At 73.9% G+C, this 45031-nt stretch carries 42 protein-coding genes and 1 pseudogene; 17 read left to right on the forward strand and 26 right to left on the reverse strand.

Going from position 1 to position 45031, the window contains the following annotated elements; genetic code table 11:
* Positions 1-198, forward strand: a pseudogene (locus PV343_RS36425) (M56 family peptidase); the annotation flags it as partial.
* Between the two features lie 79 nt (positions 199-277).
* Here the strand turns inward: PV343_RS36425 and PV343_RS36430 are convergent.
* Positions 278-2623: a glycoside hydrolase family 65 protein gene (locus PV343_RS36430; RefSeq protein ID WP_319151320.1), complete on the reverse strand. Its 2346-nt coding sequence runs from the start codon at positions 2621-2623 to the stop codon at positions 278-280.
* Complete coding sequence (locus PV343_RS36435) at positions 2620-3360, reverse strand: HAD family hydrolase (protein WP_319151321.1); 741 nt, start codon at positions 3358-3360, stop codon at positions 2620-2622. The genes PV343_RS36430 and PV343_RS36435 overlap by 4 nt, the downstream gene beginning before the upstream one ends.
* Before the next feature lie 119 nt (positions 3361-3479).
* Here PV343_RS36435 and PV343_RS36440 point away from each other — a divergent pair, with 119 nt between their 5' ends.
* The 5 genes from PV343_RS36440 (at position 3480) to PV343_RS36460 (ending at position 10545) form a co-directional block, all read left to right on the forward strand.
* Positions 3480-4151, forward strand: coding sequence for a nucleoside/nucleotide kinase family protein (locus tag PV343_RS36440; protein ID WP_319151322.1), 672 nt, complete (start codon positions 3480-3482; stop codon positions 4149-4151).
* A 254-nt stretch (positions 4152-4405) separates the two neighbouring features.
* The gene (locus tag PV343_RS36445; protein ID WP_319151323.1) at positions 4406-6112 is read left to right on the forward strand and encodes an ArnT family glycosyltransferase; all 1707 of its coding nucleotides are present in this window, start codon (positions 4406-4408) and stop codon (positions 6110-6112) included.
* An 81-nt stretch (positions 6113-6193) separates the two neighbouring features.
* Positions 6194-7111, forward strand: a complete 918-nt coding sequence (locus tag PV343_RS36450; RefSeq protein WP_166662653.1) for a MurR/RpiR family transcriptional regulator — start codon at positions 6194-6196, stop codon at positions 7109-7111.
* Between the two features lie 480 nt (positions 7112-7591).
* The gene (locus PV343_RS36455) at positions 7592-7972 is read left to right on the forward strand and encodes a hypothetical protein (RefSeq protein ID WP_317446871.1); all 381 of its coding nucleotides are present in this window, start codon (positions 7592-7594) and stop codon (positions 7970-7972) included.
* A gap of 170 nt (positions 7973-8142) precedes the next feature.
* On the forward strand, positions 8143-10545 hold the full coding sequence (locus PV343_RS36460; protein WP_319151324.1) for a SpoIIE family protein phosphatase: 2403 nt from the start codon (positions 8143-8145) through the stop codon (positions 10543-10545).
* Positions 10546-10782: 237 nt separating this feature from the next.
* Here the strand turns inward: PV343_RS36460 and PV343_RS36465 are convergent, their stop codons facing one another.
* The 3 genes from PV343_RS36465 to PV343_RS36475 all read right to left on the reverse strand — a co-directional run bounded on the left by PV343_RS36465 (position 10783) and on the right by PV343_RS36475 (position 13057).
* Positions 10783-11265 (reverse strand): flavin reductase family protein, encoded by a 483-nt coding sequence (locus PV343_RS36465; RefSeq protein ID WP_319151325.1) that lies wholly within the window; start codon positions 11263-11265, stop codon positions 10783-10785.
* 119 nt (positions 11266-11384) lie between these two features.
* Positions 11385-12086, reverse strand: a complete 702-nt coding sequence (locus PV343_RS36470) for a peptidoglycan-binding domain-containing protein (RefSeq protein WP_319151326.1) — start codon at positions 12084-12086, stop codon at positions 11385-11387.
* 110 nt (positions 12087-12196) lie between these two features.
* Positions 12197-13057, reverse strand: coding sequence for a hypothetical protein (locus tag PV343_RS36475; protein WP_319151327.1), 861 nt, complete (start codon positions 13055-13057; stop codon positions 12197-12199).
* Between the two features lie 170 nt (positions 13058-13227).
* Here PV343_RS36475 and PV343_RS36480 point away from each other — a divergent pair, with 170 nt between their 5' ends.
* Positions 13228-13800 carry a MarR family winged helix-turn-helix transcriptional regulator gene (locus PV343_RS36480; protein WP_319151328.1) on the forward strand — a complete coding sequence of 191 codons (573 nt, stop codon included), beginning with the start codon at positions 13228-13230 and terminating at the stop codon, positions 13798-13800.
* Between the two features lie 7 nt (positions 13801-13807).
* Here PV343_RS36480 and PV343_RS36485 read toward each other — a convergent pair whose 3' ends face one another.
* The 10 genes from PV343_RS36485 to PV343_RS36530 all read right to left on the reverse strand — a co-directional run bounded on the left by PV343_RS36485 (position 13808) and on the right by PV343_RS36530 (position 24056).
* The gene (locus PV343_RS36485) at positions 13808-14515 is read right to left on the reverse strand and encodes a gamma-glutamyl-gamma-aminobutyrate hydrolase family protein (RefSeq protein ID WP_319151329.1); all 708 of its coding nucleotides are present in this window, start codon (positions 14513-14515) and stop codon (positions 13808-13810) included.
* Positions 14512-16002 carry an aldehyde dehydrogenase gene (locus PV343_RS36490; protein WP_319151330.1) on the reverse strand — a complete coding sequence of 497 codons (1491 nt, stop codon included), beginning with the start codon at positions 16000-16002 and terminating at the stop codon, positions 14512-14514. Before PV343_RS36490 ends, PV343_RS36485 begins: the two co-directional genes overlap by 4 nt.
* Before the next feature lie 57 nt (positions 16003-16059).
* The gene (locus PV343_RS36495; RefSeq protein ID WP_319151331.1) at positions 16060-17520 is read right to left on the reverse strand and encodes an APC family permease; all 1461 of its coding nucleotides are present in this window, start codon (positions 17518-17520) and stop codon (positions 16060-16062) included.
* 198 nt (positions 17521-17718) lie between these two features.
* Positions 17719-18414, reverse strand: coding sequence for a TetR/AcrR family transcriptional regulator (locus PV343_RS36500; RefSeq protein WP_319151332.1), 696 nt, complete (start codon positions 18412-18414; stop codon positions 17719-17721).
* A 44-nt stretch (positions 18415-18458) separates the two neighbouring features.
* Positions 18459-19304, reverse strand: coding sequence for a fumarylacetoacetate hydrolase family protein (locus PV343_RS36505; protein WP_319151333.1), 846 nt, complete (start codon positions 19302-19304; stop codon positions 18459-18461).
* A gap of 28 nt (positions 19305-19332) precedes the next feature.
* Entirely contained in the window at positions 19333-20283 is a 951-nt protein-coding gene (locus PV343_RS36510; RefSeq protein ID WP_319151334.1) for a 3,4-dihydroxyphenylacetate 2,3-dioxygenase, read from the reverse strand.
* Positions 20276-21736 (reverse strand): aldehyde dehydrogenase, encoded by a 1461-nt coding sequence (locus PV343_RS36515; protein WP_319151335.1) that lies wholly within the window; start codon positions 21734-21736, stop codon positions 20276-20278. Before PV343_RS36515 ends, PV343_RS36510 begins: the two co-directional genes overlap by 8 nt.
* A gap of 96 nt (positions 21737-21832) precedes the next feature.
* Positions 21833-22645, reverse strand: a complete 813-nt coding sequence (locus PV343_RS36520; protein WP_319151336.1) for an acetoacetate decarboxylase family protein — start codon at positions 22643-22645, stop codon at positions 21833-21835.
* A 12-nt stretch (positions 22646-22657) separates the two neighbouring features.
* Positions 22658-23863 (reverse strand): NAD(P)/FAD-dependent oxidoreductase, encoded by a 1206-nt coding sequence (locus PV343_RS36525; RefSeq protein ID WP_319151337.1) that lies wholly within the window; start codon positions 23861-23863, stop codon positions 22658-22660.
* A 4-nt stretch (positions 23864-23867) separates the two neighbouring features.
* Positions 23868-24056, reverse strand: coding sequence for a ferredoxin (locus PV343_RS36530; RefSeq protein ID WP_319151338.1), 189 nt, complete (start codon positions 24054-24056; stop codon positions 23868-23870).
* Positions 24057-24415: 359 nt separating this feature from the next.
* On the opposite strand from PV343_RS36530, the gene PV343_RS36535 reads away from it, so the two are divergent.
* The 5 genes from PV343_RS36535 (at position 24416) to PV343_RS36555 (ending at position 31619) form a co-directional block, all read left to right on the forward strand.
* Positions 24416-25765 (forward strand): glutamine synthetase family protein, encoded by a 1350-nt coding sequence (locus PV343_RS36535; protein ID WP_319151339.1) that lies wholly within the window; start codon positions 24416-24418, stop codon positions 25763-25765.
* Positions 25766-25897: 132 nt separating this feature from the next.
* Positions 25898-27184, forward strand: coding sequence for a cytochrome P450 (locus PV343_RS36540; RefSeq protein ID WP_319151340.1), 1287 nt, complete (start codon positions 25898-25900; stop codon positions 27182-27184).
* A gap of 115 nt (positions 27185-27299) precedes the next feature.
* Entirely contained in the window at positions 27300-28028 is a 729-nt protein-coding gene (locus tag PV343_RS36545; protein ID WP_319151341.1) for a TetR family transcriptional regulator, read from the forward strand.
* A 215-nt stretch (positions 28029-28243) separates the two neighbouring features.
* Complete coding sequence (locus tag PV343_RS36550) at positions 28244-28660, forward strand: Zn-ribbon domain-containing OB-fold protein (protein WP_319151342.1); 417 nt, start codon at positions 28244-28246, stop codon at positions 28658-28660.
* 193 nt (positions 28661-28853) lie between these two features.
* Positions 28854-31619, forward strand: coding sequence for a hypothetical protein (locus tag PV343_RS36555; protein ID WP_319151343.1), 2766 nt, complete (start codon positions 28854-28856; stop codon positions 31617-31619).
* 64 nt (positions 31620-31683) lie between these two features.
* Here PV343_RS36555 and PV343_RS36560 read toward each other — a convergent pair whose 3' ends face one another.
* Positions 31684-32070, reverse strand: a complete 387-nt coding sequence (locus tag PV343_RS36560) for a PPOX class F420-dependent oxidoreductase (protein ID WP_319151344.1) — start codon at positions 32068-32070, stop codon at positions 31684-31686.
* Between the two features lie 77 nt (positions 32071-32147).
* Positions 32148-33341: a MalY/PatB family protein gene (locus tag PV343_RS36565; protein ID WP_319151345.1), complete on the reverse strand. Its 1194-nt coding sequence runs from the start codon at positions 33339-33341 to the stop codon at positions 32148-32150.
* Between the two features lie 25 nt (positions 33342-33366).
* Between PV343_RS36565 and PV343_RS36570 the strand changes: the two genes are divergently transcribed.
* From PV343_RS36570 to PV343_RS36580, 3 genes are all read left to right on the forward strand, one after another.
* Complete coding sequence (locus tag PV343_RS36570; protein WP_319151358.1) at positions 33367-34392, forward strand: DUF3800 domain-containing protein; 1026 nt, start codon at positions 33367-33369, stop codon at positions 34390-34392.
* Between the two features lie 52 nt (positions 34393-34444).
* Positions 34445-35275: an SAM-dependent methyltransferase gene (locus tag PV343_RS36575; RefSeq protein WP_319151346.1), complete on the forward strand. Its 831-nt coding sequence runs from the start codon at positions 34445-34447 to the stop codon at positions 35273-35275.
* 156 nt (positions 35276-35431) lie between these two features.
* Positions 35432-36802, forward strand: a complete 1371-nt coding sequence (locus PV343_RS36580; protein ID WP_319151347.1) for a S1 family peptidase — start codon at positions 35432-35434, stop codon at positions 36800-36802.
* Between the two features lie 97 nt (positions 36803-36899).
* Here the strand turns inward: PV343_RS36580 and PV343_RS36585 are convergent, their stop codons facing one another.
* The 7 genes from PV343_RS36585 to PV343_RS36615 form a co-directional block, all read right to left on the reverse strand.
* On the reverse strand, positions 36900-37085 hold the full coding sequence (locus tag PV343_RS36585) for a hypothetical protein (RefSeq protein ID WP_319151359.1): 186 nt from the start codon (positions 37083-37085) through the stop codon (positions 36900-36902).
* 124 nt (positions 37086-37209) lie between these two features.
* The gene (locus PV343_RS36590) at positions 37210-37905 is read right to left on the reverse strand and encodes a L,D-transpeptidase family protein (protein WP_319151348.1); all 696 of its coding nucleotides are present in this window, start codon (positions 37903-37905) and stop codon (positions 37210-37212) included.
* 182 nt (positions 37906-38087) lie between these two features.
* On the reverse strand, positions 38088-38876 hold the full coding sequence (locus PV343_RS36595) for an SDR family NAD(P)-dependent oxidoreductase (protein WP_319151349.1): 789 nt from the start codon (positions 38874-38876) through the stop codon (positions 38088-38090).
* An 88-nt stretch (positions 38877-38964) separates the two neighbouring features.
* On the reverse strand, positions 38965-39879 hold the full coding sequence (locus PV343_RS36600) for an SDR family oxidoreductase (protein ID WP_319151350.1): 915 nt from the start codon (positions 39877-39879) through the stop codon (positions 38965-38967).
* A 99-nt stretch (positions 39880-39978) separates the two neighbouring features.
* Positions 39979-40608, reverse strand: coding sequence for an MBL fold metallo-hydrolase (locus PV343_RS36605; protein ID WP_319151351.1), 630 nt, complete (start codon positions 40606-40608; stop codon positions 39979-39981).
* On the reverse strand, positions 40608-41696 hold the full coding sequence (locus tag PV343_RS36610) for an S-(hydroxymethyl)mycothiol dehydrogenase (protein ID WP_319151352.1): 1089 nt from the start codon (positions 41694-41696) through the stop codon (positions 40608-40610). Before PV343_RS36610 ends, PV343_RS36605 begins: the two co-directional genes overlap by 1 nt.
* 207 nt (positions 41697-41903) lie before the next feature.
* A complete protein-coding gene (locus PV343_RS36615) occupies positions 41904-42209 on the reverse strand; it encodes a hypothetical protein (RefSeq protein ID WP_319151353.1) in 306 nt (101 codons plus the stop codon).
* A 172-nt stretch (positions 42210-42381) separates the two neighbouring features.
* Between PV343_RS36615 and PV343_RS36620 the strand changes: the two genes are divergently transcribed.
* Positions 42382-42747 carry a nuclear transport factor 2 family protein gene (locus tag PV343_RS36620; protein ID WP_319151354.1) on the forward strand — a complete coding sequence of 122 codons (366 nt, stop codon included), beginning with the start codon at positions 42382-42384 and terminating at the stop codon, positions 42745-42747.
* A gap of 319 nt (positions 42748-43066) precedes the next feature.
* Here the strand turns inward: PV343_RS36620 and PV343_RS36625 are convergent, their stop codons facing one another.
* Both PV343_RS36625 and PV343_RS36630 read right to left on the reverse strand, forming a co-directional pair.
* Complete coding sequence (locus tag PV343_RS36625; RefSeq protein ID WP_319151355.1) at positions 43067-44107, reverse strand: CU044_5270 family protein; 1041 nt, start codon at positions 44105-44107, stop codon at positions 43067-43069.
* Entirely contained in the window at positions 44100-44666 is a 567-nt protein-coding gene (locus PV343_RS36630; protein WP_319151356.1) for an RNA polymerase sigma factor, read from the reverse strand. The genes PV343_RS36625 and PV343_RS36630 overlap by 8 nt, the downstream gene beginning before the upstream one ends.
* A 49-nt stretch (positions 44667-44715) precedes the next feature.
* Between PV343_RS36630 and PV343_RS36635 the strand changes: the two genes are divergently transcribed.
* Positions 44716-45031, forward strand: a 316-nt coding sequence (locus PV343_RS36635) for a cbb3-type cytochrome c oxidase subunit I (RefSeq protein ID WP_415923540.1), incomplete at its 3' end; no start/stop codon positions are given.

Genomic DNA, 45031 nt, shown 5'->3' on the forward strand with positions numbered 1-45031 from the left:
GGCCGGGCCCGCGCCGCGTGCCCGCTGAACTTCACCGACCGCGCCGTCACCCGCCGTATCGCGGCGCTCCGGACGAGCCCGCCGCCGCGCCTGTGGCCGGCCGCGGCGGCCGTCCTGGCGCTGGGCGCGCTGCCGGCGCTGCTCGCCGCCGACGCGACGGGCGACCTCCTCGGCCTGCTCACCCACGCACTGTCCTGACCCCGAACGCCGCCGCCCGGCACCGACGCGACAGGCGACCCGCTCGGCCTGCTCACCGCCCCCGCCGGCCGGCCCGGCCTCAGGCGCCGCCGTTCGGCGCCCGGTGCGGGGGCTGCTCGGGGGTCGGCCGGAAGGGCACCGGCGGCATCGCGCGGACGGCCGGCTCTTCGGTGCTGACCCGCAGTGGCTCCCCGTGGTGGTGCAGGGTGAGCGGCGGTCCGGCGAGGAGCGTGTAGGTCGTCTTGTCGGCGCCGATCTCCACCCTGAGGCGGCGGCCGCGGTGTTCGAGGTTGAAGGCCAGGCGGCGCAGCCGTTCCGGGAGCCGGGGCGCGAAGCGCAGTCCCGTGCCGTCGTGGCGCAGCCCGCCGAATCCGGCGACCAGGGCCATCCAGGTCCCGGCGAGCGAGGCGATGTGCAGCCCGTCGCGGGTGTTGTGCTCCAGGTCCTGGAGATCCATCAGGGCCGCTTCGGCGGTGTAGGCGAAGGCGAGCCGCAGATGGCCGGCCTGGGCGGCGACGACGGCCTGGCAGCAGGCGGACAGCGAGGAGTCGCGTACGGTCAGCGGCTCGTAGTAGGCGAAGTTGCGGGCCACCTGCTGCTCGTCGAAGAACCCGGCACAGGTGTACATGGCCAGCACCAGGTCGGCCTGCTTGACGACCTGTTTGCGGTAGAGGTCGAAGTAGGGGAAGTTCAGCAGCAGCGGGTACTGGTCCGGGCGGGTGTTCGCGAAGTCCCAGCGCTGGTAGCGGGTGAAGCCGGCGTGCTGCTCGTGCACACCGAGTTCCTGGTTGAACGGGATGTGCACGGCCGCGGCGGCGTCCCGCCAGGCGGCGCTCTCCTCCTCGTCCACTCCCAGGCGCTCCGCCTCCCGCGGGTGCCGCTCGGCGGCGTCGGCGGCGGCGAGCAGGTTCTGCCGGGCCATCAGGTTGGTGTAGGTGTTGTCGTCGGCGACCGCGCTGTACTCGTCGGGCCCGGTCACGCCGTCGATGTGGAAGACGCCGTGGTGGTCGTGGTGGCCGAGTGAACGCCACAGCCGGGCCGTCTCCACCAGCAGTTCCACGCCGACCTCCCGCTCGAACGCGGTGTCGGCGGTGGCCTCGACGTAGCGGACGACCGCGTCGGCTATGTCGGCGTTCACGTGGAAGGCCGCGGTGCCGGCCGGCCAGTAGGCCGAGCCCTCCGCGCCCTGGATGGTCCGCCAGGGGAACGCGGCTCCGCCCAGGCCCAGTTGGGCCGCGCGTTCGCGGGCCTCGTCCAGGGTGTTGTGCCGCCAGCGCAGCGCCTCGGCAACCGCCTGCGGGGCGGTGTGGGTGAGCACCGGCAGCACGAACATCTCGGTGTCCCAGAACGCGTGCCCGTCGTACCCGGAGCCGGTCAGCCCCTTGGCCGGTATCGCGCGCTGCTCGGCGCGGGCGCCGGCCTGCAGCACGTGGAAGAGCGCGAAGCGCACGGCCTGCTGGATCTCCTCGTCGCCGTCCACCTCGACGTCGGCGCGGGCCCAGAAGTCGTCCAGGTAGGCGCGCTGTTCGTCCAGCAGCCCCGGCCAGCCGTCGTGCGCGGCGGCCGCGAGGGCCGCGTCGACCTGGTCGGCCATCGCCGGCAGCGAGCGGGTCCCGGACCAGCCGTGGGCGACCAGCTTCTCCACCCGCAGCGTCTGCCCCGGCTCCAGTACGGAGGTGACGGTGAGGCGGGCGACGTCGGTGCCGCTCTCGCTGCGCGTCGTGGTGCGCTCCGGGCCGGTGACGACGTGGTCGGCGGCGACGCCGACCCGGAGGCCGCTGCGCCGGGTGCGGTGCACCAGCCGCAGCCGGGAGCCGGAGGCGAAGTCGTCCTCCGGCTCCAGCGGCGACTGCAGGGCCATCGCCGCCCGGGGGTCGCCGTTCGACCCGGGCAACTGCTCGTTGGCGACCAGCTCCGACTGGATCACCACCCGACTGCGGCTGCCGACGGCCTCGACCTCGTACGCCACCGCCGCCACCGACCGCTGGGCCAGGGACACCAGCCGGGTCGAGCGCACCCGCACGGTGGAGCCGGCCGGGGAGGTCCACTCGCACGTGCGCTCCAGCACCCCACGGCGCAGGTCCAGTACCCGCTCGTGGGCGACGAGCCGGCCGTAGCGCAGGTCGAACGGCTCGTCGTCCACCAGCAGCCGGAGCACCTTGCCGTTGGTGACGTTGATGACGGTCTGCCCGGACTCCGGGTAGCCGTAGCCGGCCTCCGCGTACGGCAGCGGGTGCACCTCGTGCACGCCGTTGAGGTAACTGCCGGGCAGACCGTGCGGCTCGCCCTCGTCGAGGTTGCCGCGCCAGCCGACGTGGCCGTTGGAGAGCGCGAACACCGACTCGCTCTGGGCGAGGACGTCGAGGTTCAGGTCGGTCTCGCGCACGGCCCACGGCTCGACCGTGTACGACCGGTGGGAGATCACTGCTCGCCTCCCAGCTCGGCCAGGTCCTTGACGACGACGTTCGCGCCGTGCGCGTACAGCGCGTCGCTCTGTCCGACGCGGTCGACGCCGACGACGTACCCGAAGCCGCCGGAGCGGCCCGCGTCCATGCCGGCCAGCGCGTCCTCGAAGACGGCCGCCCGCTCCGGCTCGACGCCCAGGTCGCGGGCGGCGGCCAGGAAGGTGTCGGGGTGCGGTTTGCCCGGCAGGTGCCGCTCCGTCGCGACGACGCCGTCGATCCGCACGTCGAAGAAGTGCTCGGCGCCCACGGCGCGCAGCACGTCACGGCAGTTGGCGCTGGAGGAGACGATGGCGGTGGCGAGTCCCCGCGCGCGCACGGCCTCCAGATAGCGCAGGGTGCCCTCGTAGGCGTCGACGCCTCCGGTGCGGATGCGCTCCAGCAGCAGGTCGTTCTTGCGGTTGCCGAGGCCGTGCACGGTGCGGGCGTCCGGTGGGTCGCCCGGATCGCCCTCGGGCAACTCGATGCCGCGCGAGGCGAGGAAGGAGCGGACCCCGTCGGCGCGCGGGCGTCCGTCGACGTACTCGTCGTAGTCGGCGACCTCGTCGAACGGACGCGCCTGCGGGCCCTCGTGCTCACGCAGGAACGCGTCGAACGTCTCCTTCCACGCGGCCGCGTGCACGACGGCCGTCTGGGTGACGACTCCGTCGAGGTCGAAGAGACAGGCCTGGATGGTGTCGGGCAGACCGAGCTGAGTCATACCGAGCACTGTTCCCCACCGCGCGCCTTCCAGCCGGTGGCACGCGCCACACGGGAGATACTTTCGCACCTTCGCACCGGGTTCTCACATCACGGACCGCCGGTGGCACACTCGGCGGTGTGCCGCTGACCTTCGACGACCTCCTCCTGCGCGCCCGTGCCCTCGCCGGGGGCGGGCGGCGCGCGATCCTCGGGATCGCGGGCGGCCCGGGCGCGGGCAAGACGACCCTGGCCGAGCGGCTGGTGGACGCACTGAACGGGGACGGCCCGCCCTGGGCGGCGCACGTGCCCATGGACGGCTTCCACCTGGCCGACGCCGAACTGGACCGGCTGGGCCGCCGGGACCGCAAGGGCGCGCCGGACACCTTCGACGCCGCGGGGTACGCGGCCCTGCTGCGGCGGCTGCGCGAGGAGACCGGTGAGGTGGCCGGCGAGGTGGTGTACGCGCCCGGGTTCGAACGGGTGCTGGAGCAGCCGCTCGCGGGCGCGATCCCGGTGCCGCCGGCCGCCCGGCTGGTGGTCACCGAGGGCAACTACCTTCTCCTGGAGCGGGGTTCGTGGACCCGGGTGCGGGCGTGCCTGGACGAGGTGTGGTTCTGCGAGGTGGACGAGGAGGAACGCGTGCGCCGACTCGTCGCCCGGCACGAGCGGTTCGGCAAGGACCACGCGACGGCGACGGCCTGGGTGCTGGGCACGGACCAGCGCAACGCGGACCTGATCGCGACGACGCGGGACCGTGCGGATCTGGTCGTGCCCCCCGGCGCGCTGCCCGCCTTCCGGGCGCCGGCGTGAACCGCCGGTTCGCCCCCTGGACCGACCGCGCGGACGGTGGGTCCGGGTCGCGGTGAACTGCGGCGGGCGGTCCGTGCGGGTCGCGGTGAACTGCGGCGGGCCGCCGCCCGTACCGGTGGGCACGGCGGAAGGTCCGCCGGTACGACTTGTGGAGCGGTGACGCCCTCCGGTGGCGGGAGGGGTGCGACAGTGGGGGCCATGACCCGGCCCCGGCCCGCGCCCGCGCCCGCTCGGCCGGTGTCACGGCGGGGCGGATGATGGCACACGCGCAGCAGACGGCCGGGGTCCTGGAGCCCGGGGCGCCCGATGACGACGGCCCGGGCCGGAGTACGGTCCGCACACGCCTGCGCGCCGGGGTGCGCCGCCGGCGGCCGTGGCTCGTGGCGCTGCTGGCGGTGGTGCTGCTCGGCCAGATGGCGGCCGCGATGGTCACCACGGCCGTGCGGCAGACGCCCACCATCGACGAACCCGTGTACGTGGCCACGGCCACCGACTACCTGCGCGAGCACCGGCTGCGCTACAACCCCGAGCACCCGCCGCTCGGCAAGCTCCTGATCGCGGCCGGAGTGGCGGTGGCCGACCCGCGCTACGACCCGTCGTACACCGGCACCCAGGGCGAGGTCGGACGGCATCTGCTGTACGAGTCGGGCAACGACCCCTGGCGGCTGATGCTGTGGGCGCGGCTGCCGGTGATCACGCTGACGCTGCTGTTCGGGCTCGTCGTGCTCGCGTTCGCCCGGGACGTGGTGGGACCGGCGGGCGGCCTGGTGGCGCTCGCGCTCTACGCCTTCTCCCCCGATGTGATCGCCCACGGCTCGCTGGCCACCCTGGACATGCCGGTGACCGGGTTCCTGCTGACGTCCGTGTGGCTGGTGTGGCGGGCGCGGAACAGGCCGCGGCTGTACCTGCCGCTCACCGGGGCGGCCCTCGGCGCGGCCGTCGCGACGAAGATGAGCGCGCTGCCGGCGGTCCCGGTGCTGCTGCTCCTGGCCGTGGTGTCGGTGTGGAGCGCCCGTGCAGGCGCGGACCGGCGCCGGAGGGTGCTCCAGGGGCTGGTGGGAGCGGCGGGCGTGGCGCTGGTGGCCGTCGCGGTGGTGTGGCTGGCGTATCTCGCGGTCGACCCGCTGCTGCGGTTCACGCCCGTGGAGCAGGTGCCGGCCGTGCACGGGCTGCGCGGGCGGCTGACCGGTCTGCTGCCGCTGCCTCCGGCGTACCGGGCCGGGATGCGGGTGCAGTTCGGACTCGAGGACCACCCCTGGCAGGGCTATCTGTTCGGGCACCTCTACACGGGGGCGCTCTGGTACTACCTGCCGGCCGCGCTGCTGGTGAAGACACCGCTCGGGTCGCTGGCCCTCGGTGCGGCGGGCGCGGTCGCCTGCGTGGCGGTCCGCCGGCTGCGGCCCGCGGCGCCGTACCTGCTGGTGCCGCCGGCGGTGCTGCTGGCGGCGGCGATGACGGGCGCGCGGGACTTCGGGACCCGGTACGCGCTGTTCGTGCCGGTGTTCCTCGCGGTGGCGGCGGCCGGTGTGCTCGGGCCACGGCGGCGCTGGGCGCGGCCGCTCACGGGGCTGCTGGTGCTGTTCGTGGCGGTGAGTTCGCTGCGTACGTTCCCGTACTACCTGCCGTACGCGAACGAGGCGTTCGGCGGGCCCGAGCGCACCCACCGGCTGCTGCACGACTCCAACGTGGACTGGGGGCAGGACCTGGGCCGGCTCGCCGACCGGCTGCGGCAGCGGTACCCGGGGCAGCGGGTGTGGCTGGTGTACAAGGGCAGCGGTGTGCCGGCGTACTACGGCATCCACGCCGCCGATCCGCGCAAGGTGCCGCCGGACCGGGTGCGCGGGCTGCTGGTCGTGTCGGACTCCGCGGCCGCCAAGGCGCGCGGCCGGCTGGCCGGACTGATCCGCACGAGCCGCCCGGTCGACGAGGTGGGACACTCGATCACCGTGTACCGCCGGTGAGGCTGTCGGGCCGTCAACCCCCTGCTGACCAGGCTCGGTGGGCTATGTTGAGTGTTCGTGGGAGACAAAGGAGGCGGGCCGGTGCCCTCGCCGCAGCAGGCACGCGCCCAGGCGTCAGCGATCACCTCGGGCAAGACCGCGCCGGAGGCCGAGGCCGCGCCGACCTCCCAGCTCAGAGAGCTCTTCGACGGTCCCCGGCTGTCCCCGGGACAGCGTCGTGTCGCCCAGTACCTGATCGAGCACATCACCGAGGCGGCGTTCCTGTCGATCACCGAGCTGGCGGACCGGGTCGGCGTCAGCCAGCCGTCCGTCACCCGTTTCGCCGCCGCCGTCGGCTTCAGCGGCTATCCCGCGCTGCGGGAGAAGCTCCAGTCGATCGCGCTGAGCACGCTGGCCGGCGCGGGCGGCGAGGAGGACCGCGCCAACGAGCTCCAGGCCGCCGTCGACGCCGAGATCCAGAACCTGGAGAACCTGCGCCGGGACTTCGCCGACCCCGACCGGGTGATCCGGGTCGGCCGCGCCCTGTCCCGCTCCACCCCGCTGACCGTGCTGGGCCTGCGCATCTCGGTGTCGCTGGCGGAGTACTTCGGGTACGCGGCCCGCCGCATCCACCCCGACGTACGGCTGGTGACGCGCGGCGGCAGCGTGGCCTACGACGCGCTGCTGCAGTCGCGCGAGGCCGGCGGCACCTGGGTGCTGGCCTTCGCCATGCCCCGGCACGCCCAGGAGACGCTGACCGCGCTGCGGGTCGCGCGCGAGGCCGGGCTGAAGGTCGCGCTCATCACCGACCTGGCGCTCGGGCCGCTGGCCGACGAGGCCGACGTCACCTTCACCACCGGCCCCGGCTCCCGGCTGGTCTTCGACTCCTACGCGGCGCCGGGGCTGCTGGCGGCGGCGCTGCTGCAGGCCATGACGGACGCCGATCCGGAGCGCACGCAGGCGCGGCTGGAGAAGTACGAACAGGTCGCGGACCAGCAGCAGTTCTTCCTCAGGGACTGACTCGGGGACCGGCCGCGACCGGCCCGGGGACTGATCCTTTGGCCGTCGGCGGGCCCAGCCGAAGATCCTTTGGCCGCCGGCGGGCAGGGCCGGGGACATTAGGCCCACGGGGATCATTCGGCGCATTTCCCGCATGAATGTTTTCATACGTCTTGCAAACCCGACGGCATATATAAATACTGCTCACGGATCGCACCCGGCCCACTCCGGGAGCGTTCCGGGCGGACCCACCGCTCGCACCACCGCCCCGAGAAAGCCGACGGACCGCCCATGCGCACGCACGCACTCCCGCAGCGCCGGTCCCCCGCGTCCGGGGCCCCCGCACGGACATCCCATGCCGCCGTTCCCTACCCACGTCGGCGCCCGGGATGCCCGGTGGCGCAACCGCCCCTGCGGTGCGCCCGTGGCGGCCCCGGCCATCCCCTAGGCCGGGGCCGCCCCAACCGTCGGACACCCTCACGACGCCGCACACCGGAAGCGATGAACATGCCCCTGACCACGATGCGCCTCAGCCCCGACTGGCCCTGCCAGGTCAAGACGCCCGGCAGCTACGACTGGGAACGCTCGGCGGCCAAGTGGCTGCGCGACCTCATCCCGGCGCGCTACGCCAGCTACCCCGCGCTCATGCGGCACCCCGTCCTGCTCGCCCGGCACGCCCAGATACAGGTGCACCAGGAGATCCGGGTGGCGCGGACCGCGCTGCAGACCGCGCGGGCCGAGCTGCCCGTCCTCGGCATCCCCGAGTCGGTCATCGAACACACGATCAAGCTTTACGCCGCCGAGGTGCTCCAGCTCCAGCACATCGCGCGCAGCGTCCGCGCCGTCAGCGAGGCGCTCGCCGGGCGCGGCACCGGCCGCTGACGGTCCGCACGGCCGCGCACCCGGGCCTTTCCCGCCTGCCCGGCCTCCCGCGGGCACCCCTGCCGGGCCGTCACGGTCCGGTGTGCGCACGGACCCCTCTTTCCGGGGTCGCCGGACGCGTGTCGCCGGGGAAAGCCGGACGTGGCAGACGAGTGATCGAACGGGCTCGGATGTGCAATGCTCGTCGCGTGACGAGCGAGCCCGCGCCCTCTGTGGACCCCGGCACCGGTGCCGACGTGGTGGCACTGGCCAGGGTCGTGGCCCGGCAGCGTGCCGAGATGGACCGGCTGCGCGACGCGGCCGCCACCTCGGCGGTACTGGAGCGGGCCAAGGGCGCCCTGATGGCGACGACCGGCTGCACCCCGGACGCGGCCCACGAGGAGCTGCTGCAGCGCGCCAAGAGCGGCAACCGCACCCTGCTCGAGGAGTGCTGGCTCACGCTCGGCAGCCTGGTGCCCGCCGAGCGGCAGGCCGCCGAAGCGGCGGAGGCGCGCCACTCCGGGACCGTGTCCTGGGAGACGGGGCCCACCGCCACCGGTGACCTGGTGGACGTGCTCGGCCAGGTCGGCCGGGACCTGGTGGGGGTCGGCTCCGCGCAGGAGCTGGCCGACAGCCTGCTGGAGCACCTGGCGCCCGAGGTGGGCGCGCACGCCGTGATGCTGTACGAGCGGCGGCACGGCAGCGGACTCGAACTGATCGGGCACGCCGGGCTGGGCGCGACCCTCGCCGCGCAGTGGCACCACGTGCCGCCCCTGCGCGGGATTCCGCCGATCGACGCCCTGGCGGCCGGCGAGCCGTGCTGGCTGGAGGACGTCGTCAAGGACCGGCGACACGACCTGCTCATCGGCGACCCGCCCGAGCAGTGGCGGTCGCGGGCCTGGCTCCCGGTGCCCGGCGGTGACACCGCGCGGGTCGCCCTCGGCGTGCTGCGCCGGCCGGCTGGGGCGTTCGCCCCGCGCGAGCGGGAACTGCTGCGCGCGGTGGCCCGGCTGTGCGCGGGCCGGCTGCGCGCCTTCGACGCCCCTCGGGAGGGTACCGACGACGACACCGCGCAGAGCGTGCAGGCCGTGCTCGACGCGGTGCCCGGAGCGGCGATCCTGCTGACCCCGCTGCGCGCGGCCTCCGGCGAGGTGGAGGACTACCGCATCGACGCCGCCACCTCCGAGGCGGTCGACGTGTTCGGCCGCACCGGGCGGGAGATGGTGGGCAGCCACATGCTGGAGAGCTATCCGTCCGTCGCGGGCGAGCCGCTGTGGCTGGGCTACCTGGACGCGCTCACGACCGGTGTGCCGTTCGTGAGCGAGCCGTTCGCCTATCAGGACGTGTCCGAGGGGGTGCCGGTGACCGCCACCTACTCGGTGCGGGCGGCCCCGCTCGGTGAGGGACTGCTGGTGACCTGGCTGCGGCACGACCCCGTGGAGCGGCAGGAGCAGCGCCTGTCCGACGTCCAGCGGCTCGGGAACCTGGGCTGGGCCAACTGGAACCTGGTCACCCAGGAAATCACCTGGTCCCCGCAGACCTACGCCGTGCTCGGCCGCGACCCCGCGCTGGGGCCGGTCCCGCTGGAACGGCTGCCCGAGCTGGTACTGCCGCAGGACGCCGCTCCGCTGTCCCACGCGATCACCCGGCTCGTCCATCGGGCGCGGGCGTTCGACGTGCCGTTCCGCGTGCAGGCGCCGGACGGCGTGCGGCACCTGAGGATCGTCGCCGAGGCCGTGACCGAGCCCGACGGCACCGCCGCCGACGTGCACGGTTTCATGCAGGACCTCACCGCGCAGCGCAGCGCCGAACTCGCCCTGGTGGAGAGCGAACGGGCGATGCTGCTGCAGCGCGGGGTGCTGCAGGCCGAACGGGCGCTGGCCGCCCGGCTGCAGCACGCCCTGCTGCCGCTGCCGAGCACGCCGGTGCTGCTGGCCGGGCTGCGGATCGAGGTCGCCTACCTGCCCGCCCAGTCCGGCATCCATGTCGGCGGCGACTGGTTCAGCGCGATCGAACTGCCCGACGACGCCGCGCTGTTCGTGGTCGGCGACGTGGCGGGACACGGCATCGGCGCGGTGGCGACGATGGCCCAGCTCCGGTTCACCGCCAAGGGCATGGTGAGTACGGGCTCCTCGCTGACCGACGCGCTCGCGCGGCTGAACCGGCTGCTGCTGCACTCGCGGGACAGCCGGGCCACGGCCACCGTGGTCCTCGCCCGCTACGACCCCGGCACGCATGTGCTGACCTGGGCGCAGGCGGGGCATCCACCGCCGCTGCTGGTGCGCGGCGGCGAGGTGCGCTACCTGGGGCGCCCCGGCGGCATGCTGCTCGGCGCGAGCGCGCACCCGCTCTTCGAGTCGGCGGAGATCAGGCTGGAGCCCGGGGACCGGCTGCTGCTCTACACGGACGGGCTGGTGGAGCGTACCGGCGAGGGCATCGACGCGGGCTTCGACCGCCTGGCCGACGCGGTGCGCGACCACGAGCGCCGCCGCGGCACGCTGGAGGCGCTGCTCGGCAGCATGCTGCCGGAGGAGCGGCGCGACGACGTGTGCGTGCTGGACATCCGGATGCCGCTGGACGCGGGCGGGGCCTGAGCCGGGGCCGTCAGTCGTCGCCCCGGTGTCGCCAGTACCAGCAGGCGCCGACGACCAGGGCGAGCAGGAAAAGGGCGGGCACCAGCAGGCCCGGGACGCGGGAGGCGCTCATCGGCGTGGCCTTCGGTCGTGGTGGGGGGGCGGTCCGCGAGGGCCGCGGACGAGTGCCATGGTGGCGCCGGCCGGCCGGACGCCGGGCGGCGGTTTTCCGGGGCGTTGCCCGGTGTTCGAGCCAGGTCATTCCACCGGGTGACCTGGGGCGATCGGGAGTGCTCCGGACAGCCGCAGCAAAGGGCCGGCGGGGCCCTGGCCCCACCGCAGCGGTTCGAGGACGAAGCCGACGTGGTCGCCGCCGTCGGTGCGGTGCAGGATCTCGCCGACGAGCCAGGCCGCCGCGCCGGTCAGGACGGCCGCGCCGCCGGGCCCCTCCCGCCAGTCCACCCGGGAGAACTTGTCGACCTCGTCGCCGGTCTCGCCGCCGAAGAGCACCGCGAGGTCCCGCTGCCCGGGGGTGAGGAGGTGGACGGCGAGGCAGTGCGCGGCCCGCGCCACCCGGTAGGTGTGGTTGGCCTTGGACAGCCACACCGCGAACCTCGGCGGCCGGATGGAGCACTGCGAGGCGAAGCCCACCAGGCACCCGGCCCGTTCACCGCCCGCCACGGCCGTCACCACGCACATGTGGGGGTCCAGCCGGTGGAAGAACTCGTCCACGTCCGCCATGCCACCGCGCTCCCGTCCGCTCCGTCGCCGCACCCTCCGCATGCCCCGGGACGCCGGACCGATGCGCCGGACGGGTCTCGTGTCGGGGAAGAACCGCCCTGGACGCAGGCCGGCGGGGATCAGCCGCCGTTCGGGTCGGCGCGGGACTCCAGGGCACGGCGGGTGTCGTCGCCGTAGACGCCGGTCTCGTCGCCGCTGATGCCGTACCAGAGCTGGAAGCGGGCGACGGCGGCGGTGAGGGCGGCGTCGTAGGTGCCGTCGGCCGAGCCGTCCCGGTAGACGTCGGGGACGCGCAGCAGGCGCTGCTGGAGTTCGGTGACCTCGGGACCGGTGTCGCCCTGGCGGAGGGTGCCGGCACCGTCGGGGTCGCTCGTGGCGGTGGTGGCCGGTGCCGGGGTGGCCGGTGCCGGCGTGGCGGGGTGCCCGGTGGCGGTCGGCGAGGGCCGCACGGCCGCGCCCGCCTCCTGCCGGGCCGGGAGCAGCAGGGCGCAGCCGAAGCCGACGAGTGCGGCCGCCCCGACGGCCAGGGTCACGGCGGCTCGGCGCAGACCGGGCCCGGGACCGGGGGCGCCGCCGCCCGGCGGGGGCTGTGGGCCGCCGGGGAAGGGCGGCAGCTCCTGGGTCTCGTCCTCGGCCGGACGGAACGGCCCGCCCGTGGTGCCCGGCCCGGGCGCCGCGCCGAAGGACTCGTAGCCCTCCGGCTCCGGGTACGTCTCGCGCATCAGCTCCGCGAGGGCGTCGAAGCGGCGCAGCCGCAGGACGCGGACGGGTTCCAGGACCGGGCCTGGCGCGGGCTGTTCGGGCTCGGGCGGTGTCGGCACCCTGCTCTCCTTCCGTCCCGCGGGTCTGGGCGCCCGCGGGTCCCCGGAGTGAGATACGGCGTGCGGGGCGGCGTCGTTCAGCCCGGCCGGCCCACGCGGCGCCGGTGCCGTCAGGCGGGGACGAGGGCCTCCCGCGCCCCGTGCACGAAGCGGCTGAGGGACGCGGTCAGGGCGGTGACGAAGGCGTCCCGGTCCTCCTCGGGCAGGGCGTCCAGGGACAGGTAGGGGTTGAGGTCCTCCAGTTCGACCAGCAGCAGCCCGCCGTCCCGGGTGCGGCAGGCGTCGACGCGCTGGATGCCGTGGCCGAGGGCGTTCCAGTCGACGAAGCCGCGGGCGAACTCCAGGTCGGCGGCGGTGGCCGCGTACGGCCGCAGCTCCCAGCGGCGGCGCGGGTCGGGGGCGTACAGCGCGTACTGGAAGTCGTCGTCCACGAAGTAGAAGGACACCTCGTGGGCGAAGTCGACGCACGGCTGCGCGAGGACGGTGCCGTCGGCGAGTCCGGGCAGGCCGGTGAGGCCGGAGGCGGGCACGATCCGCAGGCCCAGGGAGTCCGCGCCCACCTTGGGCTTGACCACGTAGCGCTTGACCGTGGGCAGCAGGTGCAGATCCTCGGCGCGGTCGACGGTGGGGATGACCGGGAAGCCGGCGGCGGAGAGGTCGACCAGGTACTGCTTGCCGGCCATGTCGGCCTTGCCGGTGAGCGGGTTGTACACCGGGGTGCCGGCGTCGAGCGCACGCGCGCGGAAGGCGTCGTACTCCTTCTGGTAGCCGAGGACGGGCCCGCTGTTGCGGACCACGACGGCGTCGTGGGCGTCCATCAGCGCGGCCGCGTCCAGAGGGTGGCACAGGGCGAGGTCGAAGTGCTCGCGCAGCCGGGAGGTGAGGAAGATGTCCTCGTCGCAGTACCGGCGCCCGCGGGCCGGGTACGCCAGGTCGGTGACGTAGAGGACACGGGGGCGGGCGGTGGGCATGGGGTCTCTCCTCGGGCGCGCCGCACCATGCCGGCGCGGGATGCAGAAAGGTTACGTCTGGGTGCGGCCGCTCTCGTGCCCGGCCCGGCTCTTCGTACAATTCGAGGCCGAACGACCTTCCGTGGCGGGCACCGTCCGCGGGAGTGTGCTCAGCGACCCGAGGAGCGCCCGTGCCCGGCCATCGATCGATCACCGAAGCCGAACGGCTCGCCTCCGCCAAGCTCGGCGGCGTCCCGATCCGCCGGGAGCAGATGGCAGCCGTGGCCAACGTCTACCGGGCCGCCTCCGCCGTGCGGCAGCACCTGGAGAACACGGTGCTGCGCGACTCCGAGCTGACCTGGACGGCGTTCGTCGTGCTGTGGGTGGTGTGGGTGTGGGGCGAGTCGGAGACCCGGCACGTCGCCGAGGAGGCCGGCATCTCCAAGGGCACGCTCACCGGGGTGGCGCGCACCCTGGAGTCGCGGGGGCTGGTGCGCCGGGCCGGGCATCCGGACGACGGCCGCCTGGTGCTGCTCAGCCTGACCGACAAGGGCGAGGAGCTGATGCTGCGGGTCTTCCCCGCGTTCAACGAGGAGGAGGGGTTCGTCACCGCGCGTCTGAGCGACGCCGAGTGCCGGAGCCTCGCGGAGGGGCTGCGGCAGGTCGTCCTCCAGGTGGAGGAACACGGCGAGGAGCGCCGCCGGGAGCTGCTCGGCGGCGCCGAGCCGGCTCCCCGGCGCAGCGGGCGGCGCCCCCGCAACTGACGTCCGGTCAGCGGGCGTTGCGGGCGGCGGCGCTCACCAGGGCGTCGAACAGGCCCTGCTGGGCGGGGTCCTCGTGCGCGGTGTCCTCGGGGTGCCACTGCACGGCCGTGAACCAGCCGGGCGCGCCGGGCAGTTCGAGGGCCTCCGCGGTGCCGTCGACGGCGGTGGCCGTGACGGTCAGGCCCTCGCCCAGGCGTGCCACGCGCTGGTGGTGGTAGCAGGAGGCGTCGGCCTTCTCGGTGCCGAGGGCCTGTCCGAGGAGGGTGCCGGACCGCACGCGGACCGGGTGCACGAGGTGGCGGTGTTCCCGGCCGGCGCCGCCCATGTCCTGTTCCAGGGTGCCGCCGAGGGCCACGTTGACGACCTGCATGCCCCGGCAGACCGCTAGCAGCGGCAGGCCGGACGCGAGGGCGTGGCGGGCCGCCGCGAGGTCGAAGGCGTCCTGTGTGCCGTCGACGTCGTAGACGGTGTCGTGGGTGGTGGTGGCGCCGTAGCGGTGCGGGGCGAGGTCGCCGCCGCCGGGGAGCAGGAGGCCGTCGAAGCGGGCGAGCCGGGCGGCGGTGCCGGTGTCGGCGGGGTGGATGCCCGCCGGTTCGCCGCCCGCCCGCCACACGGCCTCGACCAGGGCGCGGGCGTTGACCTCGGCGGCGTACCTGAGAGCGGAGGTGGTGGCGGAGAAGCGGGCGGGTACGGCGATGAGCGGGCGGTGGGTCACAGCCGGATCCAGGTCGTCTTGAGCTCGGTGTACTTCTCCAGGGCGTGCGCGGACTTGTCGCGGCCGTTGCCGGACTGCTTCATGCCGCCGAACGGGACGGTCAGGTCGCCCTCCTCGTAGCAGTTGACCCACACCGTGCCCGCCTTCAGCGCGCGGGAGACCGTGTGGGCGGTGGACAGGTCGGAGGTCCACAGTCCGGCGGCCAGGCCGTACTCGGTGGCGTTGGCGAGCCGTACCGCCTCGTCGAGGTCGTCGAAGGCGAGGACGGACAGGACAGGTCCGAAGACCTCCTCGCGGGCCAGCCGGGTGCCGGGGCCGACCTGGTCGAAGACGGTGGGGCTGAGGTAGCTGCCGCCGGTCGCGGTGAGGGTGCGGGTGCCGCCGGTGCGCAGCCGGGCGCCCTCGGCCTCGGCGGTGCCGACGTGGTCCAGGACGCGGGCGAGGTGGGCCTCGCCGACGAGGGCGCCCATCTCGGTGGCCGGGTCGAGCGGGTCGCCGACGCGCAGTTCGCGGGCGCGGCGCACGATCGCCTCGGTGACGCGCTCGGCGATCGAGGAGTGCACGAGCAGCCGGGAGGGCGCGGTGCACATCTCACCCTGGTTGAAGAAGATGCCCCAGGCGGCGGTGGCGGCGGCCCGGTCCAGGTCGGGGGCGTCGGGCAGGATGATGTTGGGCGACTTGCCGCCGAGTTCGAGCCAGACCCGCTTGAGGTTGGAGTCGGCGGAGTAGCGCAGGAAGTGGCGGCCGACGGCGGTGGAGCCGGTGAAGGCGAGGACGTCGACGTCGGGGTGCAGGCCGAGCGCGCGGCCGGCGGTGGGGCCGTCGCCGGTGACGACGTTGAGCACGCCCGGGGGCAGCCCGGCCTCGGTGCCGAGCCGGCCGAGCAGCAGCGCGGACAGCGGGGACGACTCGGAGGGCTTCAGCACGACCGTGCAGCCGGCCGCGAGCGCGGGCGCGACCTTCCAGCCCGCCAGGGTGAGGGGGAAGTTCCAGGGGACGACCGCGCCGACCACGCCCGCCGGTTCCCGGGTCACCAGGGCGAGGGCGTCGGCGGCGGTGTGCGGGGACTCGTCGGTGAGCTTGTCGGCGAGCTGGCCGTACCAGCGGAAGGTGTTGATCACGGCGCGCAGTTCGATGTCGTGGGCGTCGGTGATCGGCTTGCCCATCTCCAGGGTGACGGTGAGCGCGAGCCGTTCGCGCTGCTCCTCCAGAAGGTCGGCGAGGCGCAGCAGGACGCGGCCGCGTTCGGCCGGGGCCAGCCGCGGCCAGGGGCCGGAGTCGAAGGCGCGGCGGGCCGCGGCGACGGCGTGGTCGACCTCGGGCCGCCCGGCGTCGGCGACGTGGGCGAGGGTCTGCCCGTCGCGGGGCGAGACGACCTCGAACACCGGTCCGGAGCCGGGCTCGTCGGTGCCGTCGATGTGGTGGCGCACGGGCAGGTCGAGCGCCTTGGCCCGGCGCAGCAGTTCGTCATGGGTGAGGTCGAGCATGGTGTTCCTGTCCGGGGACGGGGCCCGGCCCCGGGCGGGGGCCGGGCCATCGGGGGCTCAGCGGTCCGCGGTGGTCCGGGCGTGGACCAGGCGTGCGGTGCCGGCGCCCAGGAGCAGCACCGCGGGGACGGCGGCGACGAGCCAGGCCGCGGTGGCGGCGTCGCCGCCGATGAGGGTGGTGAAGTTCGTGAGGACCACCCAGATCACGGCGGCGATGCCGAGGGCGCCGAGCGAGGGGGCGATCAGGGTGTTCCAGCGCCGGGGGTCCAGGCGCTCGCGGCGGAAGAAGACGATCACGGAGACCGAGGTGAGGAAGTACAGCAGCATGCAGGCGAGGACGCCGACGCCGCTGAACCAGGAGAAGAGGGTGAGCACGGGGTCCTTGCCGGCGAGGGCGAACGGGATCACCAGCAGCGCGGCGATCACCGTCTGGACGATGCCGGCGGCCCACGGGGACTGGCGCCGGTTGAGGGAGCGCAGCCGGGCGGGCAGCAGGCCCTCGCGGCTGAGGGAGAACAGGTAGCGGTTGGCGGAGTTGTGGAAGGCGAGGATGCCGGCGAAGAGGGAGGTGCCCAGCAGGACGGGCAGCACGTCGTTCGCCCAGCCGCCGAAGAGGTGGGCGATGGGGGCGAAGACGAACACCGTGGAGTCGCCGCCGGCCAGCGCCCCGCCCGCCGCGCCGGTGACCTTGGAGGCGCCGTAGGAGGAGACGAGCATCCAGGAGGTGAAGGCGAAGAAGCCGGTGACCACGGCGACCGACAGGTAGGTGGCGCGGGGCACGGTCCGGTGCGGCTCGCGGGCCTCCTCGCCGTAGATCGCGGTGGCCTCGAAGCCGAACATGGACGCGACGGCGAACATCAGGGCCACGCCCGGGGCGCCCTGCAGGACGGCGCCCGGCGAGAAGGTGCGGGTGATGCCGAGGCCCTCGGGGCCGCCGCCCTTGAAGAGGGTGACCAGGGCGAAGGCGAGCAGGATGCTGAACTCGGCGAGCACGAACACGGCGAGCACCTTGGCGCCGAGTTCGATGCCGGCGGCGCCCAGCACCTGGACCGCGGCCATGGTGACCAGGGCCCAGACCCACCAGGAGAGGTGGACGCCGGTGTAGTGCCCGACGAGGCCGGCGACGGTGACGCCGTACAGGCCGTACATGGCCGCCTGGACCGTGCAGTAGGCGAACAGGGCGACCGCGGCGCTGCCGCTCCCGGTGGTCCGGCCGAGGCCCCTGCCGATGTAGGTGTAGAAGGCGCCGGCGTTCACCACGTGCCGGCCCATGGCGACGAAGCCCACGGAGAACAGCAGGATCACCGCGCCGGCCACGGCGTAGGCGGCGGGGGCGCCGGGCCCGTTGCCGACCGCGACGGCGATCGGGACGGCGCCCGCGATACCGGTCAGCGGCGCCTGGGCGGAGAGGACGAAGAAGAGGATGCCCAGGACTCCCAGGGCGTTGCGCTTGAGGGTTCCTGCGGTCCGGGGGGCCTCTCCGGCCCGGGGGCTTGCGTCGACCGTCTGACTGTCCACTCGGATCACCTGCTGAGGAGGGGAGGGGAAATTTCGTTTTGAGCCAAACGAGTTGCCTCATCGTGGGCCGGAACTATCCACATGGCAAGGGGTTGGGGCGGGGAAATCACTCGGCGGACGGGGCCTGTGGGATCGCACGACGAACGCACGACGAACCCCCCGCCGCGGCCGCGACGAGGGGTTCCGTTGCGGGGACGTTCAGTCGCGCTCCGCGGCCGGCTGCCCGCCCAGGAGGCGCAGCAGGGAGCGCAGCTCGGCGAGGCCGGCCTCGGTGTCCGCGCGGTCGGCGATCCCGGTGAGCTGGTGCAGCACCAGGCCGTCCAGGGCGGCGAAGACCACGCGGTTGAGGGCCGGGCTCGCCCCCTGCGGCAGGATCCGGTCCAGCTCGCGCCGGGAGGCCCCGAAGTACTCCTCGTACAGCTCCCTGACCTGCGGCAGCAGTTCGGGGCGGCGGCGGGCCTCGAGCAGCAGCTCGTACTGGTACGCCTGCCCGTCCGCGTCCTCCTCCACCATCTCGGTCAGACCGGCGACGAAGTCCTCGGGACGGCCGGTGCCGGGCTCCAGGAGACTGCTGCTGAGGCTGACCCGGATCGCGTGGGCGAGGGACTCCTCGATCAGCGCGTCCCGGGAGCCGAAGTGGTGCACCACGAGACCGTGGGTGACGCCCGCCTCCTCGGCGACGGCCCGGTAGGTCAGGTGCCGCAGCCCGCGGCGCCCGACGACCCGGACGGCGGCCCGGAGCAGCGCCTCGCGGCCCTCGCCGTAGCCGAGCCGCCTGCGCTCCCGGGTACCGCGTTCCGGCGACCCCGCGGGAGCCGGGCCCTGCGGGGCCTCGCCGGAGCCGTCCCGGGCGGGTCCGGGAGCGTCCTGCCTGGTCTCGGCGGATTCGGTCATGGCGGCGACCCTACCCGCCGGCCGGGCGGCGCGGGGTCCGCGGTTCACCGCCGCGGGGCCCGGATGCCCCGGAACTCCCAGTCGCCGCCGAGCGCCGTGGACAGCACCTCCTCGGACTCGGTGGGCTGTGCGCCGACGTCGGTCCGGACCGGGGTGGGCCCGGTGACGATGTGGTTGGTGAGCCTGCCCAGGCCCTCGACCTCGACCTCGACGACGTCGCCGGGCTCGACGGGCCGCGAGTTGGCCGGGGTGCCGGACAGCAGCACGTCGCCCGGGTACAGGGTGATGGTGCGGGCGATGTCGGCGACGAGGTAGTGCATGTCCCACTTCATCTCGTCGGTCGAGCCGTCCTGCGCGACCTCGCCGTTGACGTAGGTCGTGAGCCGCTTGCCGTGGAAGTCCCAGTCGGTGACCAGGCCGGGGCCGAGCGGGCAGAGCGTGTCGGAGCCCTTGACGCGGAGCATGGAGCCGGCGTCGGTGTCGCGGAAGTCGTGCAGTCCGTAGTCGTTGGCGACCGTGTAGCCGGCGATGTACTCCCCCGCCTCGGCCGGGGAGATGTTGCGGGCGGTCCGCCCGATGACGATGGCGACCTCGCCCTCGTAGTTGAGCCACTTGCAGCCCTCGGGGCGGACGATCGCGCCCTTGTGGCCGTTGAGCGCGGAGGTCGGCTTGTGGAAGTAGGTCGGGGTGTCCGGCAGGTCGATCCGGAACTCGTCCACGCGGCTGCGGTGGTTGAGGTGGACGGCGATCACCTTGGAGGGGACGACCGGGGGCAGGTGCGGCGCCTCCTCGGTCTTGACGCGGCGGCCGTCACCGGCGACGAGTTCGTCCCCGTCGACGGTGACCTGGACGGCGGCGCCGTCCAGCAGGATGCGGCGGTACTCGGGCATGAGGGCTCCTGGATGAGACGGGACGCGGCTAGGCGGGACGCGACTGGGCGCGGCTGTGCGGGGTGCGCGGGGACGGGGCGGCGGGCAGCCCGGTGCCGGTCCAGCCGTCGGCCGGACGGTCGAACCAGAGGTGGACCTGGCCGGTGCCGATGGAGTTCTCGTACGCGCCGTACTGGCGGGCCCGGGCGGTGCACGCCTGCTCGCCGAGGGCGCCGGCCATCATCAGGTAGTGGAAGAACTTCGCCTCGGGCCTGTACTTCCAGAACTCGTCCATGGTGTCGATGACCTTGTCGTGGCGGCCCTCCTTGAACCAGGCGATGCGCTCCTCGTCGGCCGCGCGCGCCTCGGGGGTGAAGAGGTGCGCCGGGTCGCTGGATTCGTGGTCGCGCAGTTCGCGCAGCGGCCAGAAGGTGTGCGAGAGGGCGCCGGAGGCGATGAGCAGGACGCGCCGGCCCGGGGTGGCGGCGATGCCGTCGGCGAGCGCCCGGCCGAGCCGCAGGTGGTCCTCCATGTCGCCGGTCTGGCAGACGCCGATGGTCACCCAGCGCTTGCCGGGCAGGCCCTCGCCGAGGAACTTCCAGAGGTTGACGGTGGCGTAGTAGATCGGCAGGTGGTCGTCCTCGATCGCGGTGATCCAGGTGCCGTGCCTGTCCGCGAACCTCGCGATGTTGTCGGCGAGTTCGGGGTCGCCGGGGAAGTCGTACGGCATCCGGCACATGCCGCGCGGCAGCTCCTCGGAGGTGAACAGGCCGGCCCGGCGCCGCTGCGCGGTGACGACGAACTCCACGGTGGTGGCCCAGTGCGAGTCGAGGACCACGACGGTGTCGTAGTCGTCGCGCTCGAAGACCTCCCTGCGCAGCTCCTCGAGGCCGGTGACGAGGGTGATCTCCTTGCCCTCGTTCAGGGCGAGGCGGTCGGCCTCCGGCAGCACGATGGTGGGGACGTGGGCCAGCAGGCCCGCCCCGACGATCTCACCCATGGTCCTTCCATCCCTTCGGGGCGGTGACGGTGTTCTTCAGGTCGCAGTAGAAGTCGAAGCTCCAGGTGCCGCCCTCACGGCCGACGCCGGAGTGGCGGGAGCCGCCGAAGGGCGCCTGGAGGTCGCGGACGAAGAAGCAGTTGACCCAGACGGTGCCCGCGACGAGCCGGGCGGTGACGCGTCCGGCGCGCTCCAGGTCGCCGGTGGCGACGGTGGCGGCGAGGCCGAAGCGGGTGTCGTTGGCGAGGCGTACGGCCTCGTCCTCGGTGGTGAAGGTCTGCAGGGTCAGGACGGGTCCGAAGACCTCCTCCTGGACGATCTCCGAGTCCTGCGCCACGTCGGTGAGCAGGGTCGGCGCGTAGTACTGGCCGTCCCGGCGGTGCCCGCCGAGCACGGCACGGGCGCCGGCGTCGAGCGCCCGCCGCACGAAGCCGTCGATCTTCTCCAGTTGCCTGGGGTGGATGGTGGGGCCGATGTCGGTGGCCTCGTCACGGGGGTCGCCCTGCCGGAGCCGCGCGGCCTTCCCGACGAAGCGCCGGGTGAACTCGTCGGCGACCGTCTCCTCCACGAGCAGGCGGGTCGCGGCCAGGCACACCTGTCCCGCGTTGTCGTACTGCTCCACCGCGAGGTCGACGGCGAGGTCGAGGTCGGCGTCGGCGAACACCAGCAGCGGGGACTTGCCGCCGAGTTCGAGGCTGAGCGGGGTGAGGTTGGCCGCGGCCGACGCGCTGATCCGCCGGGCCGTCGGCACCGAGCCGGTGAAGCTGATGCGGCGCACGTCCGGGTGCGAGGTGAGGGCGTCGCCGATCTCGGAGCCGTGGCCCTGGACGACGTTGAGCACACCGGCGGGCAGTCCGGCCTCGGCGGCGATGTCCGCGAGCAGCGAGGCGGTCAGCGGCGACCACTCGGCGGGCTTGAGCACCACGGTGTCGCCGGCGGCGAGGGCCGGGGCGACCTTCCAGGTGGCCAGCATCAGCGGCGCGTTCCACGGCGTGATCAGGACACAGGGTCCGGCCGGGTCCCAGCTGACGTGGTTGGTGTGCCCGCGGGTGTCGAAGTCCTCGTGGTCCAGGGTGAGCAGCCGGTCCGCGAAGAAGCGGAAGTTGTGGGCGACCCGGGGCATGACGCCGCGACGGTGGGAGCGCAGCAGGGCGCCGTTGTCCGTGGTCTCCACCAGTGCCAGGTCCTCGATCCGCTTCTCCACGCCGTCGGCGATGGCGTGCAGAACGCGGGCGCGTTCGGCGCGTGGGGTGGCGGCCCAGCCGGGGAAGGCGGCCTTGGCGGCGGCGACGGCGGCCTCGGCCTCGGTGGCGGTGCCGCGGGCGATCTCACCGATCGTGGCGCCGTCGATCGGCGAGACGTCGGTGAACGTGCCGGCGGAGGCGACGCGTTCGCCGCCGATCCAGTGCCGGGTGTCGACGGCGACTCCGGCGACAGTGATCTTGTCAGGCATGAGAACGGCTCCTGTCGGACGAGGGACGTGCGGCCCACCTGGGGGCGCGGGGAACTGCGCGACCGGCCACGAACCACCCGCGCGTCGACGACGGCCTCACTCGGCACCCGCTCCCGACGTCCCGGACTCCAGGAGACGGCCGCCGTCCCACACCACACCGACCTGCCGGTAGTACGCGGCGATCGGCTCCCGGATCTCCAGCCGCGCCAGCTCTTCCGTGGGCGCCTCGAACAACTCCAGCTCCGCTTCGCCGACCCACGGCTGTCCCCCTTCGAAGGAGGCCGCACCGGACTCGATCAGCTCGTCGAGGGCGAGCCCCTTGCCCTTCTCGATCGAGGGCAGCCAGCGGTGGTGGGCCATGGGGTGGCCGTTGACGAACCCGTTCGTCTCGGCGGGCTCCCGCAGGGTGACCACCGTCTGGGCGAGCCGCCGGTCCGCGGCGGCGAGCGTGGCGCCGAACCGCGCGCCCGCCTCGATGCGCGGGGCGGGGCCGTAGGGGTGCGGCCGCGTCTGGTGGATGGAGCCCAGCTTCTTGGGGTAGCCCTGGTGCAGGCCGCGGGCGATCGCGAAGTCCTTGTCGACCCAGATGTACACGCAGCGGGTGTAGGTCCGGCCCCGGTACGCGCAGCGGACGACGGCGAAGGCCTCCTTGTACTGGGCGCGCACCGGGTCGAGCAGTTCGTCGCCGGACGCGGCGCAGGACTGCCAGTCGGCCCAGATCAGCGCCACCGCGCCCGGGTCCTCGTCGGCCGGCTCCAGCGGCTCGGGCAGCAGTTCGCGCACCCGTGCGGGGTCCGTGCGGTACTCGACGGTGAGCAGGTCGCCGGAGTAGCGCCAGGGCGGCGAGGGGATCAGCGAGGAGGCGCCGCTCGCTGTCTTGGGGTGGAGGTATCCGCGGACACGGGTCATGGCGGGGGTTCCTTAGGCGGTGAGGGCGGGCTGCTGCAGCAGTTCGGCGCGGTGGCGGGCGGCGGCGGAGGCGGCGGCCGGGCCGCCGAGGGCGACCACGCCGACCAGGCGGCCGGCCGCGTGGTAGCCGACGAGCACGTCCCCGCCCGGTTCGCCGTCGAGGACGCGCACGTCGTCCCGGCCGAGCGCGGGGGCGCCGAAGGACTGGAGGCGGAAGTCGTGCTGGTCGCTCCAGAAGGTCGGCAGGGGCGCGAAGGGCGCCGGCCGCTCGCCGCCCTGGAGGTGGTGGACGAGGGTCTTCGCCGCGTGCTTGGCGGTGTCCGTGGGGATGGACCAGTGCTCGACCCGGCGGGGTACGCCGTCGTAGCGGGCGTTGGGGAAGCGAGCGACGTCGCCGACCGCGACGATCTCCGGGCGGCCGCCGACCCGCAGCAGTCCGTCGGTGAGGACGCCGTCGGTCAGGTCGAGGCCGTTGCCCTCCAGCCACTCGGTGTTGGCGAGCGAGCCGACCGCCTCGACCACCACGTCCGCCGGCAGCACCGAACCGTCGTCCAGCACCACGCCGGTGACGTGCCGGTCCCCCGTGAAGCCGCGGACGCCGCTGCCGAGCCGGAACCGAACGCCCCGCTCCTCGTGCCTGGTTCGCAGATCGCGGGCCGGCAGCTCGCCGAGCGGTCCGGCCATGGGCAGCGGCAGCGGATCGACGACGGTGACCTCGGCGACGCCGAGGCCGACGGCGGTGGCCGCGACCTCGCAGCCGATGAAGCCGGCGCCGACCACGACCACCCGGGCGCCCGGCCGGGTCAGCGCCTCGCGCAGGCCCTGGGCGTCGTCGAGGGTGCGCACGGTGTGGCGGCCGCCGGACGGCCCCGGGCAGCGCAGCCGCCGGGGCCGCATGCCGGTGGCGGCGACCAGGCCGTCGTAGCGGAGCACCTCACCGCCGTCGAGCTCGACCGCGCGCTCGGCCGGCCGGGCCGCGACGACGCGGCGGCCGAGGCGCCACTCGACGTCGGAGACGCTCGCCCGGGGGCGGAACGCCAGTGACTCGAAGGGCGCGTGGCCCGCGAGGACCTCCTTGGAGAGCGGGGGCCGGTTGTACGGCATGTGGGGTTCGTCCCCGACCAGGGTGATCGTGCCGGTCCAGCCGGCGGCGCGGAGCTGTTCCGCGGCGCGCAGGCCGGCCATGGAGGCGCCGGCGACGACGATGCGACCGCCCATCGGGTCAGTCCTCGATCCGGATGGCCTGGAGCGGGCAGACGTCGGCGGCCTCCTCGACCTCCTCGCGCAGGGCGTCCCCGGGCTCGGCGACGTAGCCGAGGTGCCCGTCGGCGTCGAGCTGGAAGACGTCGGGTGCCGCGAAGACGCACTGGCCGTGGTCCTGGCACTTGTTCATGTCGACGACGACCTTCATGGCCGGTCCTCCTGGGGAGAAGCTGGGGAGAGTGGGGCCCGTCCGGCTCAGGACGAGCCCCGGCCAACGGGGGACGGTGCCGGTGGCGACCACCCCCCGAACTCGTTTGGCTCCAAACAACGTAGGCAGCGGCCGACCCCTGGTCAATACCTATCCGGATGGATAAATTCTTGCCGCCGACACCTTGCGGTGCGACGTCCCGCTCCCTACCGTTTGGCTTCAAACAACTTGCCCCGGGCGGCCCGGGACCCACCCGCCCCGGTGCCTCTCCCCCGCCGCCCGGCCCCTCTTCGCCACGCCACCCGCCTCCCGGGCACCGCGTCCCGGAGGTGCCCCGACGTCCGCCCCAGGAGACAACGGTGAGCGCTCATGACATGCAGGAAGTCCGCCGCCACATGGACCGGCTCGCCGCCGACGGCATCGACGTCGTCCGGGTGACCTATCCCGATCTGATCGGCACCGACCGGGCGCGCGACGTCCTGGTCGAGGAGCTGCCGAGGGCCATGGAGCACGGACTGGCCTTCTGCCGCGCCGTCTACCACACCAGCCCGCAGGGCGACGTGGTCCCGGTCAGCGGCGGCCTCGACGCCGGCCTGCCCGACATCGCCGTACGGCCGGACCTCGGCACGCTGACCGCGCTGCCGTGGGAACCGGGGGTCGCCTCCTGCCTCGCCGAGGTCGTGGACCCGGCCACCGGGGCACCGGCGCCGGAGTCGCCCCGCGACCTGCTGCGCCGGGTGCTGGACCGCTGCGCCGAGCACGGGCTGCGGCCGGTCGTCGGACCGGAGCTCGAGTACTACCTGTGCGACGCCGCGCCCGACGGCGGCTGGCGCCGGTACGCCCGCGACCCGGGCGTCGTCTACACCGCCGGGCTGCGCGCCGACCCGGACAACCACCTGCTGCGCACCCTGCGCCAGGTCCGCGACCTGGACATCGGCGTGATCAGCGGCAACCACGAGTTCGACGCCGGCCAGTTCGAGATCAACCTGACCCACTCCGACGCCCTGTCGGCGGCCGACCGCGCCTTCCGCTTCAAGGCCGCGGTCAAGGAGCTGGCCCGCCGCGAGGGCCGCCTGGCCACCTTCATGGCCAAGCCCTTCAACGACGCCGGCGGCTCCGGCTTCCACCTGCACCTGTCGTGCGCCGACGCCGAGGGCCGCAACGTCTTCGACGACCCGGCCGGGGCGTACGGCCTGGCCGCCACCGCCCGGCACGCGGTGGCCGGCGTCCTCGCGCACGCCCCGGCGCTCGCCGCGCTGCTCAACCCGACGGTGAACTCCTACAAACGCTTCGGCCCCGACACCCTCGCGCCCTGGCTGATCGACTGGGGGATGGACAACCGCAGCGCCATGGTGCGCATTCCGCCGGAGCGCGGCAGCGGCGCCCGCATGGAGCTGCGGCTCGGCGACGCGAGCGCCAACCCCTACCTGGCGATCGCCGGGACGGTGGCCGCCGCCCTGCTGGGCGTGCTGGCCGGCGAGGAACCCGGGCCCCCGCTGGAGGGCTACGGCTACGACACCGCCAGGTCGGCGCCGCTGCCCGCGACGCTGTCCGCCGCGCTCGACGCGCTGGAGGCGGACACCGCCCTCGCCGAGCTCCTCGGCAAGGACTTCACCACGTCCTTCCTCTCCTACAAGCGCGACGAGGCGGCGCGCTTCCGGCGGTTCGTCACCGACTGGGAGTTCACCGAGTACGCCTACCACCTGTGACGCCTCGCCGTCCTGGCGCCCTGCCGCCCCCGACGCCCCGCCGCCTCTGACTCCCTGCCCCCTGCCACTCCGCCCGAGCCGGCACCCGTGAACACCCACGCGCCCTCCCCAGCGATCCCCAGGAGCCCCCGTATGACCACCGAGACCCCGGCCGCCGCCGTCGACGACCCGATGCCCCTGGTGGACGTGAACCTCGCCGACCTCGACAACTTCACCGACGGGGTCACCCCGTGGCGGATGTTCCACACCCTGCGCCACGAGGACCCGGTGCACTGGCAGCCGGAGGAGGCGCCCAACTCCGGTTTCTGGGCGCTCACCCGGCACGCCGACATCGCCCGCGTCGACCGGGACGCGCAGACCTTCACCTCGACCCGGTTCGTCAACCTGGAGGAGGTGGACGACGACCAGATCAAGCGGCGGGCCTCCATCCTGGAGCTGGACGGCGTACGGCACCGGGCGCTGCGCAGCGTGATCCAGCGGCAGTTCGGGGCGGGCGTGATCAACAGCTACACCGACTTCCTGCGCGGGCTGACCGCGAAGACGCTCGACGTGGCGCTCGCCAAGGGCCGGTTCGACTTCGTCAAGGAGGTGTCCGCCGACTTCCCCATCAACGTCCTGGCCCGGCTGCTGGACGTGCCGCCCGAGGACAACCAGCAGCTCATCGACTGGGGCAACCGCATCATCGGCAACACCGACCCCGACTACGCGGACGTGCTGCTGCACAGCGAGGAGAGCGAGAGGTACCGCGACCTGCCGTTCCGTTCGCCCGCCTCGCTGGAGGTCTTCGCGTACGGGCGGGAGCTGGCCCGGCAGCGGCGCGGCGGCCAGGGCACGGACCTGGTGTCGAAGCTGGTCAACACCACCCCCCGGGACGGGGTCCCGCTCTCCGCGCGGGACTTCGACAACTACTTCCTGCTGCTGGTCGTCGCCGGCAACGAGACCACCCGGCACACCATCACCCACTCCATGCTGGCCCTGCTCCAGCACCCCGAGCAGCTCGCCCGGCTCAGGGACGACCCCTCCCTGATCCCGGTGGCGGTCGAGGAGTTCCTGCGCTGGGCCTCCCCCGTCTACCACTTCCGCCGCACCGCCACCCGTGACGTGGAGCTGGGCGGCAAGCGGATCAGGGAGGGCGACAAGGTCGTGATGTGGTACGCCTCCGGCAACCGGGACGAGGAGGTCTTCGGCAACCCGTACGACTTCGACGTCGCCCGCGCCGACAACGACCACGTCACCTTCGGCAAGGGCAGCCCACACCTGTGCCTGGGCAACCTGCTGGCCCGCACCGAGATCCGGATCATGTTCGAGGAGCTGATCCCGCGCCTGGCGGACATCCGGCTGACCGGTGAGGTCCCCCGGGTGCGCTCGAACTTCGTCAACGGCATCAAGAAGCTGCCGGTGGAGGTCACCCTGGCCTGAGGCCCGGCAGGCCGCGCGTCACCGCCCTCAGCGGCAGAGCACTGAGTTCCCCCGTCCGCGCTCCGACACTGCACTGAGTGTCATGAATGCGGGCGGGGGTGCTACGTTCCCGTCCATGAGCTCCAGCAGCGCGGCGCCGGCCGCGAAGCCGCCGATGCGGGACGCCCTGGTGGCGGCGGCCTTCCAGCTCTTCCTGGAACGCGGGTACGAGCAGACCACCGTGGACGACATCGTGGCGCTGGCCGGAGTGGGCCGGCGCTCGTTCTTCCGCTACTTCCCCTCCAAGGAGGACGTGGTCTTCCCGGACCACGAGCGCTGCCTGGCCGACATGACCGCGTTCCTCGCCGCGAGCGCGGAGGAGGACGAACCGGTGCGGCGGGTGTGCGACGCGGCCCGGCTGGTGCTGCGGATGTACGCGGAGAACCCCACCTTCTCCGTGCAGCGCTACCGGCTCACCAAGCAGGTGCCCGGGCTGCGCGCGTACGAGCTCTCGGTCGTGTGGCGCTACGAGCGCGCGCTCGCCGGATACCTGCGCGGGCGGTTCGCGGACCGGGCCGGGGGGACGCTGCGCGCCGACGTCGTCGCGGCCGCGGTCGTCGCCGCCCACAACAACGCGCTGCGGTCCTGGCTGCGTTCGGACGGCGAGGACGACGCGGGCGCGGCGGTGGACCACGCCCTCGGGTACGTCCAGGCCGCTTTCGGTCACGAGGCTCCCGGGCACCCGGGCGACCCGGACCACCCGCGCGGTGAGGGCGCCGAGGACGTGGTGGTGCTGGTCGCCCGCCGGGACGCGCCCCTGTGGCGGGTCGTCCGTGAGTTTGAGACGGTGCTCGGCCGCGGCTGACCCCGCTCACCGCCCGGGCACTCGGCCACACCGGCCGCCTCGGCGGGACCGCGCCCTTACAGAGTCTTCGCAGATTAAGGGTACGGAGTGCCTTTACGTGTGACACTCAGTGCCATACTCTGTCGGCGTGCACGGTGGCACCTCGACCGGGCACACGCGTGCGCGGTTCGCGCCGGGCGCGCGGGATTCCGGCCGAGCGCAGGGAGTTGACCAGCGTGTACCACCACTCAGCAAGCACCTCGCATTCGGCGGCCGGCTCCGCGGCGGGCGTCCTCGACCCCGTCACCGCGGACTCCAGGGACGCCATCCACTACCAGCGCTGCACCTGGTGCGGCACTGCCATGTACCACCGGCTGCTGTGCCCGGTCTGCCAGGGCAGCGAGCTGCGCACGGAGCGCAGCGAGGGCAGCGGGACGGTGCGCCACTCCACCATCGTGCACCGCAACACGCCCGCGGCGCGCAACGTGTCCCTGATAGAGATGGCCGAGGGGTTCGTCGTCCGGGGCCGGGTCATGGGTCCGCCCGTCGGCATCCACAGCGGCGACCGGGTGCGGCTGTCCACGGTCAAGGACCCGGTGCGCGGCGAGCCGGTCTTCCAGCTGCTCGACGAGCCGTACCGCGCCTGGACCTGAGGGCGCGCGGGCCGAACCGGCCACCTCCCTGCGGCCGTTCGGCCCGGTACCACGGCCTTTCCGGCCAACTCTTCGCTGTGATCGAACACTTGCCCTTCACAGGCAACCCACAGAGTCTCCTTCCCGTCCTCCGGGGGCGAGGGGCGCCCGGGACAGCCGGGACGCCCGAGTCCTCGGGAACAGAGGAGGAACTGTGGTCCGTGCCCGGCGCATATGGGTCGCCGCCGCCGCGCTGCTGGCGGTGGCGGGGGCGTCCCCGGGATCGGCAGTCGCACAGGGTCAACCGCACTCCACGGCAGGGGCGTTGACCGCAGGAGCCGACGGGACGCTGCCACCCGGGTGGGGCATTACCGGCGGCCGGTCGGCGCCGCAGCTGGTGTGGCGCTCGGACCGGCCGGTGCCCATGGGCGACGCGCGGGTCGAGTTCCGTTCCGGCGGGCGGCTGCTGGGGACGCCCCGGCCCGCCGAGGACGGGCGCACCTTCCGGCTGCGGCTCGACGCCGGTCATCCCGGGCCCCTGAAGGGACTCGAGGTCTGGTCCGGCGGACGCCGGCTGGACGTCACCGGCCGGGCTCCGGCCACCTCGGCGGCCCGGCCGCCGGCACCGCTGCCGGCCAATGCGGTCGACCCGGGCAAGCCGGGCTCGTACCACACCAAGACGGGTGAGTACCGGCTCACGTCGGTCCGGCTGCCCGGCTTCGCCGCCCCGGTCGAGATGCGCGCGGTGGTCGTCGCGCCGACCGGCGCCCGCGGGCCGCGTCCGCTCGCGCTGTTCCTGCACGGCCGCCACTACACGTGCTACAAGGGCCACTCCATCACCGGTGACTGGCCCTGCGCGGCCGGGACGAAGCCGGTGCCCAGTCACCGCGGCTACCTGCGCGACCAGAAACTGCTGGCCTCCCAGGGCTACCTGACGGTCTCGATCTCCGCGAACGGCATCAACGGCCAGGACTGGGCCGCCGAGGACGGCGGCGCGCAGGCGCGCTCCTCGCTGGTGCGGCTGCACCTGGCCCGGTGGGCCGACTGGGCCGAACACCCCGACACCGCGCCGGCCGTGGTGCGGGACGCGCCCCGCGCCGACCTGTCCCGGGTCATGCTGGTCGGCCACTCGCGAGGCGGTGAGGGCGTGAACCGGGCGGCACTGGACAGCCTCTACCCGCCGCCGGCCGCGCAGGACGGCTACCACGGAGCGGTCCGCTGGACCATCCGCGGCCTGGTCCTCATCGGCCCCACGGTCTTCGGCCAGAACCCGGTGCCCGACGTGCCGTCCGCGACCGTCCTGCCCGGCTGCGACGGCGACGTCTCCGACCTCCAGGGCGAGGTGTACGTCGACGGCACGCGCGCCGTCAGCCGGGGCAGCGCGCTGCACAGCGCCGTCTACGTCATCGGCGCCAGCCACAACTTCTTCAACTCCGAGTGGACGCCGGGCCAGGCCGCGGCGCCCGCCGAGGACGACTTCCCGGACGACCCGCACCAGCGCGACCCGGTGTGCTCCCAGCACAGCGCCACCCGGCTGACCGCCACCCAGCAGCACCGCGCCGGTTCGACCTACATAGCGGCCGCAGCCCGGGTGTTCCTCTCCGGCGACGACCGGGTACGGCCGCTGCTCGACGGTTCCGGCAGGCGGGCGCCGTCGGCCGACCCGGCCCGCGTCCTCACCCACGCCGTGGGCGGGCGCCGCGACGCCGGGTTCCTGCCCGACGGCGGGGTGACCGTGACCGGCGCCCGGCTGTGCGCGGCGGTCGACCCGGCACCGGCCAAGACCTGTCTGGGGCAGGGCGCCAAGGGCAGCTCGCCGCACTTCGCGCAGTGGGAGACCGACCGCGAGGCCGGGCGGCGCGCGATCGCCCTGCGGTGGACCCGTGCCGGCACCCCCGCGCGGGTGCGGGTGAGGAACCCGGTCTCGCTGAGCGGTGACAAGGCCCTGGCGCTGCGTCTGTTCGTGCCGCCGAACTCCCGCGGCACCCGCCTGGACGTGTCCGTCACCGACGCCTCGGGCCGCAAGGCGGTCCTCGGCGAGGCCGGGATCGACGGGCTGCCGGGCAGCGAGCGCACCGCCTCGTACTGGGCGCGGGAGGTCCGGGTACCGCTGACCGCGGCCGGCCGCGCCGGGCTGGACCTGCACAAGATCAAGTCCCTTGAGCTGACCCCGCGTTCGGGCTCCGGGCGGGCCTGGCTGATGGACGCGTGGGGCTGGCGGCCGGGGCTGCCGGCGGTGCGCCCCGCCGAGCTGCCGCGGGTGGACGTCGGCCGGACCACCGTCGCCGAGCGCGACTCCGGCGAGCGCACCTACCGGGTGCCGGTCGAGGTGTCGGGCCACGGCAGCGGCCAGGTCCGGGTGTACGTCCTGGACCCGGTCACCGGCCAGGGCACGGACCGGCTGGTCACCGTGCACCCGGGCGGCCACGACATCGACGTGCCGGTCGTGGTGAAGGGCAACACCCGCTACGGCACCGACGTGACCCACGACATCCTCGTCAAGGCGGTTCACGGCGCGGTCGTCGGCTCCTACCGGGGCGGGATCACCGTGCACGACGACGACCCGGCGCCCGCCATGACCGTCACTCCGCTCGCCGACCGGGTGCCGGAGGGGAAGTCCCTGAAGTGGCGGGTGTCGCTGTCCGAGCCCGTCGACGTCGACATGGGCACGGCCTTCACCGCCGTCGCGCCGGCCACCGGCCCCGAACTGTCCACGAAGGACGTGTCCGCGCGCTGGCTGGGCGAGACCAGCGGGGCGTCGCCCGACCCGGAGCGGCCGCTGTCCAAGGTGCCGGGGGGACTCTTCCTGTGGGTGAGCATCCCCGCGGGCGGCACGAGCACGGACATCAGTATCCCCACCGTCAAGGACCGGGTGCGGGAGCCGGCCGAGTCGGTGCGCTTCCAGCAGCTCGACGACCGGACCGACCAGCCGCGGCCCGGCGGTCTCGAACTGACCGGCACGGTGCTCGACGCGTCGTAGCCGGCCCGGGCCCCGGGGCGGCGACCGCCCCGGGGCCCGGGGTCCGGGGTCAGCCGTCAGGGCTTCACGGCTTCGGCTTCACCGTGATCCCCACCGTGCCGTCCGGGCCGCGCCGCAGCCGGCTGCCCAGCAGGGTCAGTCGGCCGACGATGCCGTACTTCCGGGCGATGAGGGTGCGGTAGCGAGCGGTGGTGGCCGCGTCGGCGATCTCGGCGGTGGCCGGGACCTGGTCACCGGTGGGACGGCCGCGCACGTCGCACGGGCCGACGAGGACGTCGGCCCGCCTGCGGATGCGCTTGACCTTCCAGCTGTCGGTGGTCGTCCACACCCCGAGGCCGTCCCCGTCGGGGACCACCCACACCGGGGTCGCGACGGGAGTGCCGTCCTTGCGATAGCTGGTGACCAGCAGGTACTTGCCGGAGCCGAGCCGGTCCCGCAGCGTGTCGTCCATGCCCGGCAGTCTAGGAGCCCGGGAGCCGGACGGGGACGAGGGGACGCGGCGGGGCCGTCATGAGCCGTCAGGGGCCGTCAGGACCCGTCCACGGCCCCGACCGCCGCCGCCATGCGCCGTACCGCCTCCGTGAGGATCTCCGGGGAGGTCGCCAGGTTCAGGCGCGCGTGCCCGGCGCCGCCGGTGCCGAAGGGCAGGCCGGAGCTGAGGGCGACCCGGCCGCGGTCGAGGAACGTCCGGGCCGGATCGTCACCGAGGCCGAGGCCGCGGCAGTCGAGCCAGGCCAGGAAGGTCGCCTCGGCCGGACAGGCCCGGACCGCGGGCAGGTGCTCGGCGAGCAGGCCGGCGAGTAGCCGCCGGTTGGCGGCCAGCCCCGTCAGCAGGGCGTCGAGCCAGCCGGTGCCGTCGTTCAGGGCCGCCGTGTGCGCGATGACGCCGAAATGGCTGGGCCCGTGGCTCACCTCCTCCGGCAGCCGCGCGAGGTCGGCCGCGGCCTCCGGGCCGGCCAGGGCGAGCGCGGCCTTGAGCCCGGCCAGGTTCCAGCCCTTGGACGCGGACATGAGCGACAGGCCGCGCTCGGCGCCGGGCACGCTCAGGTACGGCACGAAGGCGACCCCGGGCGCGGCGAGCGGAGCGTGGATCTCGTCCGCGACGACCCGGACGCCGTACCGTTCCGCCGCTTCGGCCACGGCGGCGAGTTCGGCGGCGGTGTGCACGGTGCCGCTGGGGTTGTGCGGGCTGCACAGCAGGAAGGCGGCCCGGCCGCCGCCGGCCGTCGCGGTGCGGAACGCGTCCGCCAGCAGACCGAGGTCGAGGCGCAGGCCGGGGCCGAGCGGGGCCTCCACCACGCGGCGGTCCATGTGGGTGACGAACTGGTAGAACGGCGGGTACACCGGCGGGTTCACGATCACCGGGTCCCCGGGCCCCGTCACCAGTCTGAGCATCTCGACCACGCCGAGCATCACGTCCGGGACGATCGCGGTGCGTTCCACGGCGATCCCGTCCCAGTTCCAGCGCTTGGCGGCGAACCCGGCCAGTGCCTCGGCGTACCCGGTGCCCGCCGGGTAGCCGGTGTCGCCGAGGGCGAGCGCGTCGGTGAGGGCGCGGGTGACCGCCCCGGCGAGCGGTACGTCCATCTCGGCGACCCACAGCGGCAGCACGTCCTCGGGGTAGGTGCGCCACTTCATGCTCGTACGACGTCGCAGGCTCTCGAGGCCGAGGGTGCGCAGCGGATCCGGTTCGCCGGGTGTGTCGTGCGGGATGCTGGTCATGAGGCTCAAGATAGGGGGCTTGGGTGTGACCGGAAACGGGACGGGACGGACGAACGGGGTGGCGCGGGGCCCTGTGCTGGAGGTCGCCTGCGACGAATCGGGCTCGGACGGCGAGAACCTGACCGGCGGGAACACGGACGTGTTCGCGCACGCGAGCGTGGCGCTGCCGGCCGACCGGGCCGAGGAGTGCGTACGGGAGATCCGGCACCGGATCCGGTCGCCCGCGGAGGAGTACAAGGCCAACCACCTGTTGCGGGAGAAGCACCGTGCGGTGCTGGAGTGGCTGCTGGAGGACGGCGGCCCGGTGCACGGCCGCGCGCATGTGCATCTGACGGAGAAGTCGTTCTTCGTGGTGGACCGGGTGGCCGACCTGCTGCTCGGCGACGCGGCCGAGGCCCGCGCGCTGTTCGCGCGGGGGCCGGGCACCTTCGGGGCGGCCGGGTGGCGGGAGTTCCTGGAGGCCGCCAACCGGCTGCTGCGGTACCGGAGCACCGGGGAGCCGCCGGCGCACACCTTCCTGCGGACCGCGGCCGCGCTGGGCCGGGCGCACGCGGACACGGAGGCCGGCCGCACGCTGCTGCGGCTGGCCGCGGCCGGGGCGGGGGCACGGGCCTACCGGGCCCGGCTGGCCGAGGAGCAGCCGCTGATCCCGGTGCTCAACCCGCTGCTGCCGGCGATCGTACGGACCGCCGGGCACTGGAGCGCGGGCGGCCGCCCGGTGCGGCTGGTGCACGACCGGCAGAACATGCTCACCCCGCAGCGCATCGGCTGGATCGAGGAGCGGGCCCGGGAGGAGGGCATCGGCCTCGCCGGGGTGCGGCTGGTGCACTCGCGGCTGGACGCCCGGGTGCAGATCGCCGACTTCCTCGCCGGGATCGCCCGCAGGATCGCGTCCGACGAACTGGGCGGCCGCGGCGACCCCGGACTCACCGCGCGGCTGCGCCCGTTCGTGTGCGGGCGATCGGTGTGGGGCGACGCGCAGAGCTGGTCGCGGATCGGCCTCGGGGCGGAAAACACGGGACGGTCGGCGCCGGTCAACTCGGGCGTCTAGATTGCGTCTTGAACGGCGCACCCCTTCACCAGGCATCCAGGAGCTGACCCACGTGACCGACAACCCCGCAGCCACCAACGACGTGGCCGTCTCGCTGCGCGCCCGCATCAACACCGGACAGCCGCACACGGCCCGGATATGGAACTACTGGCTCGGCGGCAAGGACAACTACGAGGTCGACCGCGCGGCCGGCGACCAGATCCGCCAACTGCACCCGGGTATCGGGGAGTACGCGCGCGCCGACCGGCTGTTCCTGGGCCGGGCGGTGCGCCACCTGGTGGGCGACCTGGGCATCCGCCAGTTCCTCGACATCGGCACCGGGCTGCCCACCGCCGACAACACGCACGAGGTCGCCCAGCGCATCGCGCCGGAGACGAGGATCGTGTACGTCGACAACGACCCGCTCGTCCTCGCGCACGCCCGGGCGCTGCTCACCAGCACCCCGGAGGGCCGTACCGACTACCTGGACGAGGACCTGCGCAACGTCGACGCGATCCTGGAACACGCCTCGAAGACGCTGGACTTCAGCGAGCCGGTGGCGCTGATGCTGCTCGGCGTGGTCATCTTCATCGGCGACGAGGAGGACCCGTACGGCCTGGTGCGGCAGTTGACGGACCGACTGCCGGCAGGCAGCCACCTGGTGCTGTCGCACACGGTGACCAGCCCGTCGATGCCCGACGTGGACGAGGCGGTCAAGTTCTGGAACGAGCACGGCACGCCGAAGCTGACCCAGCGCACCCCCGAGGACGTCACCCGGTTCTTCGACGGCCTGGAACTGCTGGAGCCGGGCGTGGTGTCCTGCTCGCGCTGGCGCCCGGAGGGCGGTGACGGGACGGAGCCGGAGGAGGTCGCCATGTTCGGCGGAGTGGCGCGCAAGAACTGACGGCACGCGCGGGAGCCGGGACCGGAAGGCCGAGAAGGTCACCACCGCCGGTGAACGCGGCCGGGCCGGGCCCCGTACTCATGCACGGGCCCTCGACGACCGGAGGGTCCCGCGGTGCCGTCCGGGCACCGCGCGTCCGGGGTTCGGGAGCCAGGCATGAGGCACGCACGACGACGGGTCGTGAGGCGAGTGACACGGCTGGCGGCGGTCGGCGGACTCCTGGCGGGAGGTGTGATGGTCGCGCAGGCGGCCATGGCGAGCGAGACTCCCCCGGCGTCCGCCAGGCCGTTCGCCGCGTCCGGCACGGCCGCCGACCCCGGAGCCGCGCTGGTGGCGCGGCTGGGCACGGCGCGGACGGCGGGCAACTGGATCGGGGCCGACGGGCGGCCGGTCGTGGCGGTGACCGACGACTCGGCCGCGCGCGCGGTCCGGCGGGCGGGGGCCGAGGCCAAGCTCGTGCCGCACAGCATGAACGAGCTCAAGTCGGCGACCTCGACGCTGCGTTCGGCGCCCCGGGTGGCGGGCACCGCGTGGTCGGTGGACTACCGCACCAACCAGGTGGTGGTGCTGGCCGACCGCACCGTGTCGGCGGCCGACTGGTCCCGGATGAACCGGGTCGCCTCGGGGATCGGCACCTTCGTGCGCATGGAGCGCATGAAGGGCGCCTTCACACCCCGGCTGAACGGGGCCCAGCCGATCCTGTCGACGGGCGGCCGCTGTTCGGCGGGGTTCAACGTCACCGACGGCCGAAGCGACTTCATCCTGACCGCCGGCCACTGCGGTCCCTCCGGATCGATCTGGTTCGCCGACAACCAGGGCAACCAGCAACTGGGCCGCACGGTCAGCAGCACCTTCCCCGGCAACGACTTCTCGCTCGTGCAGTACAACTCCGGCAAGGCGGGTGAGGGCGCCGACGTGGTCGCCCTCGGCGGCGGCAAGGGGGTGCGGATCACCGGGGCGGCCGACCCGTCGGTGGGGCAGCGGGTGTTCCGCAGCGGCAGCACCAGCGGGCTGCACGACGGCCAGGTGACCGGGCTGAACGCGACCGTGAACTATCCCGAGGGCACCGTCACCGGGCTCATCCAGACCGATGTGTGCGCCGAGCCCGGCGACAGCGGCGGGCCGCTGTTCTCCGAGGGGGTCGCGCTGGGTGTCACGTCGGGCGGCAGCGGCGACTGCACCGCGGGCGGTACGACGTTCTTCCAGCCCGTGACCAAGGCGATGGCGGCGCTGAACGTGCGGCTCCTGGTGGCGGCGGGGAACGCGGGCGGTGCGCAGAAGGCCGCGCCGTCCGCACCGGCGGCGCAGGGCGCGGCGCCGAGCGCGGCCTCGCCCGGCTCCTCGGCTCCGGTGACGGGCACCGCGGAGGGGCAGACGCTGCTGGCGCGGCTGACGGACACCCGGACCGTCGGTCCGGGGCTGCTGGTGATCGCGGGCAGTCTGATCGCGCTGGTCGGGACCCGGTACATCCGGGCCGAGCAGGACCGCAGGGCGTACCAGCGGCACTACTCGGCGACGTGGGGCTGACGAGTCGGGAGCCGTCCGGCTTCCCGGAGGTGTACGAGAAGGGCACCCGTGCGGTCACGGGTGCCCGGGGGATCGGGGCGGTGGTCCGCCGGCCGGTTCAGGCCGCCCGGTGCGGCTCCGGGGCCGCGGCGGCCCACTCCATCACGAGGCGCTGGTACTCCGCGCGCTGCTCGGTGCTAAGTGTCCCGCCCGACCGGCGCCACAGGGCCCTGATCTCCTCGTTGACCTCCGCGGCCGATCGCTCGGAGACGGTTTCAACATAGGTGGACATGCTGTGAAGCATATGCCGCTCGACGTGAAGACGGTGTGAGCAAGCACCCCCGATACGGACATATCGGACCGTGTTGCTCATCACGTCACCACGTCACGCCTCAACGCGGCCGATCCGCGCGGCGATTCGGCCGGTATCAGGTGCCCGGCTTGCGGCCGTACACGAAGACGTCGTCGCCCTTCTTCAGCAGCGACCAGTACTTCTTCGCGGTGGTCGTGGTCATGTTCACACAGCCGTGCGAACCCGGCGGGTTCCACATGCTGAGGTTGACCGAGTGGAAGGCCTGGCCGCCGTCGAAGAACTGGCTGTAGGGCATCGGCACGTTGTAGATGTTCGAGACGTGGTCGATGTCACGCCAGTAGATCTTCTTCAGGCCGGTACGGGTCTCGTAGCCGTCACGGCCGGTGCGCACCGGCACGGGCCCGTAGACGAGCCTGCTCCCGTCCTGGATCCAGCTCAGCTGGAGCGTGAGGTTCACACAGGCGATGCGGCCCTTGTTCACCGGGCACTTGCCGTCCTTGTTGGGGTTGTTCCCCACGGCCTTCTGCTTGTTCATCAGGTCCATCACGCCCCAGGTGACGGGACCGGCGTACCCGATGGCGGGCGTGATGCCGTGCTTGTTCTGGAAGGCCTGGATGGCCTTGCAGTCGCCCGAGGACTGCTTGCCGTCGACCGTGCGGCCGAGGAACTTCTCCACCTGCTTCTGGTACGGCCCGGCCTGCGTGGTGCAGCTCGCGGCCTGGGCCGGTGCCGCGGTGGCGGCGAGTGTGAGCGGCGCCACCAGCCCGGCCAGGCCCAGCGCGACGGCACCTCGTCTGCGTATGTCCCCCATGGATCTCGTCCCCTGTCCCCTTCGTCCCCGGGGGCTCCCCCGAGTGTTCTCTTCGCGATTCCCGCGGCTTCCGCCTACTAGACCTGCCGGCGGGTCCGACGGTTGTGGTTCCGGCCAGGCTGTGACGAAACGGTGAACTACGCCGGCGTCCGTGACCACGGGCGCCCCTCGCGCACCACGTCTTACGGCTGCCGCAGTGCCGTGCGGAACCCGGTGTTGACGGCGGTGAGGCCGCCGTCGACCACGAGGGTGGTACCGGTGATCCAGGCGGCGTCGCGTGAGGCGAGGAAGGCCACCGCGGCCGCGATGTCGTCCGGCTCCCCGACCCGGCCGAGCGGGTAGAGGCCACGGACGGCGGCCAGCTCGTCGTCGCGCCCCTCCCAGGCCGAGGTGCGCACCGTGCCCGGCGCCACGAGATTGACCCGGACCCCGCGGGAGGCGGCGTGCCCGGCGAGCGTGCGGGTGAGCGAGCCGAGCCCGGCCTTGGCGGCGCTGTAGGCGTGGTTGCCGAAGTCCTGCAGCCCGTTGACGGAGCCGATGCCCACGATGGCGCCGCGCCCGGAGGCGGCCAGGTGGGGCAGGGCGGCGCGGCAGCAGCGGTAGGCGCCGGTGAGGGTGACGTCGAGGTCGCGGGCCCAGGCCTCGTCGGGGTCGTCCTCGAAGAACGGCACGTCCGGGCTGCAGTGGGCGGCGCAGTTGACCAGCACGTCGAGCGCGCCGAAGGCGGCCACCGCACGGGCCACGGCCGACTCGACGGACTCCCGGTCGGCGACGTCGCAGGCGCACGCCTCGGCGGTGCGGCCGAGCCCGCGCAGGGTGGCCGCCGTCCGCTCCGCCTCCGCCGCGTCCCGGTCGGTCACGAGCACCCGGCCGCCCTCCTCGGCGAGCCGCCGCGCGGTCGCCGCCCCGATGCCCCGGGCCGCGCCCGTGACGAGAATCCCGTGTCCTGCGAAGCGTTCGAGATCGGTCATGGGGCGACGGTAGGGCCACGACGATCTTTTACGACAGGGGCCGCACGCCCGCGTCCGCGACCGCGCCCGGCACTCTCCTTGTGATGCCTCAGCGGTATCCGGTGGCGTCCGCCGGCCTGCCCGCGTCCTGCACCTCGACCAGATAGCGCCAGGCGTCGGGCCGGCTGCCGTCGAGGTCGGTGAAGCCGTACTCACGGGCGAGGCCGCCGCTGGAGAGCGAGCGGCCGTTGAAGCGCGCCACGCCGGGGTCCGCGGCGAGCGCCGCGACGGCGCGGCCGACGAAGCGCGGGGTCTCGGAGACGGCGAAGTGCGGCTCGCGGTCCAGGGCGTCGCGCCAGTTGTCCTCGCGGACACCGAACGCGTCCAGCATGATCTCCGAGCGCATCCAGCCCGGGGTGAGCGCGACCGCGGTGGCACCGCGCGGGCCGAGTTCGTGCCCCAGCGCGAAGGCCATGCGCAGCACGGAGGCCTTGGCGAGGTCGTAGAAGAGGTTCACCCGGTAGGTGTCGCGGTTGTAGTCGGCGGTGCCGTCGGTGACCTCCACGACCAGGCCGCCGGGGCGGCGCAACAGCAGCGGCAGCGCGAAGTGACTGGTGACGGCGTGCGTCTCGACGGCGAGCCGGAGCAGCCGGAGCCCGTTGTCCAGGTCGTGCTCCCAGACCGGCGTGTCCCACTCGAAGAGCTTCTCGCCGCCCCAGATGTCGTTGACCAGGACGTCCAGGCGGCCCTGCTCGTCCGCGATCCGGTCCACCAGGTCCCGTACCGCGGACCTCTCCAGGTGGTCGACGGGGACGGCGATGCCACGCCCGCCGGCCGCCGTGACGAGGTCGGCGCTGTCCTCGACGGTCTCCGGGCGGTCGTACTCCGAACGACGGGCGCGGGTGCTGCGCCCGGTGACGTAGACGGTGGCGCCGGCGGCGCCGAGCTCCACGGCGATGCCCCGTCCGGCGCCCCGGGTCGCCCCCGCGACCAGCGCCACCCTGCCCTGCAACGACCCCGACATGTCCGGCCTCCCGTGCGGTGCGACTGCTGTCGCCCCTCACTCTTCCCGGGAAGCCGGACATCTTCTGTCGTGTTTCCTGTCGGGTCTCACGGGCCCGGTTCAGTGGCCGCGCGCGATCCACTCCTCCAGGTGGGGGGCCTCGTCCCCGATGGTCGTGGCGTCGCCGTGTCCGGTGAGCACCTTGGTCTCCGGCGGGAGGGTGAGGAGCCGGTCACGGATGGAGTCGACGATCGTCGGGAAGTGGGAGAACGAGCGTCCGGTGGCTCCGGGCCCGCCCTGGAAGAGGGTGTCGCCGGTGAAGACGACGCCCAGCCCGGGGTCGTACAGGCATACGGCGCCCGGTGCGTGGCCGGGGGTGTGCAGGACGGTCAGGTCGGCTCCCGCGGCCTCGATGACCTGGCCGTCGGCGAGGTGCCGGTCGGGTTCGCGGTCGGGGTGGGTGAGCTTCCACAGCGGCAGGTCGTCCGGGTGGAGCCAGATGGTGGCTCCGGTGAGGTCGGCCAGCGCGGGAGCGGCGTCGATGTGGTCGTTGTGCGCGTGGGTGCACACGATGGCGATCAGCCGCCGGTCGTCCACGGCGCGGGCGATGGCCTCGGCGTCGTGGGCGGCGTCGATGACGATCACCTCACGTTCGTCGCCGACGATCCACACGTTGTTCTCGACGTCCCAGGTGCCGCCGTCGAGGGTGAACTGCCCTGAGGTGACCAGGCGTTCGATCCGGACGGTCATCAGAGCACCACCACCGAGCGCAGCACGTCGCCGTGGTGCATCCGCTCGAACGCCTTCTCCACCTCGTCGAGCTGGATGGTCTCGGTGACGAACGCGTCCAGCGGCAGCCGGCCCTGCAGGTGCAGGTCGACGAGCATGGGGAAGTCCCGGGAGGGCAGGCAGTCGCCGTACCAGCTCGACTTGAGCGCGCCGCCGCGGCCGAAGACGTCGAGCAGCGGCAGTTCGAGCTTCATCTCGGGGGTGGGCACGCCCACGAGGACAACGGTGCCGGCCAGGTCGCGGGCGTAGAACGCCTGCTTGTACGTCTCGGGACGGCCGACCGCCTCGATGACCACGTCGGCGCCGAAGCCGCCGGTGAGCTCGCGGATCGCCTCGACCGGGTCGGTGTCCTTGGAGTTGACCGTGTGGGTGGCGCCCAGCGCGCGCGCCTTCTCCAGCTTGCGGTCGTCGATGTCGACGGCGATGATCCGCGCCGCGCCGGCGAGGCGGGACCCGGCGACCGCCGCGTCGCCGACCCCACCGCAGCCGATGACGGCGACGGAGTCGCCGCGCCCGACGTTGCCGGTGTTGAGGGCGGCGCCGATGCCGGCCATCACGCCGCAGCCGAGCAGCCCGGCGACGGCCGGGGAGACGGCCGGGTCGACCTTGGTGCACTGGCCGGCCGCGACGAGCGTCTTCTCGGCGAAGGCGCCGATGCCGAGCGCCGGGGAGAGCTCCTGCCCGGTCGACGCGAGGGTCATCTTCTGCCGGGCGTTGTGGGTGTTGAAGCAGTACCAGGGGCGGCCGCGCAGACAGGCGCGGCACTGGCCGCACACGGCACGCCAGTTGAGGACGACGAAGTCACCGGGGGCCACGTCGGTGACACCCTCGCCGACCGACTCCACGACACCGGCGGCCTCGTGGCCGAGGAGGAAGGGGAAGTCGTCGGAGATGCCGCCCTGCTTGTAGTGCAGGTCGGTGTGGCAGACACCGCAGGCCTGGATCTGGACGACGGCTTCGCCGGGTCCCGGGTCCGGGACCACGATCGTGTCGACCCGTACGGGCTCGCCCTTCCCCGGTGCGATCACGCCGCGTACTTCCTGCGCCATGGCCTGGCCCCTTTTCCTCGATGATCCTTCGGAACCGACCCTACGCGTGCGGCGGGCCGACCGGCCCATTCCGCTCCCCGTCATGTCACTCGTGCCGGGTGCGTCTTGCCGCTCCGCGCGCGTGAGCGGCCGTCGGGCCGGTGGCGGCGCGCCCGGCCCGGAGGGGAAGCCTGCCGGCCGGGGCGCCTGTCCGGTGTGCGGGGGGGCTCAGGTCGCGACGGCGGGCAGCAGGCCGGTCACGGGGGCGGCGAGGTCGGTGACCTGGTGCAGCTCGTTCAGCCGGTTCAGCTCGCTGACCTGGTTGAGCCGGCTCAGCTGCTGGGAGACCCGGGGCATCCGGGCCTGCTCCTGGGCGGGGAGGTCACCGGCGGCGAGCGTGTCCACCACGGTCATCGGGTTGATCCGCCCGGTGTGCGGTGCGCTCGCCTCGGCCGCGCCGGCCAGCGGGGCGGCGAGGCCGGTGACCCCGGCGGCCAGACCGACGGCGGCGACGATACGTCGTGTTGAGATCATGTCCTCAGCAACGGCCGTGGCCCCCTGCCGGACACGGCCGCCGGGCCGGGCTCACTCGTGAGGCGGAGCGGGAGGCCTGCGCTTGCCGTGGCCGTCGGGGCGGAGGAGTCTCGGAGGAGGGGCCCGTGCGGTCCGCTCCCCGCCGGGCCGCGGGCGCCCGAAGGAGGTCACCATGGGCACCGCGACAGGCTCCTCGTTCGACACCGAGACGCTGCGCCGGGCCGTGGAGGGCACCACCGGCAACTCCCTGCTGGCCCTCTACACGGACGACGCGGAGATCCGCATCATCGACCGCAACTCCCAGCCGAGCCACCCCAAGGTCCTGCACGGCCGGGGGCAGATAGCCGAGATGCTGGACGACATCTACAGCCGCGACATGACACACCGGCTGGACCGGTGCGTCGTGCAGGGCGACCACGCCGCGTTCACCGAGACCTGCCAGTACGGCGACGGCACCCGGGTTCTCGCCGAGTCGATGATCTCCCTGCGGGACGGGAAGATCACCGAACAGATTCTGATCCAGGCATGGGACGAGTAGGCAGAAGGTTCGCGAGGGTCCAGGTCAGCTCCAGGCTGACCTGGACTTTCTCGGCCCGCGCGACGCTGGGGCGGGCGCGTCCGGCCCGCCCCCGGCTGTCGGGCCCGGTGACCGCGGCGGGCCTGCGCGCGTCCGCCGTGCTGCTGCGGTCGGCGCTGCGGGCAGCACATCCCCGCCCGCACCCCCAGCTGCCGCGCGCGCCTCGCCCCCGGCGCGTCCGGCCCCGGTGAGCGGCACACGGCACACCCCGAGGGTCGTCCGGCACACGCCGGCGGTCGCCGGGCGGACCGGGGCCGCCGCCCGGTGGCCCGGAACGTGATCAGCGCATCCAGGCGCTGTACCCCATGACGTCACCGGCCTTCACCCCGTACGCGGGCACGGCCACGGCGAAGGTGTCCTCCATGCCGAGGACGGTGCCGGTGCGCGGTTCCAGGATCAGCATGTGCCGGACGCGCCCGTCGTCGTACACGTACGCGTGCCCCCGGCGGCCCAGGCGGTCGGTGACGTCGCCGGCCGGCCGCAGCCCGTCGGCCCCGGCGAACAGCCGGACGAGCGCGGCCGACTCGCGGGCGCCGAGGGTCCAGTTGTCGAGGAGCTCGGCGGTGGCGTCGAGGAGTTCGCCGGTGCGCAGCGGGGCCGTGCCGCGGTCGGCCTGGGGGCGGGCCAGCTCGGTGAGGTAGGCGCGCAGGGCCGCCGCGGTGTGCGGCGGGGTGGCCTGCGGCGGGGCGTCGCTCCACATCGGCGGGTAGGTGGTGCGGCTGACGACATGGCCGTCCGCGACCTCGTGCGGGGTGTCGCCCTCGTCGCTGAGGACGGGCCGGCCGGGCCGGCGCGGGTCGGTGGCGACGACCAGTTCGGTGTGGCTGGCGTCCGCCCGCCAGCGCACCACCCGTTCCTCGGGGAGCACGACCGGGGGCTTGTCGTCACTCATGCCCAGACTCCACGACTGCGCGTGCGTGCCCTTGCGCAGAGCCGGCTCACCGGCGGCCGCCGCCGCGTCGGCCAGCGCGACCATGTCCCTCAGGGGTACGGGCGTGGCGCGGGCCTGGACGGTGAGCGGGCGGGGCGCGGCTACGGCCTGCCGGGTGTCCGGACCGCCGAGCACGGCGCCGACGGCGACCGCGAGGACGGCCACGCCGGCGGCCAGGCCCCAGACCGGCCGGGCGCGCGGACCGCGGCGGCCCGTACGGGTGGCGAGGAGCCGGGTGCGGAGGAGCCGGGTACGGCGCCGCGGGGTGTCCTCGTGCAGCAGGCGCCGCAGGGCCTCCTCGGCGCGGGCGTCCAGTGGCCCGTCGGCGAGGTGGGGGCCGTCGGCCGGCACCGGGTCGGCGCCGCGCAGCAGTTCGAGTTCGTCAGCCATGTCCGTGGTCCTTGCACAGCGTCGCGTCGGCGGGGGCGGGTGACGGGGCCGCCGGGGCGGGCCGCAGCCGGTCGATCTCGGCCCGCAGTCGGCCGCGTGCCCGGTGCAGGCGCATGGCGGCGGCCCGGCTGCCGCAGCCCAGGGCTACGGCGATCTCGTCGGGGCCGAGTTCCTCCCAGGCCGCGAGCCGCAGCACCTCCTGGTCGGCCGGGGAGAGCCGGTCCAGGGCCTCGTGCACCCAGGAACCGGGACCCTCGGCGTCGGGGCTGTCGACGATGTGGCGGCCGTGCGCCGTCTCGTCGTTGCCGATCCGGTCCACCAGCCGGCGCCGGCGCCCGTAGCCGCGTACCGCGTTCGCCAGGCAATTGCGTGCCACCCCGTACAGCCAGGGCAGCGGTGCCTCGGGCAGGTCGCCCCGGCGGCGCCAGGCGACCGTGAACACCTCCGCCACCACTTCCTCCACCTCGCCGGCCCGCCCCTGAAGTCGCCTGGCGACATAGCGGCTGACCGCCCAGTAGTGCTCGCGATAGGCAGCGGCGAAGATCTCGTCGTTGCTCATGTCCCGTTCGTGTCCGGCACCGCCCGGATCGTCACACCCTTCCCACGTGATGCTTGTCGCGCCGCTTGAGTGTGACCGACGCGCGGGGCGCGGACACAGGCGGGGCGTGAAGAGGATCAGAGACACCAGGGCCGTGCAGTGGCTCACCACCACCGATCACAAGACGATCGGGACGCTCTATTTGGTCACGTCGTTCGCGTTCTTCCTGATCGGCGGCGTGATGGCGCTGCTGATGCGTGCCGAGCTGGCCCGTCCGGGCCTGCAGATCATGTCGAACGAGCAGTTCAACCAGGCGTTCACGATGCACGGCACGATCATGCTGCTGATGTTCGCGACGCCGCTGTTCGCCGGTTTCACGAACTGGA

This window comes from Streptomyces sp. WI03-4A, assembly GCF_033792105.1.
Classification (GTDB): Bacteria; Actinomycetota; Actinomycetes; order Streptomycetales; family Streptomycetaceae; genus Streptomyces; species Streptomyces collinus_A.

What these genes read in the sequence shown, in the direction of transcription:
- PV343_RS36595 (WP_319151349.1), bottom strand. Translation starts at nt 38,876, where the DNA reads ATGACCGATCTCGAACGCTTCGCAGGACACGGGATTCTCGTCACGGGC.
- PV343_RS36625 (WP_319151355.1), bottom strand. Translation starts at nt 44,107, where the DNA reads ATGGCTGACGAACTCGAACTGCTGCGCGGCGCCGACCCGGTGCCGGCC.
- PV343_RS36475 (WP_319151327.1), bottom strand. Translation starts at nt 13,057, where the DNA reads ATGCCCACCGCCCGCCCCCGTGTCCTCTACGTCACCGACCTGGCGTAC.
- PV343_RS36630 (WP_319151356.1), bottom strand. Translation starts at nt 44,666, where the DNA reads ATGAGCAACGACGAGATCTTCGCCGCTGCCTATCGCGAGCACTACTGG.
- PV343_RS36585 (WP_319151359.1), bottom strand. Translation starts at nt 37,085, where the DNA reads ATGCTTCACAGCATGTCCACCTATGTTGAAACCGTCTCCGAGCGATCG.
- PV343_RS36610 (WP_319151352.1), bottom strand. Translation starts at nt 41,696, where the DNA reads ATGGCGCAGGAAGTACGCGGCGTGATCGCACCGGGGAAGGGCGAGCCC.
- PV343_RS36510 (WP_319151334.1), bottom strand. Translation starts at nt 20,283, where the DNA reads ATGGGTGAGATCGTCGGGGCGGGCCTGCTGGCCCACGTCCCCACCATC.
- PV343_RS36565 (WP_319151345.1), bottom strand. Translation starts at nt 33,341, where the DNA reads ATGACCAGCATCCCGCACGACACACCCGGCGAACCGGATCCGCTGCGC.
- PV343_RS36545 (WP_319151341.1), top strand. Translation starts at nt 27,300, where the DNA reads ATGAGCTCCAGCAGCGCGGCGCCGGCCGCGAAGCCGCCGATGCGGGAC.
- PV343_RS36525 (WP_319151337.1), bottom strand. Translation starts at nt 23,863, where the DNA reads ATGGGCGGTCGCATCGTCGTCGCCGGCGCCTCCATGGCCGGCCTGCGC.
- PV343_RS36505 (WP_319151333.1), bottom strand. Translation starts at nt 19,304, where the DNA reads ATGCCCGAGTACCGCCGCATCCTGCTGGACGGCGCCGCCGTCCAGGTC.
- PV343_RS36435 (WP_319151321.1), bottom strand. Translation starts at nt 3,360, where the DNA reads ATGACTCAGCTCGGTCTGCCCGACACCATCCAGGCCTGTCTCTTCGAC.
- PV343_RS36560 (WP_319151344.1), bottom strand. Translation starts at nt 32,070, where the DNA reads ATGGACGACACGCTGCGGGACCGGCTCGGCTCCGGCAAGTACCTGCTG.
- PV343_RS36515 (WP_319151335.1), bottom strand. Translation starts at nt 21,736, where the DNA reads ATGCCTGACAAGATCACTGTCGCCGGAGTCGCCGTCGACACCCGGCAC.
- PV343_RS36460 (WP_319151324.1), top strand. Translation starts at nt 8,143, where the DNA reads ATGTGCAATGCTCGTCGCGTGACGAGCGAGCCCGCGCCCTCTGTGGAC.
- PV343_RS36580 (WP_319151347.1), top strand. Translation starts at nt 35,432, where the DNA reads ATGAGGCACGCACGACGACGGGTCGTGAGGCGAGTGACACGGCTGGCG.
- PV343_RS36600 (WP_319151350.1), bottom strand. Translation starts at nt 39,879, where the DNA reads ATGTCGGGGTCGTTGCAGGGCAGGGTGGCGCTGGTCGCGGGGGCGACC.
- PV343_RS36605 (WP_319151351.1), bottom strand. Translation starts at nt 40,608, where the DNA reads ATGACCGTCCGGATCGAACGCCTGGTCACCTCAGGGCAGTTCACCCTC.
- PV343_RS36530 (WP_319151338.1), bottom strand. Translation starts at nt 24,056, where the DNA reads ATGAAGGTCGTCGTCGACATGAACAAGTGCCAGGACCACGGCCAGTGC.
- PV343_RS36615 (WP_319151353.1), bottom strand. Translation starts at nt 42,209, where the DNA reads ATGATCTCAACACGACGTATCGTCGCCGCCGTCGGTCTGGCCGCCGGG.
- PV343_RS36620 (WP_319151354.1), top strand. Translation starts at nt 42,382, where the DNA reads ATGGGCACCGCGACAGGCTCCTCGTTCGACACCGAGACGCTGCGCCGG.
- PV343_RS36540 (WP_319151340.1), top strand. Translation starts at nt 25,898, where the DNA reads ATGACCACCGAGACCCCGGCCGCCGCCGTCGACGACCCGATGCCCCTG.
- PV343_RS36590 (WP_319151348.1), bottom strand. Translation starts at nt 37,905, where the DNA reads ATGGGGGACATACGCAGACGAGGTGCCGTCGCGCTGGGCCTGGCCGGG.
- PV343_RS36520 (WP_319151336.1), bottom strand. Translation starts at nt 22,645, where the DNA reads ATGACCCGTGTCCGCGGATACCTCCACCCCAAGACAGCGAGCGGCGCC.
- PV343_RS36500 (WP_319151332.1), bottom strand. Translation starts at nt 18,414, where the DNA reads ATGACCGAATCCGCCGAGACCAGGCAGGACGCTCCCGGACCCGCCCGG.
- PV343_RS36445 (WP_319151323.1), top strand. Translation starts at nt 4,406, where the DNA reads ATGATGGCACACGCGCAGCAGACGGCCGGGGTCCTGGAGCCCGGGGCG.
- PV343_RS36490 (WP_319151330.1), bottom strand. Translation starts at nt 16,002, where the DNA reads ATGCTCGACCTCACCCATGACGAACTGCTGCGCCGGGCCAAGGCGCTC.
- PV343_RS36455 (WP_317446871.1), top strand. Translation starts at nt 7,592, where the DNA reads ATGAACATGCCCCTGACCACGATGCGCCTCAGCCCCGACTGGCCCTGC.
- PV343_RS36465 (WP_319151325.1), bottom strand. Translation starts at nt 11,265, where the DNA reads ATGGCGGACGTGGACGAGTTCTTCCACCGGCTGGACCCCCACATGTGC.